The following is a 57,671-nucleotide window of genomic DNA, read 5'->3' as shown; positions in this document are numbered from 1 at the left end:
TTTGCGGCTGCGAACCGGTATTCTCGCCCATGTGCCATTTACCGATGGCTTGAGTGATATAGCCTTGATCGTGCAACAGTTGCGGCAGCGTGGTCAATCCTTCAAGACCGCCAGGCATACCGTACATTGGCGGCATTAGAATTCCGTGGTGAACGGAGTATTGCCCGGTCATGATCGTCGCACGAGTTGGAGAGGAACTCGGCTGCGAATAGGCCGACGTCAGGACTAATCCCTGATTCGCGACGGCATCGATATCCGGCGTCGGGTTACCCACGGCCTCCCCTCCTCCGTTAAAACCGACATCCATCCAGCCGACATCATCAAGAATGAACACCACAATATTAGGCTTTTTGCCCGTTTTCTTTTCTAACTCGGCCAGCTTCTGCCGCGTATCTTTATCCTGCGCAGGGTGGGACATGACCGGCATCAAGTTGTCAGCAATTTTTGTCGCTGGTGTAACAAGATATTGATTGGGGTGGTCGTAACCTGCATGCCCTTCCTGGGAAGTCGCAACGGCGGGGGTATCTGCCGCGCTGGCGGTAAATGGGATCGCTGCGGCAATAGCTATTGCAAGCAGCCTCGGAGAAAATGCTAATTCCATAAAGATAAGCTCCCTAATTTTTTATTCCCCAATGGGGATGAGACAATAGCCATGCTAAATAGTAACTTTAGCCATACCTACGTCATGACTCGCTGGTTATTTTTGAATTCAATGTAACGGTACCAGTTACATTTAAAATTACTGGCAAAACGTTGGAAATCATCATGATTTCAGTTACACCATTTCAATACTACCCCGATACCACCTTTGTAAATGCTATTAAGTTAGCAATTCCTTCTGGCCATCAATACAAGCATCAACGCTGTGAATAAAATCATTTCACCCTCTACAGAACCGATCTGCCGAATTTTAACAATCGCCATATAATTAATTGTATTTAAATGAATTCCATCACCAACCATAACCTACGCATTTCATATAAAATACAAAAATAATATAATCGATGAATATATTATTAAAATTTCCTTACAAATAATCCGATAAAAGACCATTTCACAAAAAATGAAAAATAAATTAAAGAGATGAATTTCGTGTTATCTAATGAATAAAAGACGGGATGATTAATATCGCGCATTGATAAAATCAAGATTTGAATAATGATAAAATCAAAGGAAACGAGAAGTGAAGTAAAGGTGCGGGAGAGTTCCCGCACCTGTATATATTACAGCGGCTGAGTTTGTGCTTCGACAACCGCCAGCGCGACCATATTCACAATGCGGCGTACCGAGGCAATAGGTGTCAGAATATGCACCGGCTTCGCCACGCCCATTAACACCGGACCGACTGTGACGCCTTCGGAGCTGGAGACGCGAAGTAGGTTGTAACTAATACGCGCCGCTTCCATATTCGGCATGACCAGGATATTCGCCGAGCCTTTCAGCGGGCTGTCCGGCATCCGGTCGTTACGAATGCTTTCCACCAGCGCAGCATCACCGTGCATTTCACCATCGATCATCAAATCCGGCGCACGCGCTTTCACCAGCTCCAGCGCCTGGCGCATTTTGCTGGCGGATGGGCAATCCGACGAGCCGAAGTTCGAGTGCGACAGCAGCGCCACCCGCGGTTCGATACCAAAACGACGTACGCTCTCTGCCGCCATCAGCGCAATTTCAGCAATCTGCTCTGGCGACGGGTCGTGGTTAACATAGGTATCGGCGATAAAAGTGTTGCCGCTCGGCAACAGCAGCGCGTTCATCGCTCCGGCGGTATGGACACCATCACGGTAGCCAAACAACGGCTTAATGACGTGGAAATGCTCGTGGTAATCACCAATGGTGCCACAAATCATTCCGTCCGCTTCTCCACGCTGTACCATAATTGCGCCGATGGCGGTGGTGTTGCTGATCATCTCACGCTGCGCCTGCTCTTGCGTAATACCGTTGCGTTTCATCAGGCCGTAGTATTCCTGCCAGTACTCTTTAAAACGCGGATCGGACTCGTTGTTGACGATTTCAAAATCGACGCCCGGTTTAATCTGCAGGCCCAGCTTCTGAACGCGCATCTCAATGACGCTCGGACGACCAATCAGAATTGGCTTTGCCAGCCCCAGCGTCACCAGCTCCTGCGTCGCATGCAGCACGCGGTTATCTTCCCCTTCCGCCAGCACGATACGCTTCGGCTCTTTACGCGCCTGCGAGAAAATCGGCTTCATAAACAGGTTGGTTTTGTAGACGAACTCGCTCAGCTTCTCGACGTAGGCATCAAAATCGGCAATCGGACGCGTGGCAACGCCGGAGTCCATCGCTGCTTTCGCCACCGCTGGCGCGATCTTGACGATCAGGCGCGGGTCGAACGGTTTCGGAATGATGTATTCCGCACCGAAGCTCAAATCCTGATCGCCGTAGGCTGAAGCGACAACTTCGCTCTGTTCGGCATGAGCCAGCTCGGCAATCGCGTTCACCGCCGCCAGCTTCATCTCTTCGTTAATTGCCGTCGCACCGACGTCCAACGCCCCGCGGAAGATGAACGGGAAGCACAATACGTTGTTAACCTGGTTCGGATAGTCGGAGCGACCGGTGCAGATAATGGCGTCGGAGCGCACCTCTTTCGCCAGCGGCGGCAGAATTTCCGGTTCCGGATTAGCCAGCGCCAGAATCATCGGCGCGCGGGCCATCTTCTTGACCATCTCCTGAGTCAGCACTTTCGGACCCGAACAGCCAAGGAAAATATCCGCCTCCTCAATCACGTCATCCAGCGTGCGTTTGCCGCTGTCTTCCACCGCGTAAGCCGCTTTGGTTTCCGCCATGTTCGGCTCGCGGCCTTTGTAGATAACCCCTTTCGAGTCGCACACCACAATGTTGTGCTTCTGCATCCCCAGCGCCACCAGCAGGTTCATACAGGCAATCGCCGCCGCGCCTGCGCCGGAAACCACCATGCGCACATCGGAGATGTTTTTCTCTACCACTCGCAGGCCGTTAAGGATTGCGGCGGTACTGATAATCGCCGTGCCGTGCTGATCGTCATGGAAGACGGGAATATTCATGCGCTCGCGCAGTTTTTGCTCGATGTAGAAGCACTCCGGCGCTTTGATATCTTCCAGGTTAATGCCGCCAAAGGTCGGCTCCAGAGCCGCAACGACGTTGATAAATTTGTCCGGGTCCAGTTCATCGACCTCAATATCGAAAACATCGATACCGGCGAATTTTTTAAACAGAACGCCTTTGCCTTCCATCACCGGCTTGCCGGCCAGTGCACCGATATTGCCAAGTCCCAGAACCGCCGTGCCGTTAGAGACCACCGCAACAAGGTTGCCACGCGCGGTATATTTGTAGGCCGCCAGCGGATCTTTTTCGATTTCCAGACACGGGGCGGCAACGCCCGGCGAGTAGGCCAGAGCCAGGTCACGCTGAGTCGCGAGCGGTTTAGTTGGGGAAACCTGGATTTTTCCGGGAACAGGGAATTCATGGAAGTCGAGGGCGCTTTGTTTTAACTGCTCATCCATTTTATCTTTCCTTTCACATATCGATCGTAGGGGTGAAGCGTAATGGCGTATCGGATGTTCACCCTAAAGGGCCACCTAGTATCTCGCCTGACGGCTTCGTAAACTTTGAACACCGCCAAACTCTCGCCAAAACAAAGTTATATTTGTTATCGATTTATAATGTTTATGTAACTTAGATTCGGAAGCAATGATAGCCCCATCTGCTATGCTTTTTAGTTATGCAACTCATCAACCTCTCTATCCTAAGCCAATAAAAACTCATGCAACGTATTGTTTCAGGAGCACATTATGTCCCGTAGAGAACTTGCCAACGCCATCCGCGCCCTGAGTATGGATGCTGTCCAGAAAGCCAACTCCGGCCACCCCGGCGCGCCGATGGGCATGGCCGATATCGCAGAGGTGCTGTGGAACGATTTTCTTAAGCACAACCCTGAGAACCCCCACTGGTACGATCGCGATCGCTTTATCCTCTCCAACGGTCACGCTTCGATGCTGCTCTACAGCCTGTTGCATCTGACGGGCTATGACTTACCCATTGCGGAGTTGAAAAACTTCCGTCAACTGCACTCAAAAACCCCAGGCCATCCGGAAATTGGCTATACCCCAGGCGTTGAAACCACCACCGGGCCGCTGGGTCAGGGGCTGGCGAATGCCGTTGGTCTGGCGATCGCCGAGCGCACGCTGGCCGCCCAGTTTAATCAGCCAGGACACGAGATTGTCGATCACTTCACTTATGTTTTTATGGGAGATGGTTGCCTGATGGAGGGGATCTCCCACGAGGTGTGCTCGCTGGCAGGCACGCTGGGGTTAGGCAAACTGATCGGCTTCTACGATCACAACGGCATCTCCATTGATGGCGAAGTTAAAGGCTGGTTTACCGATGACACAGCAAAACGCTTCGAAGCCTACCACTGGCATGTGGTGCATGAAATCGACGGCCACGATCCGGAAGCGGTGAAAAAAGCTATTCTGGAAGCCCAGAGCGTGAAAGATAAACCGTCGCTGATTATCTGCCGGACGGTGATTGGCTTTGGTTCGCCAAATAAAGCCGGCAAAGAAGAGGCCCACGGCGCGGCGCTGGGCGAACAGGAAGTGGCGCTGGCGCGGCAGAAGCTGGGTTGGCACCATCCCGCTTTTGAAATCCCCAAAGAAATTTACCGTGCCTGGGATGCCCGCGAAAAAGGCGAAAAGGCGCAGAAAAACTGGCAAGAGAAGTTTGCCGCATACCAAAAATCCTGGCCGGACCTGGCGGCCGAGTTTACGCGTCGCATGAGCGGCGGTCTGCCTGACTCCTGGGATGAAACTACGCAGAAATATATTGCCGACCTACAGGCCAATCCGGCAAAAATCGCCACCCGTAAAGCATCACAAAACACCCTTAATATTTACGGTCCGCTGCTGCCGGAACTGCTCGGTGGTTCGGCGGATCTCGCGCCAAGTAACCTGACCATCTGGAAAGGTTCTACCTCGCTAAAAGAAGATCTGGCGGGCAACTACATTCACTACGGGGTGCGCGAATTCGGTATGACCGCCATTGCCAACGGCATCGCGCATCATGGGGGGTTTGTCCCCTATACCGCTACCTTCCTGATGTTTGTCGAATATGCCCGCAACGCGGCGCGGATGGCGGCGTTGATGAAAGCGCGGCAAATCATGGTTTATACCCACGATTCTATTGGACTTGGTGAGGATGGCCCAACTCACCAGGCGGTGGAACAGCTTGCCAGTCTGCGCCTGACGCCGAATTTCAGCACCTGGCGACCGTGCGATCAGGTGGAAGCCGCAGTAGCGTGGAAATTGGCGGTAGAGCGTCATAACGGACCGACTGCGCTCATTCTCTCACGACAAAATCTGGCGCAGATGGCGCGTACCCCGGAACAGGTACAGAATATTGCGCGCGGCGGATACATACTGAAGGACGCCGGCGGCAAGCCGGATCTAATCCTGATAGCTACCGGTTCGGAAGTGGAGATTACCGTACTGGCAGCGGAGAAGCTGCTCGCCAGCGGGGTGAACGTTCGTGTCGTCTCCCTGCCGTCAACCGATGTGTTTGATGCCCAGGACGAAGCATATCGGGAATCGGTCCTGCCATCGGGCGTAGAAGCTCGCGTCGCCGTCGAGGCCGGGATCGCCGACTACTGGTATAAATACGTTGGCTTAAAAGGCAAGGTTGTCGGTATGACCGGCTTTGGCGAATCGGCTCCGGCGGATGACCTCTTCCCGTTCTTCGGCTTTACCGTTGATCATATCGTCAGCGTGGCGGCTGCGCAACTGAACGGGTAACCCATAAAGTGGGCCAGGCGTCTGGCCCCTGCCAGTTATCGCATTGCGGCTGCCGGGCGTAGCGCACAAGGCTAAACCGCTGGCCGTCATAGCGCCAGCGCGTTTGCGTCCCGCAGTCGCCGGGCGCACGCCCTTTATCCAGCGTCACCAGTTCCTGGTGCCGATCGTCATAGCTGGCGTTAACCAGCTCAATCGCGCGGGGCGCATCGCCGGGGGGCTGGAAAGGCAGCGTCAGGCGTAGCGGGCGGGCAATAAATGGACGCTGGCGCGACACCAGCCAGGCCAACCAGATGGTGTTGTAAGCGCCCGCTTCACAGCTGGTCATCAGCAGAACTTTATCGTCGGTCAGCGCGGCAACCCGTACCTCGCGGCGAAACGGGTCCAGTGAACAGGCGCTGTTATTCATTCGTTCGTTACCGTAATCCATCAGATCGTTAAGCTCATCACGGCTGAGGGGCGATTGCGTCATATCCACTTTCGCTACCGTCCGCAGCGCAGGCGCTGGCGGAACGCTGAGCGGTGGCTCTTCTCCCTTACCAATCCACGCCGTTTCGCTACCCACCCGCTTTTGTCGGTTATCAATAAACAACAAAGCGGCCTTCAGCCCCTGCAGAGAAATCTTCTGCAGGCCATTTTCGAGGGTAATCGCCTGCGCTTCCTGCACTTGTTGCAGGAAGGCATCAATGGTGACGCTATCGTCGGTTTTAAGGAGCTTATCGGTAATCTGCCAATGTTCATCGCCCAACGTCAGGGACTGACCGTCGAGGAGAAGACGAGGCGCAATCGGCGCCAGGGTAGCAACCGGGTTGCCCACGCCGCCAAGTTCGATGCGCAGGCTGGCGTTGGTGGCCGCTCCGGCGCTGCGAGTGAGGGTCATTACCAGCCCATGATGTAACCCAACGTTGCGGGCGACGCAGAAGTTTTGATTATTGCAGGTTACCATCCAGTCGCTAAAGAGCTGTTGCGCCGGCGCCGCCCACGCCAACGAAGTCGGTAGCAAACCGAAAAGCAGGAACAAAATAACCCGATACAACATGAGCGGCACGACCCCGGTGAGAACACGATTAACAGCGGTTATGTTCACCAGAGGCGAGCTTTTACTCAATCGGATTTATCAGATATCCCGCGTCATCAGCCCGGAAGTTTGCAAATATTGCAGGAGGATCACCGCTTTGCCATCACGTATTTCCCCATTCGCCACCATCTCCAGCGCCTGGCTGAAAGGCAGCTCAAGCACGTCAATCTCTTCATCATCAACCCCGCCGCCATCGGTAGCCCGCTGGGCATCGCTGTATTCAGCGATAAAGAAGTGGATAAGCTCGGTGACGCCACCGGGGGACATATACAGCTCGAACAGTTTACGAACTTCGCCGACCTCAAAGCCGGTCTCTTCGATAGCTTCTTTGCGCACGCACACTTCTGGCTCGTCGTTATCCAACAGCCCAGCGCAGGTCTCAATCAACATGCCGTCTTCGTTGCCGTTTACCCAGGTCGCGACGCGAAACTGGCGCACCAGGACCACGCTCTGCTTGCGGCGGTTATAGAGCATGATGGTAGCACCGTTGCCGCGGTCATAGACCTCACGCTTATGGCGAACCACGCTGCCGTCGCTACGCGTCAGCTCGTAGGTCATATTGCGTAACACGAACCAGTTTTCGGAGAGAATTTTATCTTTGATAACGTTGATATTGAGTGACATACGGGCCCCACGGCATGAAATAACGTCGCCATACTACGCCGTGGGACCTGCTTTGTCGTTAGTGAAGAGGTATCGATTTAACGTCGAGGAAATCCATGATCCCCTGCGCCGCGTGGCGGCCTTCGGCCATCGCGGTCACCACCAGGTCGGCACCGCGCACCGCATCACCGCCAGCAAACACCTTGCGATGGGTGGTCTGGTAACGATAGCGGCTTTCGACATTAGCTTTGATTCGTCCGCGACTGTCGAGCTGTACGCCGACCGACTCCAGCCACGGCATGCCGTGCGGATGGAAACCAAAAGCCATAATTACCGCATCAGCGGGCATGACGAATTCACTCCCTGGGATCGGCGACGGGCTACGGCGCCCCTGGGCATCCGGTGCGCCAAGCTGGGTACGCAGGAAGCGCACGCCGTTGACGTTACCCTCAGCATCCAGTTCCAGCGTCACCGGCTGAACGTTGAACTCAAACATCGCACCCTCTTCGCGCGCGTTTTTGACCTCTTTTTTCGAGCCAGGCATGTTGGCTTCATCGCGACGATAGGCGCAGGTCACCTGTTTCGCACCGTGACGTAGTGCGGTACGCACGCAGTCCATCGCCGTATCGCCACCACCCAGCACGACCACGTTCAGGCCTTCTGTGTTGACGTAAGGCTCTTCCGGCAGCTCCAGAAGCCCCATCACCTGCTTGGTGTTGGCGATCAGGAACGGCAGCGCATCGTACACGCCGGGGGCGTCTTCATTGGGCAGATCCGCCTTCATTGAACGGTAGGTTCCGGCACCAATAAACACCGCATCATAGTCCTCAAGCAGCGTGGTCAGCGGGATATCCTTGCCTATCTCGCAGTTCAGCTCAAAGCGTACGCCCATCTGGGTAAAGATTTCGCGCCGCCGGGCAAGGAGTGATTTATCCAGCTTAAATGCAGGAATACCAAAGGTTAGCAGGCCGCCGATTTCCGGATGGCGGTCAAACACTACCGGCTGCACGCCATTGCGCACCAGGCGGTCGGCACAAGCAAGCCCCGCAGGACCGGCACCAATAATCGCCACCCGCTTGCCGCTTTCGACGACCTGCGAGAGATCGGGTCGCCAGCCGCTGGCTAGCGCCTGATCGGAAATATAGCGCTCAATATTGCCGATAGTGACCGAACCGTGCTCATCGCGCAGCGTACAGGCCCCTTCGCACAGGCGATCTTGCGGACAAACGCGGCCAGTGATTTCCGGCAGGCAGTTGGTTTGATGAGAAAGCTCCACGGCTGCTGAGATATCGCCCTTTTTCACTCGCTCAATCCACTGCGGAATATGGTTATGCAGCGGACAGGTCCATTCGCAAATACTGTTTTCTCCGCACTTCAGGCAGCGTTCCGCCTCGCGGTTGGCCTGGTCGGCGCTGAACGGCAGATAGATCTCAGAAAAGTTGGCTTTGCGCGCTTCAGCGGACAGCTTGTCAGGCTCACCACGCGATGGCGTGGCGGCCATCTGGGCAACCTTTCCGCCCGAACACGGCGATGCTACTGCGCCCGGGTGGCTATGCCACGGCTGCGCTTCCAGACGCGCTGCGCGCTGACGCCGCTGTCTTGCCAGATTTAACAGCGTGTTGTCCGTTGCCAGCTGTAATGCTTGTGCCGGGCAGTTTTGCACGCAGGCGGGCCCCTCTTCACGACCATTACACAAATCGCATTTGTGCGCCGTCGCTTTAAATTTTCCCTCCTGTACTGGGGTGAGAACAATTTGCATCACGCCAAACGGGCAGGCAACCATGCAGGATTTGCAACCGATGCATTTCTCCTGATTAACCTGCACGCTGCCGTTAAGCTGACTGATTGCGCCATTTGGACAGCTCCGGGCGCAAGGAGCTCCTTCACAATGGTGACATGTTACTGCGTTACGTTTTTGCTCGCTTTTGATAACCGTAATACGCGGCAAGAAACGCTGCGGGGTCAATACATGCTGCTCATCGTTGTGCGCCATGACGCAGGCAACTTCACAAGCCTGGCATCCGATGCACTTATGACTATCGCTTAAAATAAAGTGGTTCATGACATCCTTCAGTCTTATTGGTGAATAACCCCTCAATTCGCATGCTTATCTATTACCCGACAAAACGGTGCAGGGACAATGTGCATTTGCACAGGTTGCCGATTTTTTGGTGATAACCCGAGGTGGATCAATTTTTTTGACTTAAATGAAATTACGTTTTATTTAGCTAAGTAATAATTGGTTACGTTAGAGGTCAGGCGACGATGCGCAGAAAAGCAGAAGATTGGTGGAGATAGCAGGACAGTTCTTTACGCTGCCATAAAAGGCACATGATAAATTACACTATCTCCTTAATTTCTCCACGATTGCCTGAGGGCTTGCCGCTAAAGTGTCACAGGCTATGCAATAACAAAAAGATGAGCAAAATGAGGTCCCAATTCTGATGGCGAATTTCTTTATCGATCGCCCCATTTTTGCGTGGGTTCTGGCAATCCTTTTATGCCTGACCGGAACGCTCGCGATTTTGTCGCTTCCCGTGGAGCAATACCCCGAATTAGCACCGCCCAACGTGCGAATCACAGCGAACTATCCCGGAGCCTCTGCACAAACGCTGGAGAATACCGTTACCCAGGTCATCGAACAAAACATGACCGGACTCGACAACCTGATGTACATGTCATCACAGAGTAGCGGCACAGGTCAGGCAAGCGTGACGCTGAGCTTTACCGCCGGGACCGACCCGGACGAAGCCGTTCAGCAGGTGCAGAACCAGCTGCAATCAGCAATGCGTAAACTCCCGCAGGCCGTACAAAACCAGGGTGTGACGGTGCGTAAAACCGGGGATACCAATATCCTGACCATCGCCTTTGTCTCTACCGATGGCAGCATGGATAAACAGGATATCTCCGACTACGTCGCCAGTAATATTCAGGACCCGCTGAGCCGCGTAAACGGCGTCGGCGACATCGACGCGTACGGCTCCCAGTACTCAATGCGCATCTGGCTCGACCCGGCCAAGCTCAATAGTTTTCAGATGACGGCGAAAGACGTCACCGATGCGATTTCGTCACAGAACGCCCAGATTGCTGTCGGCCAACTGGGCGGCACGCCGTCGGTGGATAAACAGGCATTGAACGCCACCATTAATTCACAGTCGCTGTTACAAACCCCAGAGCAGTTCCGCGATATCACCCTGCGGGTTAATCAGGATGGTTCCGAGGTCACTCTCGGCGACGTCGCCACCGTCGAGATGGGGGCGGAAAAATACGATTATCTTAGCCGCTACAACCGTCAGGCCGCTTCCGGTCTGGGGATAAAACTGGCATCCGGCGCCAACGAAATGGCGACCGCCGAACGCGTTATCGACCGCCTGAACGAGCTATCACAATACTTCCCGCACGGTCTTGAATACAAAGTTGCCTACGAAACCACCTCTTTCGTGAAAGCATCAATTACCGACGTAGCGAAAACGCTGCTGGAAGCCATCGCGCTGGTGTTCCTCGTGATGTACCTGTTCTTGCAGAACTTCCGTGCCACGCTGATCCCCACCATCGCCGTTCCGGTGGTACTGATGGGAACCTTCGCCGTCCTCTACATCTGTGGCTACAGCATCAACACCTTAACCATGTTCGCCGTGGTGCTGGCAATCGGCCTGCTGGTGGATGATGCCATCGTGGTGGTGGAAAACGTCGAGCGCATCATGAGCGAGGAAGGTCTTTCGCCGCGAGAGGCGACGCGAAAATCTATGGGGCAGATCCAGGGGGCGCTGGTCGGCATTGCCATGGTGCTCTCGGCGGTATTTGTGCCGATGGCCTTCTTCGGCGGCACCACCGGCGCTATCTATCGTCAGTTCTCAATAACAATTGTCTCAGCGATGGTGCTATCCGTCCTGGTGGCGATGATCCTGACGCCAGCGCTGTGCGCCACCTTGCTCAAACCGATTCATAAAGGAGAATCCCACGGACAACGGGGCTTCTTCGGCTGGTTTAACCGCATGTTTAACCGTAATGCCGACCGCTACGAATCCGTCGTCGCCAAAATTCTTCACCGTTCGCTGCGCTGGATAATGCTCTACGTCCTCCTGCTGGGCGGGATGGTATTTCTGTTCCTGCATCTTCCTACGTCATTCCTGCCGCTGGAAGACCGCGGTATGTTTACCACGTCGGTGCAATTGCCCAGCGGTGCGACCCAGCAGCAGACGCTGAAAGTGGTACAGCAGGCGGAAGATTACTTCCTGAAACAGGAGAAACAGAACGTCGAATCGGTATTCGCCACCATCGGCTCCGGCCCCGGCGGCAACGGGCAGAACGTAGCGCGCATGTTCGTGCGTCTGAAGGATTGGGACGAGCGCGATCCGACAACCGGTTCATCCTTTGCCATCATCGAACGCGCAACCAGGGCGTTTAACAAAATTAAAGAAGCGCGCGTGTTCGCCAGCAGCCCACCGGCTATTAGCGGGCTGGGCAGCTCCGCCGGTTTCGATATGGAGCTGGAGGACCACGCCGGTAACGGACACGAAGCGCTGATGGCCGCCCGTGATACCCTGCTGGAGCTGGCTGCCAAAAATGACCAATTGACCCGTGTTCGCCATAACGGCCTCGACGATAGCCCGCAGTTGCAGGTCGACATCGATCAGCGTAAAGCGCAGGCGCTGGGCGTGTCCATCGACGATATCAACGATACGCTGCAAACCGCCTGGGGCTCGAGCTACGTCAATGACTTTATGGACCGGGGTCGCGTGAAGAAGGTTTATGTTCAGGCCGCAGCGCCATATCGCATGCTGCCGGACGATATCAATCTTTGGTATGTACGCAACAACAGCGGCACGATGGTGCCCTTCTCCGCCTTCGCCACCTCGCGCTGGGAGACCGGCTCGCCGCGTTTGGAGCGCTACAACGGCTACTCGGCGGTGGAGATCGTCGGTGAAGCCGCCCCGGGCGTCAGTACCGGTACCGCCATGAGAATCATGGAAGAACTGGCCCAGCAGCTACCGAATGGATTTGGCGTAGAGTGGACGGCGATGTCTTATCAGGAACGCCTCTCCGGCGCGCAGGCCCCGGCGCTGTACGCCATTTCGCTGCTGGTTGTGTTCTTGTGTCTGGCGGCTCTGTATGAAAGCTGGTCGGTGCCGTTCTCAGTGATGCTGGTGGTACCACTGGGGGTTATCGGCGCGCTGCTGGCGACCTGGATGCGCGGTCTGGAAAACGACGTTTATTTCCAGGTGGGTCTGTTAACGGTTATCGGTTTGTCGGCGAAAAACGCCATTCTTATCGTCGAGTTTGCCAATGAGTTAAACCAGAAAGGTGAAGACCTGCTTATCGCGACGCTATCGGCTTGTCGCCAGCGACTGCGGCCAATCCTGATGACTTCGCTGGCATTTATCTTCGGCGTGCTGCCGATGGCGACCAGCACCGGGGCTGGTTCCGGCAGCCAGCATGCGGTGGGGACTGGCGTGATGGGCGGTATGATCTCCGCTACCGTGCTGGCAATCTTCTTCGTACCGCTGTTCTTCGTGCTGGTGCGCCGTCGCTTCCCGCTTAAGGAACGGCCGCAATAACAAAGAGATAAGTCTGCTTTATTTTACCGGGATTAATAACAGAAAAGGCGACCGAAAGTGTCGCCTTTTTCATAATTGGTCGTTTCGACTGCATTATTATTCTGCCCGTGGAATCGCCCTGCTTACATTATGGAAATTTATTTACGAAGCATACCTTCAATAAAATCTTTCCAGTTCCCTAGTTCATGCTCAATCATAATAGCCTCTCTTATTATTATGGGTGATTTTATGCAAATTCGTTGATGGTGAAAAGTGTGTTTACGCTATCGCTCTGATTACTTTAATTACCGCCTCCAGAAAAAGCCCTTTCATTCGTAAGTACTATGAGCCGAATTTAACCCGTTTAATGTGACCAACAGCAACATTCAGCAACATTTGTTCATCAGCACAATCCGCCCTCACTCGGCTTGTGACAAGTCACAGCGCAAAAGCAGGTCAAAAAGCAACCAATAGATAACGTTCAGGATATATCACGGGTAAAAAACGATATTTATTAACGTAATTCACGTATTATTTATTAACGACTTATATATTCGGAACATTCCTGGTCAAACGTTTAATTCAATGGAAAAGGTTTAATCATGCTCACCATGTACGGGATAAAAAATTGCGATACCATAAAAAAGGCCCGCCGCTGGCTGGAAGCCCAGCAGATAGAATATCGTTTTCATGATTATCGGGTTGATGGTCTGGACCGCGAATTATTAGATACCTTTATAGATGAACTCGGCTGGGAAGCGCTGCTCAATACCCGCGGCACCACCTGGCGCAAGCTAGACGAAACGGTCCGCGCAGGTATCGATAACGCCGATGCTGCGGCAAAACTGATGCTGGAAATGCCGGCAATCATCAAACGCCCATTGCTCTGCGCGCCCGGTCAGCCTATGCTGCTGGGTTTCAGTGAATCTAGTTATCAGCAGTTTAACGAGGTGTAGTCTATGTCTTGCCCGGTCATTGAGCTGGCTCAGCAGCTTATTCGCCGCCCTTCCCTCAGCCCCGATGATGCGGGATGCCAGGCGTTAATGATTGAACGTCTGCGTGCGATTGGCTTTACCGTTGAACCGATGGATTTCGGCGATACCCAAAACTTCTGGGCCTGGCGCGGGCACGGGGAAACGCTGGCTTTCGCCGGTCATACTGATGTTGTCCCTTCTGGCGATGCCGACCGCTGGATTAACCCGCCTTTCGAGCCTACTATTCGCGACGGAATGCTGTTTGGCCGCGGCGCGGCAGACATGAAAGGCTCTCTCGCTGCGATGGTGGTTGCCGCTGAACGCTTTGTCGCCCAGTATCCGAACCATCAAGGTCGCCTGGCATTTCTGATCACCTCAGATGAAGAAGCCAGCGCCAAAAACGGCACCGTTAAAGTCGTGGAAGCGCTAATGGCGCGTAATGAGCGCCTGGATTACTGTCTGGTCGGAGAACCCTCCAGCACCGAAGTTGTCGGCGACGTCGTCAAAAATGGCCGTCGCGGCTCCCTGACCTGCAACCTGACCATTCACGGCGTGCAGGGGCACGTGGCCTATCCCCACCTCGCGGATAACCCGGTCCACCGCGCCGCGCCGATGCTGGCAGAGCTGGTGAATATTGAATGGGATAAAGGTAACGATTTCTTCCCGCCAACCAGCATGCAAATCGCTAACGTGCAGGCCGGAACCGGCAGCAACAACGTGATTCCCGGCGATATGTTCGTACAGTTCAACTTCCGCTTTAGCACAGAATTGACTGACGAAATGATCAAAGTGCGCGTTGTAGCTCTGCTGGAAAAATACGAACTGCGCTACAGCGTTGACTGGTGGCTTTCAGGCCAGCCGTTCCTGACCGGCCGCGGTAAACTGGTTGATGCGGTGGTGAACGCCATTGAGCACTATAATGAAATTAAACCGCAGCTCCTGACCAATGGCGGTACCTCCGACGGGCGTTTTATCGCACGCATGGGTGCGCAGGTGGTTGAACTGGGGCCAGTGAATGCCACTATTCATAAAATCAACGAATGTGTTAATGCCGCCGATCTCCAGCTACTGGCGCGGATGTACCAACGCATCATGGAACAGCTGGTCGCCTGACGGCATCATAGATAAGAGGTAGCGCGCATGGATTGGCTAACGAAATACTGGTGGATTCTGGTGTTGGTATTTTTAGTGGGCGTGATGATTAACGTGATTAAGGATCTGAGTCGCGTTGACCACAAAAAATTTCTCAACAATAAGCCGGAGCTGCCTCCGCATCGCGATTGCAACGATAAGTGGGACGATGAGGATGACTGGCCTAAGAACGGCCAGTCGAAGAAAAAGTAAGCGTCTTACTTCAGTTATGTCTACGGGTCCTGCAGATCCGGTAGTCCGAACAGATGCACAGCATCGCCTTCGGGAAATTAACACAGTATGCCGCTATTTTCCCGAGGGCGGCGCTTGACGCGCCTTGCCCGGGCTACGGGTTCACTGCCGTCTGTGGGTCTGGTAGCCCGGACAGATGCGCAGCATCGCCTCCGGCGAATTAACACAGTATGCCGCTATTTTCCCGGGGGCAGCGCTTGACGCGCCTTGTCCGGGCTACGGGTTCACTGCCGTATGTGGGTCTGGTAGCCCGGACAGATGCGTAGCATCGCCTCCGGGTTTTCTATTTACAGCAGTTCGATTAGATCGTCATCTTTCGGCGTGCTGCCGCTGAGCGCTTCATCAAAATAGTGTTTCGGCACGGTAAAACGCAAATGATCGAGGGCAAACTGCATGCTGCGATCGTCAATCGCGTGTCCCAAGTCTTCAACGATATCCAGCGTCACATCCCCACCGGCCTGCTGGAGCGCTTCTTGCCCGGCGACTGCCCACGCCAGATCGATAACACGATCCTCACCGCCGTGAATCAGATGGACTGTTGTCGCCGTGGTCGCCTTCTCCGGCAGAGTTGCATAGCGGCCGTTAAACGCAATCACCCGCGATGCCAGCCCCGGCTGCGCCTTAATGCTCTCCAGCGACATAATCGCCCCCTGCGAGAAGCCGATCAGCGCCGTCGCCTGCGGACTAACGCCGCTCTGCTGCTGCCAGTAGCGAACGGCTTCGATAAAGGTCGGCATAATGGCATCCACGCGCTGCTGGCGGTTTTCTTCGGTAACACCTTGCACGGAGAACCACTGGCGTCCCGGAGGCGGTCCGCACGGCTCCGCGCCGCCGATGCTGACAATCAGCGCATCGGGAAAGAGCGGCGCAAACCAGCTGCCGATTTGCCCCATGGCAACCGGGTTATCGCCGACGCCATGAAACAGCAGCAGCAGTTGCTGTGCAGGGGTCGCGGGGCTTTGAACAACAAAATGATCGTGTTTCATGGCTGTCTCCTTAATGTCTGCAAGGAAGTTTACGCCGCATGTGAAATATGACCATGCCATTTAACTGAAGGAGTTAGTTAAAAAAATTGCAGCATTTTGACCTGCTGGCGCAGAGCATCAGCGCGGGTTGCATTGAGAGTAGATAATGCCAGCGCCGCCTCTTCGCGCAGCCTGACCAGCAGCGCTTTTCGCCCGCAGAGTTGTAACGTGCGGCAAAGTTCCGCTTCATCCTGGCGTTGCAGGCGTGCACGCAAAGCGGGTAGCGGTAAATTCACCTGCATGAGCAGCCGATTGAGGCTACCAACCGCCGCCAGCAGCGGGCGATGGGCAAACGCAAAGCCCGCAGCCTCCAGCCAATCCTCTTCAGTAAAGATAGCCGCTTCTTCCAGTCTAGTCAGCGGCAACGACTCATTTCGCCAGTCGCAAAGCCAGTGTTCATCGCGCAGTAACCGGCGGATTTCCTGCTGAGCCAGATGTCGACCAGCCGCGCTGATGGGATAGAGCGCCATCGCGGTATAACAGCCGCTGCTGGCTTCCCGATGAGTCCCCAGGCGCACCAGCATAAAACCGCAGCTATCCCAGAAACGCCACAGTTCGGGTGTGTAGCCAAAACTGACCGAGAGATAGTCCCGCTCCGACGCCTGAGACGCCGCCCAATCGACCAGCCGTTGCCCAAGCCCCTCGCGCTGGCGCACCGGGTGTACGGCAATACGACTGATACGTAGCCCCATGAGCGTCGCCGCCAGCGGGCTTCCGCCGTGCGCCGCGAGGGATTGCGCCACCAGATTACCACGCGGGCGGCGATATCCAGCCCACACAGCCTGGCTGAGCGATGGCTCAAGACCGCCCTCTTCCACCAGCCACAGCGCACCAGCGATGTGCTCACCGCTGCGGGCGCAGGTAAAGTGCTGCCCCGGCGCATCCATCATGCGGCGTAAATCGAGAGGAGAAGTGCGATAGTGTGCCCCGGAGAGCAGTTGATACATCGCCTCCGGTAAAGCGGGCTGCTGCTGCCAACTGGTCTGACTGATGTTTTCCAGTACCGTGTCGCCAGCAGGCGCATGCTGGAAGGTCTCATCGCTAAACAACAGCAACTGCGCGATAGCCGCCTCCAGCGGGCAGCCCAATGCCCAGCGGATGGGCGTCGTCAAACTAAACTGCCGCAAATGGGCAAAACCGGCGCAAAACTTAAGCAGAAAACCGCGCCCGGTGCCTTCGTAGCCCTGAACAGTAGTCGTGAGCAGAGTACGCGGAAAACGCTCAACCAGCTGGCGCAACAGCGGCCCCGGAATGGCGGCGGCCTCATCAACAATCAGCCACGAAGCGTTGCGCTCTGATGCCAGTAACGCATCGGGAGCCATAAAGCGAAAGCCTTCACCTGCAAAAGCCACCATCACATCTGTGGCTCCACGCGCCGGTGCCGTAACGATAGCATCGCCTGCCAGCTGGCGAATAAGCATTCCCGCCAGAGCGGATTTACCTCGTCCGCGCTCGGCGGTTAAGGCGGCGATACCGGGAGGGAAGTCAGCCAATTCGGCAAGAACGGCGGCCTGCTCCGCCTGCGGCTGACCATCAGCGGGATGCCAGGATTCACGAAGCGGGAAAGCGGGTAATGTCAGCTCATTCCCCTGCCGCCAGAGGACAGAATCATTATCGGCAATAATTTGCTGGCAGAAACGATAGACAAAATTTGGCGTGGGGACCGGCTCGGGAGTGTCGCTCCAGCGCAGAGAGTCTGCGTCAGGGCGGGTCGGCCATTGGGAAAAATCGGGGATCAGCAAGATCAGCCAGCTTCCTGCGCGCAGCGTACCGGCTAACGCAGCAAATGCCGCGACGTCGAACCCCTCACGCGCATCGAAAAAAGCATGCTGGAATTCCCGGCCCAGCAGGATCTTCAGTGCACCGGGAGGCATATACGGCTCCGGCACCGGCTGCGGGCCAACCCACAGCCCATCTCCAGCCAACAGAGTACGCAGATTTTGTGCCTGGTTGAAAGTCCAGGCATCATCGCCGCTGAGCACCAGCAGACGACGGATGCCCTCACGCGCCATTTGCGCCGTCAGGTGAAGCAGTTCATCCATGACAGACGGCAATTACAGCGCGTTGCCAAAGGTGTTGCACTGCGCCGGGTCGCCGCTATCGAAGCCGCGTTTAAACCAGGTATAGCGCTGCTGCGATGTACCGTGAGTAAAGCTGTCCGGCACCACGCGTCCCTGGCTCTGCTGCTGCAAGCGGTCATCACCAATCGCCTCTGCGGCGTTCAGGGCTTCCTGCAGATCGCCAACCTCCATCACGTCCTGCTTCTGCATATTGTAGCCCCAGACGCCCGCGAAGCAGTCCGCCTGTAGCTCCATTTTCACTGACAGGCGGTTCGCTTCCGCTGGTGAAGCATTCTGCTGTAGCTGGCGCACTTTCGACTCAATACCCAGCAGCTTTTGTACATGATGGCCGACTTCATGGGCGATAACGTAACCTTGAGCGAAGTCGCCGCCCGCGCCGAGATTAGTTTTCATCTCATCGTAAAATGACAGGTCAATGTACACTGTGCTATCCGCCGGACAGTAGAACGGCCCCATCACCGACTGGCCGGTACCACAGGCCGTTCGCGTCGCGCCACGATACATCACCAGCTTAGGCTGCGGATACTGACGACCCATGTCTTTAAAAATCGTGCCCCAGGTATCTTCCGTATCCGCCAGAACCACTTTAGTGAACTTCGCGGCTTCTTCATCCTGTGGACTAATCGAGCGTTGAGTGGTGGTTTGCTGTTGTGACACCGGTTCACCGGTTAACATGCCGGTTAAATCAACGCCGTAATATCCCGCCACCACAATGATAATCAGCAGCACGATACCGCCTTTCCCGCTGGGGAGACGAAAACCGCCACCTCCGCCCATCGGTGAACCGGATTGACCACGTCGATCTTCAACATTGTCGCTTTCGCGACGCCCTTGCCAGCGCATAAGCACCTCAATTCATCATAAAACCAATGTATGAGATCGTAGGCGGTTCAGCGGAGGATTACCACAGGAAACAGCAAGAAGAGCGCCAGAAGAAGAGGGCTTCCTCTGGCGTCGGGGGGATTAGTCCAGTTCTACGCCCAGACGACGGGCAACTTCTTCATAGGCTTCAATCAGGCCGCCGAGGCTCTGGCGGAAACGGTCTTTGTCCATTTTATCCATGGTCTTTTTGTCCCACAGACGGCTGCCGTCCGGAGAGAACTCGTCGCCCAGAACCACTTCGCCTTTAAACAAACCAAACTCCAGCTTGAAGTCCACGAGGATCAGGCCTGCATCGTCAAACAGCTTTTTCAGCACGTCGTTAGCTTTGTAGGTCAGTTCCTGCATACGCGCCAGGTTCTCTTTACTCACCCAGCCGAAAGTTTCGCAGTAGGATTCGTTGACCATCGGGTCATGCATGGCGTCGTTTTTCAGGAACAGATCAAATAGCGGCGGGTTCAGCTCGATGCCCTCTTCAATCCCTAAACGTTTCACCAGCGAACCGGCAGCGCGGTTACGCACAACGCACTCCACCGGCACCATATCCAGCTTTTTCACCAGACATTCGGTATCGGACAACAGCGCTTCCATCTGGGTCGGGATACCCGCTTGCGCCAGTTTGCTCATAATGAAATAGTTGAACTTGTTGTTCACCATGCCTTTACGATCGAACTGCTCAATGCGAGCACCGTCACCTGCTGACGTATCGTTACGGAATTCGAGTACCAGCAGATCCGGGTTTTCGGTGCTGTAAACGGTCTTCGCTTTACCACGATACAACTCAGCTAGCTTTTGCATCTTTGTCACTCCAGTGATGATTAACGATAAAAATTTGTGCTTTTCTGCTGACGCACACGTTTGCGTCACTATACATTAAAAAGGGCCGGATTACTCCAGCCCTGTTTATTACTTACTTAATGCGGCCTGGAATACGGCAACCAGGGCGTCATTTTGCGACTGCGTCAGGGTATGTCCTTTCGGGTCGATGAACTGCAGACTGCTGCGGTTATCGAGGTCCCCGACCTGCAGTTTATAATCGCCGGATACCAACTGCGGGTCGCGAGCGCCCAGATCGGTCCAGCCGCTGTCGGATAGCGGTTTGTAGGTCACGGAGAAGCTACCCTGAGAACGGGAGCTATCGGTTACCTTCATACCCACTTTTTCCAGCGCGCCCGGCAGGCGTTGCCACACCAGGTTAAACGGTGCGCGAACGACCAGCATCGGCAGGCCGGTATCATCCGCACCGCTCTGCACGTCGAAGGTCGCCCCGGCATTTTTCTGCGCGGCATTCTGAGCGCTGGTAGCGTTCAGATCCAGACCTTCGGAAATGACGTTCAGCATGGCAGTACTGTAGCGCTGCAGCGAAGCCGGATCGGCAACCGGTTTACCCGCCTGCTCCAGATTCACCAGCTTCACGACCACTGCTTGCTGATAGCCCTGCTGTTTAACTGAGATTTGATAGCGACCACGGTACTGCAGGTCTTCATCGAGGCGATTCCATTCGACCCAGTCGGTATTCAGCGTCTGGCTGGCATCGTCGCGTTTCGCGATAGTGTAGTTTTTCGACTGCACGATGCTTGCCACCTGCGCCCACAGCGAACCGCTGCGACCGTTCTCCACCATCAGCGTCGCGGTATCACCGTTAAACTGAGTGCGCGCGCCGCTAACCAGCGCCAGAGGCTGAGCCGGTGGACGAATGTCCAGGCCTTTACCTGTGTTACCAGTGCTGGTCGCAACCGGAATATTATAATCACCCACCTGAACCGGCAGGATCATCCCTGCTGGCGCGTGAAGTTCACTAAGCGGCGTTGCCTGCAAATAGGCCTCGTCGCCGCTCACCTGACGCTTATAGCGCGAGTCAGAACTACAGGCCGCGAGGAGTAGAACCAGCGAAACACCCGCAACCTTCGCCAGGCGCGACTTCTGTACTGAGTAAGCCATCAAATCTCCCTAAACTTTACAGCAAACCGGCATGCTTCAACGCTGCGGTGACAACCTTAGTACCGTTTTCGGTAATCGGGGTCATCGGCAGGCGTAGCGTATCGGTCGCCACAAGACCCAACGCCTTACATGCCCATTTGACCGGGATAGGGTTGGGTTCGACAAATAATTTTGTATGCAACGGCATCAGACGCTGATTAATCGCCCGAGCTTCGGCGAATTGACCAGCCAGAGCCAGTCGGCACATTTCAGCCATTTCGCGCGCCGCAACGTTTGTGGTTACGGAAATCACGCCGTGACCGCCAAGCTGCATAAAGTCCATTCCGGTCGCGTCATCGCCGCTCAGCAGAATAAAGTCATCTGAAACCAGCTCTTTGATCTGATGAACGCGACTTAAGTTCCCCGTCGCTTCCTTAATACCGATAATATTTTTAACTTCCGCCAGACGACCGACGGTTTCCGGCAACATATCGCAGCCGGTACGGGACGGCACATTATACAGGATTTGCGGCAGGTCAGTATGTTCTGCAATAGCTTTAAAGTGTTGGAACAGACCTTCCTGGGTCGGACGGTTGTAATAAGGCGTAACCGTCAGGCAGCCAACCACACCGCTATTGTTAAACCGCTTGGTCAGGCTAATCGCCTCTGCGGTTGCATTTGCACCGGTACCCGCGATAACCGGGATGCGTCCGTCAGCCAGCTCCAGCGTCTGCATAACTACGTCACCATGCTCTTCATGGCTCAATGTTGCGGACTCTCCGGTAGTGCCTACCGAAACGATCGCCGAGGTACCGCTGGCGACATGGTAATCAATCAGTTTTTTCAGGCTTGACCGGCAGACGTTACCGTTTTCATCCATCGGCGTGATAAGCGCTACAATACTTCCCGTAAACATGGGCCATCCTCAGAGCAGAAGTGGGACAAGATTCTCAATGTTACGTTTGGTGCTGCAATAAAAGCAAGAGACCCGATGCCATCAGGGATGTTGTATGCCGGTTTTTTTTATGCTTTCCTAATGTTACCTCACCTTTTTAAAGGAAGAACAGGTTTGACAGCCTCATTACAACACTATCTGGTTATTACCGCGTTGGGTGCTGATCGCCCTGGCATCGTGAATACAATCACTCGCCACGTCAGCAGCTGCGGCTGTAATATCGAAGACAGCCGGCTGGCCATGCTTGGTGACGAGTTTACGTTTATCATGCTGCTCTCCGGCTCGTGGAATGCGATTAACCTGATTGAATCGACTCTGCCGCTGAAAGGTGCCGAGCTTGATCTGCTGATCGTAATGAAGCGTACAACCGCAAGGCCGCATCAGGCGATGCAAAACACCGTCTGGGTTCAGGTTGAGGTGCCGGATTCGCCGCATATTATTGAGCGATTTACTGCCCTGTGCGATACGTGGAAAATGAACATTGCCGAGCTGGTTTCCCGCACCCAACCGGGAGCGAACGACGATTCAGCGCAGCTTTTTATCCAAATCACCGCCCATAGCCCGACTACGCAAAATGCATCAAATATCGAACAAGCGTTCAAAGCCCTATGTACAGAACTGAATGCACAAGGCAGTATTAACATCGTTAATTATTCACAGCATGATGAACAGGATGGAGTTTGAGTAATGAACCCACTGAAAGCCGGTGACATTGCACCGAAATTTAGCTTACCAGACCAGGACGGCGAGGAAGTAAATTTGACCGACTTCCAGGGACAGCGTGTTCTGGTTTATTTTTACCCGAAAGCCATGACCCCGGGCTGCACCGTACAAGCGTGCGGTTTACGCGATAATATGGACGACCTGAAAAAAGCAGGCGTTGAAGTACTGGGTATCAGTACTGATAAACCAGAAAAACTCTCCCGCTTCGCCGAAAAGGAGCTGCTGAACTTTACTTTGCTGTCTGACGAGAATCATCAGGTATGCGAACAGTTTGGCATCTGGGGTGAAAAAACGTTTATGGGGAAAACCTACGACGGTATTCACCGTACGAGCTTCCTCATCGATGCCGACGGCAAAATCGAACATGTGTTTGATGATTTCAAAACCAGCAATCACCACGACGTGGTGCTGAACTGGCTGAAAGAAAACGCCTGACGCGCAGACAAACGCAAGACGCCGGGTCGGTTTCAAACCGCCCGGCGTCTTTTTTTGCCGCTCATCAGTAAGCGTTGCGCTAATTCTCTTCTTCTGTATCTTCCACTATCAGGCCATCCGGCCAGGCATGCACCACCGCTTTGATTAGCGTCGCCAGTGGAATCGCGAAGAACACGCCCCAGAATCCCCACAGGCCGCCGAAGATAACCACCGACAGAATAATCACCAGCGGGTGCAGGTTAACGGCTTCGGAGAACAGCACCGGCACCAGCAGGTTGCCATCCAGCCCCTGAATAATCAGGTAAACCGCGAACAGGCTCCAGAATTCGGTGCCCGCGCCAAACTGAAACAGCGCCACGCCGACCACTGGAATGGTAACCACAAAAGCGCCAATGTAGGGAATCAGTACTGAAAACCCAACCAGCACCGCCAACAACAATGAATAGTTAAGCCCGAAAAGGATAAAACCGATCCACGTCGCCACGCCGACGACGATCATCTCCAGCACCTTACCGCGAATATAGTTGGTAATTTGCTGGTTCATCTCTTTCCACACCTGCCCTGCCAGTCCGCGATTGCGCGGCAGCACACGGCGCACGGCGTTAAGCATCTGCTCTTTGTCTTTCAGCAGAAAGAAAACCATCAGCGGCACCAATACCAGATAGACAGCCAAAGTCAGCAGCCCGACCAGCGAGGCAAGCGAATATTTCACTACCGAATCACCGACGGTTAACATCCGCCCGCGCATATTCTCCGCCATGGCGTCGATAATTCCGGCATCCATTAAGGCCGGATAGCGGCGCGGCACCGTCGCGGCAAAATCAGAAAGTTTGTTCAGCATCCCCGGCATATCACGAATCAGATAAATGCCCTGCTGCCAGGCAACCGGCATCACCACAAACGCCATCAATAGCAGAATGCCGACGAACAGAATCAGGACCACCGAGGTGGCCCAGGTACGAGAAAAACCGATACGCTCCAGCCTGACCGTTGGCCATTCAAGCAGATAGGCCAGCACGATGGACACTAATAGAGGTGCCAGCAGGCCGCTGAAGAAAAACATAATGCCGAAACCGGCCAGCAAAATGACCAGCAGCGCTATCGCCTCCGGATCGCTGAACCGACGGCGGTACCACTGCATTAACATCTGAAGCATAAAACCCTTCCCTGAAGAGCAAAGCTGTAACAATCTCGGGAATTGTATCGAAATGTCACAAAAAAGACTTCGCTTTTTATGGGTAAAACCACAAACATTAATGACCGGGTGAATATGATATTTGCAACGCCGCTAACGACGGCTAAACTCGCTGAACTTGCTTGCGGTCAGGGAACATTACGCCGCACAATCGGTCAAACTGGCACACCTACATTACAGGATTGAGGTTATGTTCAGGCAGTTGAAGAAAACGCTGGTGGCAACCGTCATAGCGTCGCTGACGCTGGGTTCGATATTACCTGCTTTTGCCGACTCCGCAGACACCCTGCCGGACATGGGCACCTCCGCAGGAAGCACGCTCTCCATTGGCCAGGAAATGCAGATGGGGGATTACTACGTACGCCAGCTGCGCGGCAGCGCACCGCTAATCAATGACCCGCTGCTGGTGCAATACATTAACGGCTTAGGTATGCGTCTGGTTTCGCACGCCAATTCAGTGCGAACGCCGTTCCACTTTTATCTGATCAATAACGATCAAATTAACGCCTTTGCATTCTTCGGCGGTAACGTTGTGCTGCACTCGGCTCTTTTCCGCTATTCCGATAACGAAAGCGAGCTGGCGTCGGTCATGGCGCACGAAATTTCTCACGTCACCCAGCGCCACCTTGCCCGCGCGATGGAAGACCAAAAGCGTAACGCTCCGCTGACCTGGGTCGGCGCGCTGGGATCGATTCTGCTTGCGATGGCAAGTCCGCAGGCCGGGATGGCGGCGCTCACCGGGACCCTGGCGGGAACCCAACAGGGAATGATCAGCTTTACCCGGCAAAACGAAGAAGAGGCCGACCGCATTGGTATTCAGGTTCTTCAGCGTTCTGGTTTCGATCCGCAGGCGATGCCGGCATTTATGGGCAAGCTGCTTGATGAATCGCGCTACTCTACTCGTCCGCCGGAAATGCTGCTGACGCACCCCCTGCCGGAAAGCCGTCTGTCCGACGCCCGCAACCGCGCAAACCAAATGCGCCCGGTCGTCGTCCAGTCCTCGGCTGACTTCTATCTGGCGAAAGCCCGTACGCTTGGCATGTACACCTCCGGCGACAACAAGCTGGGCAATGATCTGCTAAGCAGCTGGGAGAAAGGTAATATCCGCGAACAGCATGCTGCACAATACGGTCGCGCCCTGTTGGCGATGGGTAATAACAATTACGATCTGGCGCGCAAAACGCTGCAACCGCTGCTGAGTGCCGATTCGCAAAATGCCTGGTATCTTGACCTGGCAACCGATATTGACCTTGGGCAGAAGAAAGCGACGGAGGCGATTAATCGCCTGAAAAGTGCCCGTGAGCTGCGAACCAATCCGGTGCTGCAATTAAACCTTGCCAACGCCTTGCTGGAAGGCGGGCAACCGGCAGAAGCGGCGAATATCCTTAATCGCTACACTTTTAATTATAAAGATGACATCAACGGCTGGGATTTACTGGCGCAAGCGGAAGCCAAGCTGGGCAATCGCGATCAGGAGCTGGCGGCACGGGCTGAAGGCATGGCGCTGGTTGGCCGACTCGATCAGGCCATTACGCTGCTCAGCAGCGCCAGCTCGCAGGTGAAATTAGGCAGTTTGCAACAGGCTCGCTACGATGCGCGCATCGATCAGCTGCGCCAGCTGCAAGAACGCTTCAAACCGTACCAGAAAATGTAAGGAGATCTCATGTCCGATACGGTCAAAATCTATCACAACCCTCGCTGCTCCAAGAGTCGCGACACATTAAGCCTGCTGAAAGCTAACGGCATCGATCCTGAAGTAGTGCTCTATCTGGAGACGCCGCCGGACGCCGCTACGCTGCGTCAGCTGCTGAAGATGTTGGGGATGGCCAGCGCTCGTGAATTGATGCGCCAGAAAGAAGATCTGTATAAATCGCTGGATCTCGCTAACCCACAGCTTAGCGAAGATGCGCTAATCCAGGCGATGATCGACAATCCAAAGCTGATTGAACGGCCTATCGTAGTGAGCCACGGCGAAGCAAGAATCGGCCGCCCACCTGAGCAAGTTCTGGAAATTGTCAGCTAAAAGCAACGCCGTAACGGATTTGAACGTTGCGGCGCAGCCTAAAGCTTCAGGATTTCTTTCACGAACGGGATCGTCAATTTGCGCTGAGCGGTAATCGAGGCGTGATCGAGCTGATCGAGAGTCATAAACAGCGAGCGCATTTCGCGATCCAGCCGCTTAAGTAGAAAACGACACACATCTTCCGGCATCTCGAAACCGCGCAATCTGGCACGCAGCTGCAGTGCCTGAAGCTTATCTTCATCTGATAGCGGCTGCAGCTTGTAGATTTGCCCCCAATCGAGGCGCGATGCCAAATCCGCCAGCCCCAGTTTGAGTTGGCGCGGAGGCCGATCGCCGGTAATCAGCAACCGGGTTTTGCCCGATTCAAGGATCCGGTTATAGAGATCGAAGATCGCCATTTCCCACAGTTCATCGCCCGCCACGCATTCAATATTATCGATGCAAACCAGCGATAGCTGCTCCATTCCGTCCAGCACTTCTGGCACAAACCACGTCCGTTTATCCAAAGGAACGTAGCCCACCGCGTCGCCACGCTGGGAGAGTTCCGCGCAGGCGGCGTGCAATAAATGGCTGCGCCCCGCCCCTTCGCGTGACCAGATATAGATGTATCCGCTATGTTCCTGCCGCAGCACGTTCTGAAGGGCAGCAAGAAGAGAAGGATTATCGCCCGGCCAGAAACTCGCGAAAGTTTCATCATCGGGAAGATACAGTGGCAAAGAGAGCTGTGCCGGTGCGTTCAGATGGACCTCAACATAGGCTTTCAGAAAAACGCGAAGAGTTTAGCACACAAATAGGTAAGGAGAGAACCGGGCGGGATCGCCGCCCGGTATAAGGATCAATGTTTTGCTTCTTCGCTGTCCGCCGCGTCGAGAACAACCTCTTCCGGGCGCAGAACGCTGATCAGTTTGAAGATCAGGCTCAGGCAGATACCCACGATGGTCGCCAGCGCCATACCTTTCAATTCTGCGGCACCAATATGCACCTTCGCACCGCTAACGCCGATGATCAGGATAACGGAGGTCAGAATCAGGTTCTGCGCTTTGTTGTAATCCACTTTTGATTCAATCAGCACGCGAATACCCGACGCGCCGATCACGCCGTACAGCAGCAGAGACACGCCGCCCATGACCGGTAGCGGAATGATCTGGATTGCTGCCGCCAGCTTGCCAACGCAGGAGAGCAGAATCGCAATAATCGCCGCCCCGCCGATAACCCAGGTACTGTAAACGCGGGTAATCGCCATCACGCCGATATTCTCACCGTAGGTGGTGTTTGGCGTCGAGCCAAAAAAGCCCGAGATAACGGTCGAAAACCCATTAGCAAACATCGAACGATGCAGGCCCGGATCGCGGAGCAGATCTTTTTTGACGATATTCGCCGTCACGACTAAGTGCCCAACGTGCTCGGCGATGACGACCAGCGCGGCAGGCAGAATGGTGAAAATCGCAAACCATTCAAAGCGCGGCGTGTAGAAGGTCGGCAGCGCGAACCAGTGAGCCTCGGCGATAGGCGTGGTATCGACAGCGCCCATTACAAAAGAGAGCGCGTAGCCCACCAGTACGCCGATCAAAATCGGGATAATCGCCATGAAACCGCGAAACAGCACCGAACCGAATACCGTCACGCCCAGCGTCACCATCGAAATGATAATAGTCCTGGTATCTGGAGCTTGCCCGTCCGCAGGCAGCAGTCCGGCCATGTTCGCCGCAACGCCCGCCAGCTCCAGCCCGATAACCGCAACAATCGCGCCCATCGCCGCCGGGGGGAACATCACATCCAGCCAGCCGGTACCGGCTTTTTTGACAATAAAAGAGACGATGCAAAACAGCACGCCGCACATGATAAAGCCGCCGAGGGCAACTTCGTAGCCCAGCGGCAACAACAGCAGTACCGGGGAAATAAAGGCAAAGCTCGATCCAAGGTAAGCCGGGATTTTGCCTTTGCAGATGAAAAGATATAACAGCGTTCCGATGCCGTTAAACAGCAGTACCGTGGCCGGGTTGATATGAAACAGAACGGGCACCAGTACCGTTGCGCCAAACATGGCGAACAGATGTTGCAAACTAAGCGGGATTGTCTGTAAAAGCGGCGGTCTTTCACTCACCCCGATAGCACGGCGCGTCATGGCATTTTCCTCTGAGAGTCGTTTGTTGGTTGTTGTTGGTGTGTTTTATTCAAAAAAAAGCCGACTATCAAAGTCGGCTTTTTCTACTTCATCATTTATTTCGTACCAAAAATCTTATCGCCGGCATCGCCGAGCCCCGGAATAATGTATCCGTGCTCGTTAAGCCCCTGGTCAATTGACGCGGTGTACATTTCCACATCCGGATGCGCTTTCTCCAGCGCGGCGATACCTTCCGGCGCGGCCACCAGAACCAGCACCTTAATGCTGGTGCAGCCCGCTTTTTTCAACAGGTCGATAGTCGCGATCATTGAACCGCCGGTTGCCAGCATCGGGTCAACTACCAGCGCCATACGTTCGTCAATATTGGACACCAGCTTCTGGAAGTAAGGAACCGGCTCGAGGGTTTCTTCGTCACGGTAGATGCCCACGACGCTGATACGCGCGCTCGGCACATGCTCAAGCACGCCTTCCATCATTCCCAGACCTGCGCGCAGGATCGGCACAACGGTAATTTTCTTACCTTTGATTTGCTCGACTTCTACCGGACCGTTCCAGCCTTCGATCGTGACTTTCTCGGTCGCCAGATCGGCAGTGGCTTCATAAGTCAGTAAGCTGCCCACTTCTGAGGCGAGTTCACGGAAGCGTTTGGTGCTGATGTCGTGCTCGCGCATCAGGCCCAGCTTGTGTTTGACGAGTGGGTGTTTCACTTCCACGATCTTCATTCTCTTTCTCCTCTGAGGGGCAGCCACAAAAAAAATCGCCGGATTATACCGCCTTTTACCTTTTACGCCATAGCCGATATGTTTGACCGGGATCAACCAAAATGCTTTACGCTGCCTGAGCCAGTATAAGACAAAATAAAAAAACCCCGCGAACGCGGGGCTGGATGGGGCTTTGCGGCAATTTACAGCTTTTCGCCGTTGCTGCCGATAACTTGCTGATACCAGGCAAAAGATTTCTTGCGGCTACGCTCAAGCGTACCGTTGCCTTCATTATCTTTATCAACATAGATAAAGCCGTAGCGTTTTTTCATCTCGCCAGTGCCCGCCGAGACAAGGTCGATACAGCCCCACGGGGTGTAACCCATCAGGTCAACGCCGTCTTCAACAACTGCTTTTTTCATCTCGGCAATATGCGCAGAGAGGTAGTCGATACGATATTGGTCATCCACCGAGCCATCAGCCTCGCGCACGTCGATAGCGCCAAAACCATTCTCGACGATAAACAGCGGCAGCTGGTAGTGATCCCAGAACCAGTTCAGGGAGTAGCGCAGCCCGACCGGGTCAATCTGCCAGCCCCAGTCCGACTTCTGCACGTACGGATTGGAAACCAGGCTGGTGGTTTCATCATAATCCAGCTGCGGATTATCCTCGGTCGCTTTGGTGGCGAACGACATATAGTAACTAAAGCCGATATAGTCGACACAGCCCTGAGTCAGCGCCACGCGATCTTCTTCGGTAATATCCAGCGCAAAACCACGACGCTCGAAGTAGTTCAGCAGGTGCTGAGGATATTTGCCGCGCACGTGAACATCAGTGAACCAGTAGCGACGATGCATGGCGTTCATCGCCATCATCATATCGTTGGGCGCACAGCTAAGCGGGTAAATCGGGCACATGGCGATCATGCAGCCAATCTGCAATGTCGGATTAATTTCGCGAGCCACTTTAACCGCCAGGGCGCTGGCAACCAGCTCATAGTGCGCCGCCTGATACATGACCGGCTCGCGGTCTTCACCCGGCAGATATTTCAGTCCGGAGTTAGTAAATGGCGCAAAATCTTCGTGGAAGTTCGCCTGATTGTTGATCTCGTTAAAGGTCATCCAGTACTTCACTTTATGCTGATAGCGGGTAAACACGACCTGCGCAAAGCGAACGAAGAAATCAATCAGCTTACGGTTACGCCAGCCGCCATATTCCGTCACCAGGTGGTACGGCATTTCGAAGTGGGAGAGCGTAATCACCGGTTCGATGCCGTGCTTTAGGCACTCATCAAAGAGATCGTCGTAAAACTGCAGTCCAGCTTCGTTCGGTTCCAGCTCATCGCCCAGCGGGAAGATACGCGTCCAGGCAATTGAGGTACGGAAGCATTTAAAGCCCATTTCGGCAAACAGCTGAATGTCATCTTTATAGCGATGGTAAAAATCAATCGCCTCATGATTGGGGTAGTTTTTCCCCGGCTGCACGCCATCGGTGATTTCGCGCGGCACGCCGTGCGCGCCTGCGGTCATCACATCGGCGACGCTGGCACCTTTACCGCCCTCTTTCCAGCCGCCTTCCAGCTGATGCGCTGCGACCGCACCGCCCCACAGAAAACCTTCTTTGAATCCAGACATGTTCTCTCCCTATCTATGCGCAGTCGCCGCTATGCGACCGATATTGCTGATTGAAATGGTAAACAGCGCCGACCAGCCCGGCGTCGTTGCCGTGGCTGACGGTGTCGATATAGTCCGCAATGCCAAACCAGGCCAGATGTTCGCGCAGCAGCGCCAGAAGGCCCGGTCGTTCAACGATCCCACCGCCGATTAAAATCGTTTGCGGGTCGAACACGTTGACGAGGTTATAAAGCCCGGTGCCGAGACCGTTAAAAAATTCGGAAACCAGACGCCGACAGGTGGCGTCGCCGGCATCGTAGCGGTCAAAAATTTCTTCACCGGTCACTTCATCCAGCGCTTTACCGATATGTTCAGCATAGCGATGGCGCAGAACGCGCAGTGTGCAGTTTTCATTCATCGAGTAGCGCCGCACATCTCGGGTACCGGGACGCGCCGTTTGCATATAGCCAAATTCACCGGCGCGAAAACGCGCGCCATGCACCAGTTGGTTATTACAGAAAATCGCTCCGCCGATACCGGTGCCAATGGTCAGAACCAGGAAATTAGCCATTTCTGCGGCTTTGCCCTGCCAGCGCTCGGCCAGCAGCACACAGTTAGCGTCATTTTCAATGGCGACCGGCAAACGCACTTGCTCTTCGAGCCAGGTTTTAATGGCGAAATTATCAAATTTACGGATGGCGCCGCCCATTTCGATAAAGCCAGTGTGCGGATTCACATAACCGGGAGCGCTGATAGCCACCCCTTCACATTCTGGATGAGCAGCAATCCACGCCAGCATCGCCTGCAGAATCTGGTCGCCATCGCTGTCGCTTATTGACTGTTTACCTTTATCCAACAGCGCGCCTTCTCGGGTCATTACGCCCATTTTTAACGCCGTGCCACCAATATCAAATGCGGCAATTTTCATCCTCAACTCCCTCACTAAATCCCACCCAACTCACGGTTTATCTGTTATTGATAAAAAAGAAACCGGTTTCATTGGCATGATGGTGATTCCCTGGCCCAGTGGCAAGCAGAAGAATGTACCCGGTTTCATTTTCGTGAACAGTATCAAATTTGCGCACATAGCGACTGTTTTACGTCGACTGCAAAGCAGGCTCGCAAACGTTTGCTTTCCCTGTTAGAATTGCGCCGTTTTTTATTGCTACCGCAAACGCGTGGAGACTTCGCAGTGACCGATAAAACCTCTCTCAGCTATAAAGATGCCGGCGTAGATATTGATGCAGGCAACGCTCTCGTCGACCGTATTAAGGGCGTGGTGAAGAAAACCCGTCGCCCGGAAGTGATGGGTGGACTGGGCGGATTCGGCGCACTGTGCGCATTGCCGCAGAAGTACCGCGAGCCGGTGCTGGTTTCTGGTACTGACGGCGTCGGTACCAAGCTGCGTCTGGCGATGGATCTGAAGCGTCACGACACGATCGGTATCGATCTGGTCGCCATGTGCGTAAATGACCTGGTCGTTCAGGGCGCTGAGCCGCTGTTCTTCCTGGATTACTACGCGACCGGGAAATTGGATGTGGATACCGCAGCCAGCGTGATCAGCGGTATCGCCGAAGGTTGCTTACAGTCCGGTTGCGCGCTGGTTGGTGGCGAAACGGCGGAAATGCCAGGTATGTACCATGGCGAAGATTACGACGTGGCGGGTTTCTGCGTCGGCGTGGTAGAAAAATCAGAAATTATCGACGGCAGCAAAGTGGCCGATGGCGATGTGCTGGTGGCTCTGGCCTCCAGTGGCCCGCACTCTAACGGTTACTCTCTGGTGCGTAAAATTATCGAAGTGAGCGGCGTTGACCCGCAAACTACCGATCTCAACGGTAAGTCACTGGCGGATCACCTGCTGGCCCCGACCCGCATCTATGTGAAATCCATTCTCGACCTGATTGCTAACGTTGACGTTCACGCCATCGCCCACCTGACTGGCGGCGGTTTCTGGGAAAATATCCCGCGCGTTCTGCCGGACAACACTCAGGCAGTCATCGATGAGTCTTCATGGCAGTGGCCTGAAGTGTTCAACTGGCTGCAAACTGCCGGTAACGTCAGCAGCCATGAGATGTATCGTACCTTTAACTGCGGCGTGGGCATGGTTATCGCCCTCCCTGCTGAAGCTGCGGACAAAGCCATCGCCTTCCTGAATGAGAAAGGTGAAAAGGCGTGGAAAATGGGTTATATCAAAGCCTCTGATTCCGAACAGCGTGTGGTCATTGAATGAAAAACATCGTGGTGCTGATTTCCGGCAACGGCAGTAATCTACAGGCCATTATTGACGCCTGCGCCCGGAAAAAAATCAACGGCACCCTGCGAGCAGTCTTCAGCAACAAGGCCGATGCGTTCGGCCTTGAGCGCGCACGTGAGGCCAATATTCCGGCTCATGCGCTCACCGCCAGCGAGTTCGCTAATCGTGAAGCTTTCGATCGCGAACTGATGCACGAGATTGACGCTTATGCGCCGGATCTGGTGGTACTGGCCGGCTATATGCGCATTCTCAGCCCGGCGTTTGTCGCTCACTATCATGGGCGCCTGCTGAATATCCACCCTTCCCTGCTGCCAAAATATCCGGGCCTGCACACTCATCGCCAGGCGCTGGAAAATGGCGACGAGGAACATGGGACATCGGTGCATTTCGTTACCGACGAACTGGACGGCGGGCCGGTCGTTTTACAGGCTAAGGTGCCGGTTTTCGCCGAAGATACCGAGGACGACATCACCGCTCGCGTACAGGCTCAGGAGCATGATATCTATCCGCTCGCTATCAGCTGGTTTATCGAAGGCCGCCTGCGCTCAGAGGGGAACGAAGCCTGGCTCGACGAAATAAAGCTACCGCCCCAGGGCTACGCCGCTGAAGAATAACCCATCGCCCTGCGTTTTATCCATGCGGGGCTTTTTTTTGATTAAAATCGTATAACAATCAATCATGTCGAAGAAATAGTTCTTCTTACTGTCATATTGTTGTGACACAGTGAATCGCTATGCGGAAAATTTCGTCATAATAGTCTATGTCCTGTGAGTAAAACGGAGTGTGAGTTGTAATGGGCCAGGAAAAGCTATACATCGAAAAAGAACTCAGCTGGTTGTCCTTTAACGAGCGCGTACTTCAGGAAGCGGCGGACAAAAGCAACCCGCTGATTGAGCGCATGCGTTTTTTGGGAATCTACTCCAACAACCTCGATGAATTTTATAAAGTGCGGTTCGCCGAGCTAAAGCGCCGCATCATCATCAGCGAAGAGCAAGGCAGCACCGCCCACTCTCGTCACCTGCTAGGCAAAATCCAGGCGCGCGTACTTAAGGCCGATCAGGAATTTGATGGTCTGTATAACGAGCTGCTGCTGGAAATGGCGCGTAACCAAATTTTTCTGATTAACGAGCGTCAACTCTCCGTCAACCAGCAGTCCTGGCTGCGAAATTACTTCAAACTCTATCTTCGCCAGCACATTTCGCCGATCCTGATTAATCGTGAAACGGATTTGGTGCAATTTCTGAAAGATGATTACACCTATCTGGCGGTAGAGATCATCCGCGGGGATACTATCAATTACGCGCTGTTAGAAATTCCGTCAGATAAGGTTCCCCGTTTTGTGAACCTGCCGCCAGAAGCGCCTCGCCGCCGTAAGCCAATGATCCTGCTGGATAACATTCTGCGCTACTGCCTGGATGATATCTTTAAAGGCTTCTTCGATTACGACGCGCTGAATGCCTACTCGATGAAAATGACCCGTGATGCCGAATATGATTTGGTGCACGAGATGGAATCGAGCCTAATGGAACTGATGTCCTCCAGTCTGAAGCAGCGCCTGACCGCAGAACCGGTACGTTTTGTCTATCAGCGCGATATGCCTGACGCAATGGTCGAAATGCTGCGCGATAAGCTCTCTATCTCCAACTACGACTCCATGCTGCCGGGTGGACGCTACCACAACTTTAAAGACTTTATCGGCTTCCCAAATGTTGGCAAAGCCAATCTGGTCAACAAGCCGATGCCGCGCCTGCGTCATTTGTGGTTCGATAAGTTCCGCAACGGATTTGACGCGATTCGCGAACGCGACGTGCTGCTCTATTATCCGTACCACACCTTTGAACACGTGCTCGAACTGCTGCGTCAGGCCTCTTTCGACCCGAACGTATTGGCTATCAAAATCAACATTTACCGCGTGGCTAAAGATTCGCGGATTATTGATTCCATGATCCATGCCGCTCACAACGGCAAGAAAGTCACCGTGGTGGTAGAACTGCAGGCACGTTTCGACGAAGCGGCCAATATTCATTGGGCCAAACGTCTGACCGAAGCCGGCGTGCACGTTATCTTCTCGGCGCCTGGGCTGAAAATTCACGCCAAACTGTTCCTCGTTTCCCGTAAAGAGGGTGATGAAGTTGTGCGCTATGCGCATATCGGTACCGGCAACTTCAACGAAAAAACTGCGCGTCTTTACACCGACTATTCGTTACTGACCGCCGATGCGCGCATCACTAATGAAGTTCGTCGGGTATTTAACTTTATCGAAAACCCATACCGTCCGGTCAGCTTCGATTATCTGTTGGTTTCACCGCAGAACTCCCGCCGCCTGCTGTATGAAATGATCGACCGTGAAATCGCTAACGCGCAGAATGGTCTACCTTGCGGAATCTCCCTGAAGCTGAACAACCTGGTCGATAAAGGCCTGGTCGATCGCCTGTACGCTGCGTCAAGCTCCGGCGTGCCGGTTAATCTGCTGATTCGCGGCATGTGTTCTCTGATCCCTGGACTAGAAGGTATCAGCGACAATATTCGCGTAACCAGTATCGTTGACCGCTTCCTTGAGCATGACCGCGTCTATTTCTTTGAAAATGGCGGCGATAAGCAGGTTTGGTTATCGTCTGCGGACTGGATGACGCGTAATATCGATTATCGTATTGAGGTCGCCGCGCCGCTGCTGGATCCAAGACTAAAACAGCGCGTGCTGGATATTTTCGATCTCTTGTTCAACGATACGGTCAAAGCACGCTATCTTGATAAAGAACTGAGTAATCGCTACGTGCCGCGCGGCAATCGCCGTAAAGTACGCGCGCAAACGGCGATTTACGACTATCTCAAATCACTCGAACAGCCCGACTAACCTATGCCAATAAACGAAAAAACCCCTCGGCCACAGGAGTTTGCTGCGGTCGACCTTGGTTCGAACAGTTTTCATATGGTGATCGCCCGCGTCGTTGACGGGGCAATGCAGATCATCGGTCGCCTTAAACAGCGGGTGCATCTGGCCGATGGTCTGGATGAAAACTCTGTGCTGAGCGAAGAAGCCATTACGCGCGGGCTGAACTGCCTGTCGCTATTTGCTGAACGCCTGCAGGGTTTTTCCCCCTCCAGCGTCTGCATCGTCGGGACGCACACGTTACGCCAGGCAGTAAACGCAGCTGAGTTCCTCAAGCGCGCAGAAAAGGTTATCCCCTATCCGATAGAGATAATCCCTGGTAACGAAGAAGCGCGCCTGATTTTTATGGGTGTTGAGCACACGCAGCCAGAACGAGGCCGTAAACTGGTTATCGATATCGGCGGCGGCTCTACCGAGCTGGTTATTGGCGAGGATTTCGAACCTCGCCTGGTGGAAAGCCGTCGCATGGGCTGTGTAAGCTTTTCCCAGGTCTATTTCCCTGGCGGTATTATCAGCAAAGAGAATTTCCAGCGCGCGCGCCTGTCGGCGGTACAGAAACTGGAAACGCTGGCCTGGCAGTTCCGCATTCAGGGTTGGAACGTCGCCCTCGGAGCCTCTGGCACCATTAAAGCTGCTCATGAAGTGCTGGTCGCTATGGGCGAGAAAGATGGCTTTATTACCCCTGAACGCCTCGAAATGCTGGTCGAAGAGCTGCTGAAATATAAAAATTTCGACTCTCTTAGCCTGCCGGGGCTTTCTGAAGACCGAAAAGCCGTTTTCGCGCCAGGCCTGGCTATTCTCTGCGGCGTGTTCGATGCGCTGGCGATTAAGGAACTGCGCCTGTCCGACGGTGCGCTGCGCGAAGGCGTCCTGTACGAAATGGAGGGACGTTTCCGCCATCAGGATATTCGTAGCCGCACCGCGCAAAGTCTGGCTAACCAGTACAACATCGACCGCGAACAGGCGCGTCGGGTGCTGGAGACAACCACGCATATGTTTGAGCAGTGGCAGGAGCAGAACCCTAAGCTTGCCAATCCACATCTCGCGGCGCTACTGAAGTGGGCAACCATGCTGCACGAAGTCGGCCTGAATATTAACCACAGCGGTATGCATCGTCACTCGGCTTATATCCTGCAAAACAGCGACCTGCCGGGCTTTAATCAGGAACAGCAAATGCTGATGGCGACGTTAGTTCGCTATCACCGTAAAGCGATCAAGCTGGATGATTTGCCGCGTTTTACGCTGTTTAAGAAAAAGCAGTTTCTGCCGCTGATCCAGCTCCTGCGCCTTGGCGTGCTGCTGAATAATCAGCGTCAGGCGACGACAACGCCGCCGACCTTAACGCTGAAGACCGAAGCTAACCACTGGACGCTGGTTTTCCCCCATGACTGGTTTAGTCAAAATGCGCTGGTGCTGCTCGATCTGGAAAAAGAGCAGGAGTACTGGGAAGGCGTTCCGGACTGGTGGCTGAAGATTAGCGAAGAAGAACAGCCTGATATAGTGCCTTAATCCACATCATATGGGCCGGACTGACCGGCCCATTCAATAATGTTCAACCGTCGGCAAGTCGCTCAAGCGGTGCGGGTTTACCGATATCGTAGCCCTGCATATAATCGATTCCCAGAGAAATCACCGCCTGACGAATCTCCGCCGTTTCAACATATTCCGCCACCACCTGCATATTTTTCATTCGTGCCAGAAGACAAATGGATGCGACAGCCTGATAGTCCAGGCTGCTGGTCAGCAGATTACGAATAAAGCTACCGTCTATTTTCAGCAGATCAGCATTCATTGTTTTTAGCCGCGCATAGCTGGCATAACCGGTACCAAAGTCATCAATAGCCACGCGACAGCCCATATCCTGCAAGTGCGCCAGGGTTTGTCGCGCCTGCTCAGGATTGGTCAGCGAATGGTTCTCGGTCAACTCAAAAATAATCTGCCAGGGTTCGATGTCATAACGTTCCAGCAGCGCTTTTACCTGATGATGAAAATGGCTATTACTCACTGAAAAAGGTGAGATATTAATCGCCAGGCGCATCCCCGGCAGCTTCTTGCGCTGCTTGTCCATAAAGATGAGCGTATGCTCCAGAACCCAGCTATCAATGCGCGCAGAGAGGCCAAACTCATGCGCTACCGGTAAAAAAACGTCCGGCATGATTATCTTATCGCTGTCATCCAGCATTCGGAGTAAGACTTCATGATAACTATCACCACGAATGCCAACGATCGGTTGCGCCATCAGAAGGAATCTATCCTGTTCCAACGCCTTCACCAGCTGGTTCATTATCGCAACTTTGTCTTTCAACTCTTGCTGTAAATTGATAGCACCGCGGCGCTGCAAGTTTTCCGGACTCCCGGTCGCCAGCGAAAGGTCGGCAACGCTATTGAGCTCGCCAAGCAGTAAATGCAGATGAACCACCGGGGAGCGAACGTTGCAATAGCTAAACCCCACCGGGGGCTGCAGCGGCATACCATTCCAGACAAAACGAAACTTTTTGAGATGCTCATACAACAGGGGAATTCGCTGCTGGTGGTCTTCACTGTTGAGGCGGACCACCAGCTCATGCCCGGCCATCTGATAGACATCCTCCCCCGGCATCAAAAACCCGCCAAGTGACTCTGCCAGTTGCTGCTTGTATTGAATACGCAACAGAACGCCATAATGGCGGCCTAATATTTCCAGCTCAGGAATACGTAAGAGGCACAGCACTGACCAGGATGAATGATTCAACGCGCGGCTCAACGCGCGCAAATTGGGCAAGTGAACAACCGGGTCAAGAAAGGCCATTCGGCGCACGCGAGCGTAGATAGCCCTCTGCTGAGTCGCCAACATCGCCATGTAGGCGATAATAAAAGAGAAAACCAGATAACTAGAGGAGGTAATAGCCAGCTGATTGTTATAAATCGGAGAAAGCGGCAAGTATTGATAATGGAAGTGAATTATAACAATCAAAACCGGCGACCAAATCAATGAAATGAACCGATAACCAAAGCGCATCGCCCCCCATAACATCACCGGCATAAGTAATGACAACGTATAGTTTGTGCTAAAAATAGTACTAGAACTGTTCAATGGCATTAATAGTAAAACTAATAACACTAACAATGCTGCTGCCCATAAAATGATCTCAAGGCATTTTATTTTCGGGTCAATTTGCAGGCGAACCTGAGAAATAAATCCACGGATATAGAGTGGATTTCGGATAATTCTAATCAAAAAATAGCACAACGGTATACCGGTCAAACACCCCACCATCAATGCCTGAAAAGTGATTAACGTACGTAAACTAAAGGGATTTACGCCCAACAGCCCCGTGGCACGAGGATGAATACCGAGGTATTCGGCAAGTTGAGAGAGAACCAGAAAAATCAGCGATGGTAGCAGCATCTGCCAGAACAATCGGTGGGGCATCAGTCCGACGTTACCGTGAGAGATTTGCTGCCTGCGGGGCACAAAAATACGATAACCGCCCCAGCACAGCACGGTCGGAATGAGGAAGTGGAAAATGACGCCAATGGAATCTTCCGGCGTCATACCATACGTAATGGAAAGTAGCAGACCAAGCACGATCCCCGGCAACGCAGCCCAACCAAAAAAAAGCATCAGGCTAAGGACTAATCCCAGGGGTAAATAGTAGAGAGAGACATCATTACCATTCAGCACAGCAACGGTATTGGCCCATCTTGATATAGGAAGCAAAAACGTGGGTAGGACGAGCGGTAGCGCCCACCATTTATCCCGATATTGCCTGTAAAGTTTAATTAAGCTCATAGATGCTCAACAGATAACCCTAAATCCTGCAGGGTATATTCAGGCAGGCATCCGACCAACCATCATAATCGCGCCAAAATAATAACGCGGAACTGGCTGGAGATTTTAGTTATCAGTGAGAACAGGCGATTGATATAAATCAAAAAATCACGCAGCAAATATTAATAAAGCTTATTTTTTAGCACTCAAACGCCATAAACAGAAAGCATGTAAATACGACAATCATCTTATATAACATTAATTAATGTTTTGACCGTCGGATTTTTACATCCGCATCAATTGACCCCACCGCTTTCCTGTGCCTTAATACGCATATCGCCCGCCCTGCGGGTATACTTCAAGGAACCTTTTGTGAGTCAGGCACCCAGTATGCGTAAACGACATCGATTTAACCGTCGCATGACCCGTATCGTACTGCTAATCAGCTTTATCTTCTTTTTTGGACGTTTTGTCTACTCCTCTATCGGCGCCTGGCATCATCATCAGGACAAGAAACAATCGCAGCAATCGACCATCACCGTTGAGCCTTCAGGTTCAGCAAAAGCGCCTGAGCAGAAGTAAACACTCAACATCCTTAGTGACGAATCACGACCAGTACACCCGCCATCACCAACAGCGTGCCCGCTATTTGCGCCAGCGAAATGGGTTCCCCCAGTAACCACCAGCTAAAGAATATTGTCAGCATCGGTCCCAGAAGACCGATCAGGACGGCGCGCTCGGCACCAATGCGTTGCACGGCCGCCGACTGCCAGAAGATCGGTAATACGGTTGAGAAGAGCGCCATCGCGCCACACCATAGGTATACCTGCCACGGTAGGTTAAGCACGGATAACGGTTGCGCAATATAAAAATGGGTTTGCGTGGCAAGGGATGAAACCAGCAAGGCAAGAACAGAGAATTTCATCGACCCCATACGCCTGATTGCCACCTCTGACCCGGCATTATAAATGGCATACAGTAGGGCCGCGGCGGCAACCAGACCGCCACCGAGAGCCAGGCTATGCATATCGCCACTAATCTGCAGATCGTGGACAAACGCCAGCAGAATTCCCGACCAGGAAAGCGCTAAGGCCAGGAGTACCTTTTTTTCAAAACGCTTACCCAAAAACAGGACGCCCATCAGAATAGTGAGCGCCGGGTAGGTAAATAAGATCAGACGTTCAAGCCCGGCAGTAATATAGCGCAGCCCCATAAAATCCAGGATCGCCGAACCGTAATATCCCACTATTCCCAGCAACAGTAGCAGCAGATAATCACGACGCTGTAGAGGACTGCCGCTACGCAGCCCCCGTAGAGCAATCAGGATAACGAAAGGTAACGATAGGGTCATCCGCAGCATGAGCAAAGTGATGGCATCGACCGTTGCCTGCTCATAGGCAAGCTTGACAAATATTGCCTTAAACGAGAAACCAAAAGCCGCGCACACGGAAAATAGCACGCCGACCAGTTGTGAAGATGGCGTTTTATTCATCCTGATACCGTGCGACCTGTTGCAATAAAGCTATCTGTCGCCACATCTCCAGCGAGTTTGAATACATTGGGAAATGTCCGCAATGCGGAATTTCTGCCAGCGTTACACCACGGCGGGCAATAGAAGATAAATAGCTCAGGCTGGCATTCTGGTCGCCGTACATAAACATTTTTGGACACGGTAAATTGAGGAATTTCGCCATTAGCTCACCGTGGTCAGAATAATCCACCATCGAAGAGAAAATCCCCGGCACCGCCTCAGTGCGAACCTTCTGCCGCAGGTTGCTGGCGTAGAGCGCGCTGGCCCAGGCTGGCGAGTGGCGAGTGCGTTCAATAAAACGCGCGAAGAAACGTTCCGCGTCCAACTCAGCATATTGCACAATTTGTCGGCTCAAAAAGCAGTCTTCCGGCGCGATATTGCCCTCAATATTCACAAAACTTAGCACTCGCTCGGGAAAAGCGTGCGCCAGCAGAAGCGACGTTAATCCTCCCATTGAATGCCCGACCAAGTGAAAATGCGTAAACCCCGTATGGGAAATCACCTTCAACGCCGTCTCAAGCAGAAAGGGTAACCCCATCTTGCTGTAATCGGCGCATTGACTCTCACCACAGCCGGGTGCATCCCAGGCAATAAACGGCTGACCCTCAAAGGCTTGATGGCGCACGAAATCAACGTAATCTTCCTTGCTGGAGCCAAAACCGTGAAGAAAAACCACCGGCTCCCCTGCTCCTTCGCGGCTAATGGACGCGATATCAAGCTCAACGCCCTGTACCGTCATAGGCAAACGCTGCTGGGTAAACTCCGACTGCATGCTCATCATAACCTCATTGCTCATCATTTCCGGGCAGAGATAATAACTAGCCATATTGATATGTAAATTCTTATAAAATAAACTCTGTGATACGAATTTATTAACAGAATATCGCCTATGAGCAATATTGATTTTCGTCGTATCAAGCAACTATGGATGTTTCTCGCTGTCGCGGAAGAGGAACACTTTGGCCGCGCGGCGCTGCGTCTGGGGATGTCGCAACCGCCACTAACGGAACAAATCAAGCTCCTGGAGCACGGGCTGAAACTCCAGCTGTTCGAGCGTTCACGGCGCGGGACCCGCCTGAGCCCGGCCGGATCCGCACTACTGCCCGCGGTACGCCAGTTCGCCGACCAGCTCAGCCAGTTGGACAGAACCATCGATGAAATAGCCGCAGGCCACTCGGCGGTATTGAATATCGGGGCAATAACCTCGGCCATGCTGGAGACCTTGCCCCCGTTGCTGGAGGAACTTAAGCGCGCCACGCCTGGGCTAACGATATTTATTCGGGAAATCGATAGCGTTGATGCGATCCCCGCGCTGGAGAATGGTGAACTGGACTTGGCTTTCGTGCGTCTGGAAAGTGAGGTGGGAGGCCATATCATTACTTTGCCGCTGGAAGAGTCACGCCTGGCCGTCGCACTACCGACCGATCATCCGCTGGCCTCACAGCATCGCGTCAGCCTGCGTGCATTGGCAAAGGAACCGATGATAATGTCAGCACGCCAGGTCAGCCCGGCCTGGTTTGATCTACTCACCTCGCTATGCCGAACCCACGGTTTCACTCCCCGCATCCTGCATGAAGTTCGCTCGGTCAGTTCGCAGATTGCGTTTGTCAGCTGCGGCCAGGGTATCGCGCTGGTTCCCGCTTCCACCCGCAAACTGGCACCGGCTAATGTGGTGATAAAAACGCTGGAAGAGAAGCAGATGGTTGTTACCGCTGCGGCGGCGTGGAACAGCAAGCGACACCACCCGCTGGTTGATTCGACCATTGCTTTGTTGAAAACGCGCTACGCTTAAGCCGCCTCCAACTTCTGCAGTAAACGCAGGATCTCAGCAATACCTTTGCTGATAATTTTATCCTGCCGCATGATTATGCCTAACTGACGATACAGCAGCGGAGACAGTGATTGAACATTTAAGCCAATACGATCCTGCGGATGTTCCACCGCCATTCGCGGAACAATGCTGAACCCTAGCCCTGCACGCACCATGCGCTTAATCGCCTCAATACTGCCTAACTGCATCACTGGCGCGATTGCCCGACCATCAGCCAGGAACCAACCGTTAATCAAATCCCGGGTTCCGCTGCCCGATTCAAATGCAATTAACGGCAGAGTTTGCAGAACCTCCGGCGTAACTGCTGGCGGTAACGCCTCCTGATTACTGGCAAAGATACAGACAAATTCTTCATCCATAACTGGCGTCACCGCCAGGTTACGCCCGGTTGCCGGGAGCGTAACCAACCCTAAATCAAGCCGATTTTCTTCGACGGCCCGCACAATATCCAGCGTATTACCGGTGGTCACGCCGACGCTCAGCAGAGGATGTCGCTCGCGTAGCGTTAGCAACAGCGAAGGTAAAAGATGAATACAGGCAGTTGCTCCGGTACCCAGCGTTATCGAGCCGCTAACTTCACGATTGAACTCGCTCACCGATTGCACCGCCGCGCTCACCGCCAGCTCAATCTTCTCGCTGTGCGCCAGCAAGGCAATTCCGGCCGCCGTCGCTTTAATGCCGCGCCCGGTTCGTTCAATCAATCGCGTCTGTAGAAACTGCTCCAGCTGACGCACCTGCAGGCTTACCGCGGGCTGCGATAATCCCAGCACGTCAGCAGCGCCGGAGAAGCTCCCACGCTGTACCACCAGGCGAAACGTCGCCAGATTTCCCAGATTGAGCATCATCATCACAAAGTTTCTCTTATAGAGGTCATAAACGAAGTGGCCTGCCTGCACAATGGCTTGCAGGGTATGCTGCCGACAACAGCGTAACAGAATGGAAGATGATGAAAACACCTGAAAAATCACTCTCCGCGCCAGGCTTTGTCACCCTTGCCGCCGGATGCAATCAACTGATCAACTGGGGGATATCGTTTTATATGCCCGGGACTTTCGCCAGAGCTATTGCCCTGGACACCAACTGGGCCGCAACGCAAATCTACCTGGGCCTGACTATTGCGATGTTGATGATGGCGCTAACCTCTCCGTTTATCGCCCGACTACTGGCCCGCTTTGGCGGCCAACGGGTGGTTATCTCCGGCACGTTGATGATCTCAACGGGTTGCCTCATCATGGCAAAAATTCACGGCCTGACGAGCTGGTTCGCCGCCTGGATATTGACAGGTATCGGCATGCGACTGGCGCTGTACGACACGATGTTCGCTGCGCTGGTGAATCTTTACGGACAGCGTGCCAGGCTAACTATCTCACGCGTGACTCTGGCCGGAGGATTGGCCTCGGCTCTTTTCTGGCCATTCGGAACATGGCTACTGACGCAGATGGACTGGCGGCATGCTCTGCAGATCTACGCCCTTTTTGGTCTGGTTAGTGCCGTGCTGTTGTGGACTATGCCGAATCATAAACTCCCCTCGCCAATACGGAAAAAACCACACAATCCGATTTCCCGCCACGATCGGCGCCCGGCTCTGCTGTATGCATCTCTCATTGCGCTGGTCACCTTTGTCTCCAACGGCACTTCAACACACTTACCGGAGTTTATTGCCAGCTACGGACTTCCTGTTGCTGTGGGAATGCTGTGGGGGATTGGGCAAACCGGTGCTCGCTTTCTTGAAGTGGCATCCGGTTCAGCATTAACACCATTAAGGCTAACGCTGCTGACAACCTCACTGATGCCGCTCTGTTTTGCGCTTGGCCTGAGTGGGCCTTATCTGGCCTGGGCGGCCGGAGGATTTGTTCTGGGCTATGGCGCAATCAACGGTTTGACAACCGTATTTAAAGCAACGCTGCCGTTACAGCTTTTTTCCGCCGAGGATTATGCCCATCGCACTGGCATTCTGTTGATTCCCGCCCAGGTGCTGGCAGCCATATCGCCGTTTGCCTATGCGTGGCTTAATCATCATCTTGGAATTCAGGGAAGCTTAACGGTTTCCGCTGCGCTGGCGCTGATGGTGGCAGGGTTGGCAATACTGATTGTGCTTAATCAACACTGGAATGACCGAAAATAGTTGAGCAAAGCGTCGGCTATGGGGAGTTATTCTGGCTGGTATGTACATGATATCGGAGTGTCTATTCAATCAACAGTCTTGCCATATCGATACTCCACATAACAAAATAAATATATAAAAAAGCACTATTTAATGCGGGTGAATATATTATTAATTTCCACCCCCATTACGCAGGAGTTTTTAATTATATTAAAAAACAATTCTGAATCATAGCATCTCATTAGAGAATAAAAAATATTAAATAGCTAAAAATAATCAACAGGCAATGTTACATAAAGTAAAATAATCTGATTTTTTCCCAACCGTTAGTCTCCACTCTGATAGGAAAAGAAAATAAATCCTTTTATAACAACCATTTAAAATCACAATCATTATTTCTGTTTTTTATTACTCACCACCGTCATCTTTAAACCTATAGTACATATATTTCTTTTTTGATACTTTACGCCAATTGGTGATTAAGTCCTGGAGGACACATTGAAAAAGCTTTCTATTACTATAATTTTACTCTCAACACTCTTCTTACAAGGGTGTACAAAGTCAATTAAAAAAAGCCCTGAAAAGTTGAGTGAACAACCGCCAAAAATGTTGAAATTTCAGCGTTGTATTACTGATGCTAAAACTTTATCCCAGTTAGATAATAAATATGAAAAAGACACCAAAGAACTGTATGCCTTAGTCAATAATGCGAAATTTTATGCATCGATAGCAGATGAGTCTTCTACAAACGTGAGCTCAACCATAACTCCATTTTTTGACTATAAATTAAACGAGATCTGTAATGGTTTATCTATCATGTTAATTGAAGAGTTTCAAAAAAATACTATCACAGCCATTAGCAAAGCCAGGCCCTGAGAAAGGATTTTTAATTTCACATGATAAGATTGAAAAAACTAACAATAGCTTCATTATTGATCTGCATTGCACTAAACAAAACAGCATCAGCTGAAGATAGTGAATTCATTAATGCGATTAAAAACCTCAACTTACAAAGCGTTGATATGAACGACCCCGTAGAATCAGCGGGTAATCTATCGCAAAAAAATAAAAATGAAGATATTGAAAATAATAAGTTAGAACAAAAAAATAAAAAACTTCAATTAAAATATGAAAAATTATTAGGCTCGTACAATGAGATGATATTGAAAGGTGAGTCTGAAAGTGCAGAAGCGCCGAAAAAAATGATCTCCACTCTCACTACTGAAAGGGATAAGCTAAACTCCGAAGCGACGGCTCTGCGTAAACAGCTTGCCGATGTTTCCTCAGAACTTGCTTCTTTACGTAAGCACAAAGAACAGTCCATCGCCACTCAGAAGAATGAGTTAAGCACCCTCGGCCAGGAAAACGCTCGTCTGGTTGCTGAAGCTGAAGTCACCCGCAAACAGCTCGCCGAAGCGACCTCACAGCTGGCAGACCTGCGCAAACAGAGTGAGTTCTCCGTCGCCAGTCAGAAAAAAGAGCTGGGCACTCTAACTCAGGAAAATACCCGTCTGGCCAGCGAATCAGAAACGACGCGTAAACAACTTGCCGAGGCCGACTCGCAGCTGGCAGATCTGCGTAAACAGAGTGAACTCTCCGTCGCCAGTCAGAAAAAAGAGCTGAGCATCCTAACTCAGGAAAATACCCGCCTGGCCAGCGAATCAGAAACGACGCGTAAACAACTTGCCGATGCCATCTCACAGCTAGCAGACCTCCGCAAACAGAGTGAACTCTCCATCGCCAGTCAGAAAAAAGATCTGGAGACTCTCACTCAGGAAAATACCCGCCTGGTCAGAGAATCCGAGACTGCGCGGATACAACTTAGCGATACCACCGCTAAGATGACAAAACTTGAGCAAAACGCGAAACAGTCTGAAATTTCAAAAAATGATTTATTGAAGACAACCAAAGGGAAAAATTCTTACTCTTTAGGTGTTTTTTATTATGATAAAATTAATGCCGAATTTGAAAAAATCATTAAAAACAACATTGAACTGACTCCTTCTATGATGATTGCTGGTGTAAATGATGCATTCAGCAAATCACTCAAAATGAAGAAAGATAACATAATGGAAAATGTTATAAAAATAGATCGAATCGTTCAAAGCGTTAATAGCGACTATGCAAAAAAAATACTTAAAGTAATCAGTAAAAAGAAATATGAGGTACTGTCGAATGGCTCATTTTTAGTGACTGACAAGTTAAGCTCAAAAAAATACAATGAAAATGAGATCGTAAAATTCGATATGTTAGAGAAAACCCTAAATGGCAAACCTATACTTAACACAATGAATACCAAGGTTAACTTTAACCAAATTACTGATCCATTACTCAGAAAGGTTATCTCGGATGGCGGCAAGGGAGGTATCATGACTCTTTATGGAAAAGCAGATATTTTATATAAAAATATCCCAGAAAATATCCCAGAGGATAGTCTAATCTCTATAAGCTTTATATTAAAGTAGACACATCTGATGTGTAAAGTAATCTTTGATAGGCCACAAGACCATAAGAAATAATTTTTATTAGTTAATGATATAAACGGCTGGGCAAGTTTATCTACTATCCCTGACCAGCCGTTTTAAATTTTCATCGTCAATGATATTTTCGCACCAGTATTTATTAACTATAGTTAAACTAATTGGTACTAAGCCTAAATATTTTCCGCTAACGCTCCTCAGTCATTGCATTAATACACTTTCACGTCAATATATTTTACACTAGTGTTTCAAACAAAATAGCAATGGCATATTCCCACTGGCGATAATATAATTCTCTTTTAATGAATAAATATAAAAAAACGAACTTACTCCTTCTTTGATGAGTACATCTGAAAAAAATTTACCAAGTATGTCTGAGTTATTTAACTGTTTAGATGAAATTGAGACGTTGAGTGAATTAAAATCATATGAAAAATTATTCTTTTCAACTTCAAAGTAAGTTCTCAATTTAAAAAAAGATACTTTATCCTGACTGTCAGAAATACGACCATCAATCATCAGCATACCATGCTCGCCATTAATAACAAGACTACCTTTAGAAACCAAAAAATACCCATCGCTGGTTGCTGAATATTCAGCATCACATCTAAAATGCTTGTCACTATAGTTAATATAAAAAAGCACCAGCACAGGAATGATTAGTACTGCAATAAGCGCAATAATAATTAAATTTTTACTATTTTTTAAATACATTTCCGCCTCTCAAGGTCATAGCCTCACATTTTACAGGTGCCGAATTAATGGCTCTATCACATAAAATAACCGAGATATTTGGAGAATACGGCAGTATCGTAACATAAATATACGATCGGTAATGACATTTCAAAAACGAAAAATTCAAGTCAGATAATCGAGATTTATCATTTTGTGGGGATAGGAAAAAATTACACGTACTCCCAGGGATTAAAATAGGACCTCTATATCCTTCAAAGAAAGCGTACCCTCTTGTTTTCACTGTATAGATTTCGAAAGTTAAAATCCCAGAAAAAATAACAGCAATAATTATAAAGGTCATCAGCTTTAGACGAACAAGCTTTCCTTTTATATTATTCAGTAACTCGCTAGTGTGTCTATCCTCGCTTGCCTTGCTCATTTCCTTCTCTGGATGAACATCTGGAAAATCTTGCATTTTTGCTAAAACAGATACTGCAGGGTTAAACCTGAAACCTTTCCGAGTTTCAGTAAGAATGTAATCAGTTTCATTTGCACATATCTCTCTTAATGCACGGCGAATGACAGATATGCTCTGATACAAAGTATTAGGGGAGGGAATAACCCCACTACCTTGCCAGGCATATTCATACAGCTCGCTTTGCAATACCAAAGTCTTCCTTAAGATCAGCAATTCCAGACATCGGGCTGCAGGTCCTGTTAATTGCACTCTTTTACTGTCATCAGACATATCAGATAAAAGTTTTTTTTCTGGCCAGAAGACGACTGAGTCATTTAACACATATATATTTTGCATACAAACCACCAACATCAATAAATCAATATTTAAACAATATAATTACAATATTCGCAACAAAGCTTACATTATACATATAAAACCTTCACTAAGATTATATAAGACAAAATCGCACTTTTCACATATAGGCACAACATATTGATTTAAAATGATTTTTTGAAGGCACAATAAAATTTAAAAAATCATTCATTTTTTTTATTTATGAGTCAGATTGTTAGATTAAATAGGCTTAATTTTCCCATCAAGGCACCTATAATTGATTCACGCCAAAAATGAGGTATAAAAATATCTTACCTGGGTATTAACTACTCAGTATCTAAAGAAGGGTTTAGCTAATGAAGTAAAAATCATTTTGTAGATATAAAAACCAGAAAACACAAGAAAACCAGGCTTTAAATCTGTAAGTTAAAGGTTATGAAGTCGTTAATCATCATATATATGTCTGATTGATTAAACAATTTTAGTATATAAAATGCCACAGCATTGATAAGGCAAATGCCAAAGGAGATCATTTTCGATGACGCAGAACCCAAGAAGATTAGATCATCACCTTTATGGGTATTGCATTGGGGACAATCTTGAGTTTCGGATTTCACCTGCCTTATTAGTAAATACACTGACAGGCATTAGTATTCGGCTGCGACCAACCATGGCCCGACTGCTTTCTTACATCTTAAATCACTCAAATGAAAAAATGATCGAAGATGAAAAAATTATGCGTGATGTTTTTGAGAACTATGGGTTGAAATGTAATAAGCAGCGACTATGGCAGGCAATTAACTCCTTAAAAAAAACCTTAGTAAAATGTGGGTTTAGCCGTTTTATTATATACCGCGTAAATAACAATGGCTTTTTAGTTTCTAACGTCAGAATTGGTATGTTGTTATGCTACTCACTAAACAGTAATCATATAGAGAAGTCTGAAACTAAAAAAAAACATGAGAATGATTTTTAGTATCCAGAAATAGACACAAAAAACTCAACGAGAATTGCCACAATAGGATCTATTGAAGGCCGGATTTTCGCTTAGCTATTTTCTCTAAGAGAAACACAGTACTCATGATGCTGGGACGATGTATTTCGTCGAAATCATGTAAAACCAAAAGTAATCAATTAAGGATAATGTAATGAAAAAGTCAGTTGTTAGTACCTCAATTTTTGCTGTGTTCGCCCTTGCTGCATTTTCTACTCAGGCTGCTTCGACGGGAACCATTACTTTTAACGGTGAACTGACCGACACAACCTGCGAAGTGGACATCAACGGACAGGGCTCTGACGCCACCGTCATCCTGCCGACCGTCGGCGTGAACCAGCTGACCGCCAGCGGCGACACCACCGGCCGTACTTCCTTCAACATGAATATCTCCGACTGCGTCATCGGCACCGAAGGCGGTCACTCTAAAGTTGCGGCGTTCTTCCAGCCGGGTAACACCGTTGACCTGAGCACCGGTCATCTGAAAAACGTTGGCGGCAGCGCCACTAACGTTGACCTGCGCCTGCTGGATGCGTCCAACAGCTATGCACCGATTAACGTCGGTAACACCGACCAGGTTAACGGCATGGCTTATGTCGATATCAATGCCGATGGTACCGCACTGCTGCCGTATGCCGTTGAGTACTTCGCCAATGCCCAGACCACGCCGGGCACCGTCACCAGCAGCGTCGTTTATAACCTGCAGTACAAGTAATAAGGAATTTCAGGGGGAGTCACTCCCCCTGTCACTCAGGAGCACCTCAATGATACCATCAACCATTATCCGGAAACTCTCAAAATTAGCCTGTATCGCGGCGGCAGCTGTGGTATGGCAATCCCACGCCAGCGTTATTGTTAACGGGACGCGTGTGATATACAACGGACAGGAAAAGGAAGTGTCTGTCCGGCTCACCAATACCGGCACGCTTCCGGTTCTGGTTCAGAGCTGGATCGATGATGGTGATATGAATGCAAAGCCCGATCGTATCCGTGCGCCTTTTACCCTGACGCCACCAATTAACCGTATTAATGCGGATAAAAGCCAGACCCTCAGGCTCAATTATACCGGTTCACCAGCCCTGCCACAAAATAAGGAATCTGTGTACTGGCTGAATCTGCTGGAAGTACCGGCAGCCAAAAAAGATGACAGCGTCAATAAACTGAATGTTGCTTTCCGTACGCGCATAAAGCTTTTTTACCGGCCCGCCGGTCTCGCCGATAAAGCGAAAGTGACCGAAGCAGCGGAAAAAATCAGGTGGTCCATCTCCGGCGGAAAACTGACGGCCACCAATTCATCGCCCTATTTTATTTCGCTGGTCTCGGTGTCCTTTAAAAATGCGGGCAGCAGTGGCTCCATTGAAGGGGAAATGGTCCCGCCGATGGGCAGCTATACCTTTAATTTGCCAGCATCAGTACGCGCCGGTGCGGGCTCATTATTAACGTATGAATATGTGAATGACTGGGGTGCACTCAGGAAAGTCGAATACACGTTATAAGCCATTTATATATTTTTTACCGCTTCAGTTTTGAGGGAATAAAATTATGCGTCTTCATTTTGGATATTCATTGATTGCCATCGCGGTGATGGCGGCCATTATGGCCCCGCAGCAGGTCGTTGCAACACCGCTGTCTCAGTCTCCCGTGAATGAAGACAATCTTACTTTTGACCCTGTTTTTCTGAACACCTCCGGTGAGGAAAAGATTGACTTATCACGCTTTGAGAATGGCGGTTCTGCCACGCCGGGAACCTGGTCAACGGATATTTTTGTGAACGGTGAATCCGTCACCCAAGGACCGGTTTTATTTGCCGAGCAGGCGGACAAAAAAGTGCGTCCCTGTATTACTGCTGATTTGATTAAAAATCTGAATTTAAATTTCGATAAAGTCCCGGCGTCATTTAGCGCAGCGCTCAGGGAAAACCGTCAGTGCTACAGTCTTGAAGAATTATTACCCGGAGTCAGCATCATCTATGACTCCTCCACCCAGCGGCTGGATTTTGAAATCCCGCAGGCGTTGCTGCGTAATACTGCCCGGGGGTATGTTAGTCCGGCGTTATGGGATACCGGCATTCCGGCCGCCTTACTGGGCTATAACGCCAGCACTTATACCACCCGCTCACACGGAAGAGATTACACCTCATCCTATATTGGCCTTAATGGCGGGCTGAACATTGGCGGCTGGTACTTCAGGCACGATGGTAACTACAGCCGGCAGCAGGGCAATGGCGGCCAGTATCAGTCCATCAATAATTATGTCCAGAGAGATATCTCGTCCATCCTTGGCCGTGTTCTGCTGGGCGAAACCTCCACAGGTGGACAGCTTTTTGACACGCTGCCCTTTCGCGGCGTTGAGCTGGTCAGCGACGACAGGATGTTGCCGCAGTCCCGCCGGGGATATGCGCCGGATATCCGGGGTATCGCGCGTACCAACGCCAGAGTCACCGTACGCCAGAACGACCGCATTATCTATGAAACCACCGTGCCGCCCGGGGCCTTCGTGATTGAAGATTTGTACCCCACCGGTTATGGCGGCAACCTGGACGTCAAGGTGACGGAAGCCGATGGCAGCGTGCAGAGCTTCCAGGTGCCTTACGCTTCGGTGACCCAGCTTTTGCGTCCCGGGGCTCACCGCTATGACGTGGTGGCTGGACGGCTGAACGACCCCAGTCTTTCCTTTGACCCGACGCTGTATCAGGCGACCTATCAGCGTGGACTGTCGAATATCCTGACCGGCTACGCCGGTATTCAGGGAAGCGGCGCTGCGTATTATGCGGTGCAGTTAGGCATGGCTATCAGTACGGCGATAGGTGCGTTCTCTGTCGATGTCACCCAGGCGCGCGTGCACCTGAATACCACTGAGGAAACGGCGAACAGCGGCCAGAGCTACCAGATCAGCTACAGCAAGTATCTGCCGGATACGGACAGTAACCTGACTATCGCTGCGTACCGGTTCTCGACGTCGGGTTATTACGATTTCCAGACCGCAATGCGCGCGATTGATGAAGAGAAACGCGGCGGCCTGGCTTCCGGCATATGGCGCCCTAAAAACCGGCTGAATATTACCATGAACCAGGGGCTGGGCCCCGGATGGGGACAGGTGTATGTCACCGGTTATACGCAGGATTACTGGAACAATAACAAATCCGATATCCAGTACCAGATGGGGTACAGCAATAACCTCGGCCGGGTGAACTATAACCTCAGCGCCGGGCGCGTCAGAAACTACAGCGGGAAAATGGAAAATAACTTTCTGCTGAACATTTCCACCCCGCTGGGCGGATACGATAAGAAGCATGTGCCAATGCTGACCGCCAGTCTGAACAAAAGCGGCAACGGCCGCATGGGTGAACAGCTGGGCCTTTCCGGCACCTACGGGGAGGACAACCAGTATAACTACGGTCTGACGGCCGCCAATTATAACCAGGGCACCGGCAGCAGCATGACCGCAAGCGGCGGCTGGCGGACGCCTTACAGCCATCTGACGGCCAGCTATGGCACCGGTCAGCATTACCAGAACACCAGCCTGGCGGCCAGCGGGACGGTGATCGCCTGGCAGAATGGCGTGGTGGCCACGCCTTATACGGGTGATACCTTTGCCGTTGTCGAGGCGAAGGATGCGAAGGGAGCCAAAGTTGGTGGCTATCCGGGGCTGAAAATTGACGGCTTCGGGCACGCCGCGATTCCGTATCTGACGCCGTATGAAATGAACGAAGTCAGTATCGATCCGAAAGGGCTATCACAGGATATTGAACTCAGCAATACCACCGAGAAAGTCGCTCCGCACTGGGGAGCGGTCAGTAAGGTTGTCTTTAATACCCGTAAAGGGATACCGCTGCTGATTAACGCGCAGAATGCGAAAGGCGAACCGTTACCGTTCGGTGCAGAGGTGTTTGATGCCACAGGCGCTAATGTCGGCAGCGTCGGGCAGATGGGGCAGATATATGCGTTGACGGAAGCCGCCTCCGGCCAACTGACTGTGAAGTGGGGCAGCCAGCCTGGTGAGCAGTGTAAAATGACTTATCGGGTTAAGGATGAGGCGCAGTCAGGTTTCAGAAAGTTGGCCGAAATATGCAAATAAAAGAAATTAAAAACTAGCACGACTTTTTACGTTTTATTTTCAGGGCGTCTGATTCTTTCGTTCGCCATGAATGTTCGTCATTTTAATTTCCGGAAATAGATAATACTATGCAAAAAAGCACTTTCTCTCAGCATACTGACGTCACTATTCTGACCCTAAACGTCTATCTTGAACACGCCTTAACTTCGTTAGTTGCGGAGTACTCAGGGCCTGATAATGATATTCACCCGCCCCTCCAAGAAGAATCTTTTGTGAAAGATGCGTCCGTATTCAAGATCGCATTAATTGACGTCGAATACATTTACACCCAAAGGGATGCCTGGTATAAAATATACAAATCCATCATCAGTGCGGATTATTATGCGTTTATTTCGTTAACCGATCTAAACTTTTTCCGACTCCCGTCCCTGTCCGTTCGGGGGCCTGTCAGTAAAATAAAGAAAAGTCTGCTACAGCTTGTTAGAAACTCCCTGCAGAAGAAACACGACTTAACAAGAAACAACCCGTTATCATCCCTGAGTTATTCTGAAAAGGAGATTTTTTTCTTTTTAATCTCCGGGTACAGCATCAATGATATTTTCTTATGTCTTGGTAAGAGTAGGAAAACAATATATCAGTCAAGAACCAGCCTGATGAAGAAAATGAAGTTGGGCAACAAAAAGGATTTGCATATGATGCTGAAATTTTGTGAATTTATTGAATACTACACATTCAAGGAAAGCACCCGTGCAACAGGAGACAGTGCATACGTGGTTAAAAACCAGACACTGCCGTTATTCGCACATGCTGTTGAAAATAAAATGTACTGATAACACCGAGGTTTTCACATGAAACTGTCACGCAATCTGACCCAATTCACTAAAACAAAAAAAGGCACGATACACTATTTGTTTATCGGTCTAGCCTGCTTGTTCTCGTCACAGGCTCAGGCGCTTAATTGTGAATTTTCGAAACTTTTTACCGATAACGTTTCAATTCCTGTCGTTGGTCTCGGAATATCCACCGCTGGTGAAGACGTGCCAGTAGGGAAGGTACTATATAGTCAACGATATTTTATTTCTCCTAAAACGACATCTTTAGAATGCACAGTTGGTACAGAGGACTTAGGTAATACACCATATACAATGAACGCCTACGCAACGGTAGCGGTTGTTAGCACGCCTTCAGGCCCAGCAAATCGTGTTGATGGAAAAGATGTATTTCCGACTAACGTTCCCGGGATTGGCGCAATTATTTATACATCAGGTTCAAATATAGAGGTCAGCACTTTTCCTGATACCTGGGAACGTACATTTTCGATAAATTATGGTACGACGTCACAAGGTTTAGGCCAATTAAGTATTGTCAAGATAGAACTTATAAAAACAGGGCCTATCCAAGCAGGGACACAGCAAGTCCAGGGGGCATCATTACCTTCATTTCAGTTTACCTCTGGCTCAAACTCCCCTATTCCCATGAGCAATGTTTTTGTCAATCTTAATTTCGTGGGCTCCACAACGGTGCATACAAAAACCTGTCAGTTGGCAACGTCAAATATTGACGTGAATCTTGGCAACCATGCGGTCGGCGATTTTACCAGCCCGGGAACGGTTACCGAATGGAAAGATTTTGATATCATCCTGCAAGGCTGCCCACCTTTTTATGGTTATGGTAACTATAACTATAACGAAAACACGGGCAGACTTACCGGCTCCAATGCCGAAAACGTTATCTCCATCGGATTTCAAAGCGCCAACGGCGTTATTGAAGGCAACCCTTCACTGGCCAAACTGGATGGCGGTATCAATGCGGCCACCGGGGTCGGCATTGAATTATCGCAAAGAAATATATCTGGCAGTATACCGCTGGATGGTTCCGGTGGGTTTAATCTACCCAATCTTTTGCAGGAAGATAACGCCACCTATATCATTCCGCTCAAAGCTCGCTATGTGCAGTCTGATACAAACGTCACAGCAGGGCCCGCAAACGGCTCTGTCGTTTTTACGATCACCTATCTGTGACTGCGGGTTTATAGAATACCGTCATTTTATATGTCAATGAATTGATTGACTGGCTTATTAAACATCCGGCCTGTCTGACCGGCGGGCTGAAAAGGGAGAAATATACGATGCCCCGAAGCATATTTTACAGCCATATTGCCGTAGCGATAGTTGCATTTTCTATGGTGTCCTCGGCTTTCGCGGATATCGTCATCACCGGTACGCGCTTCGTCTATCAGGAAAAAGAACGCGAAGTGACGGTAAAAATTGATAATGTCGGCGAGAAACCCGCACTGGCACAGGTATGGATAGATGCGGGCGATCCCAATGCCACGCCGGAGACGGCCAAAGCGCCCTTTACGATCACCCCTCCGATTAACCGCATCAACGGAGGGAAAGGCCAGACGCTGCGCATGATTTATACCGGAGAATCATTGCCCGCTAATAAAGAGTCTTTATTCTGGCTAAACGTGCTGGAAATTCCGGCGACGAAAAAAGACAATAAAAACCAGCTGAAAATGGCGGTTCGTTCAAGAATTAAAATTTTTTACCGTCCTCAGGGATTAACCGGCAGCGCTAACCAGGCTGGAAAATCAATCATCTGGAAAAAGGTCAACGGTGGAGTTGAAGGATCTAATCCCACGCCATACTTTGTCTCATTGGCTAATATCACTGAGGATAAAGATGGGAAAATTGTCGTGGCCAATGGAGGCATGATTGCTCCAGGAGAAAAGAGCGTTTTTCCCATGAAGAAGCACCTTGAGACGATTTATCCATCCTATATTAGTGATGAAGGAGCTATTAATTCCTTAGCACAGCAGGTCATCCCCTAATATTAAGGCCTGTTATGGCTCACCAGTGACCAGCAAAAATGCACGCTTATCTTCTAGCTTCACGAGTACATCCCTTTCCAACTCCATAAAAAATGCCATCAATGACGTAAAAATCATTAATGGCATTATTTCATTCAATTAAATCAATGTGTTAAATAAAATTTATTCCCACTCAATGGTCGCTGGCGGCTTACCGCTGATGTCATACACCACGCGGGAAATACCGTTGACTTCATTGATGATACGGTTAGACACGCGGCCTAAGAAGTCGTACGGCAGATGCGCCCAGTGCGCGGTCATAAAGTCGATAGTTTCGACAGCACGCAGGGAAACCACCCAGTCGTACTTACGGCCATCGCCCATCACGCCAACGGAGCGAACCGGCAGGAACACGGTGAATGCCTGGCTTACTTTGTTGTACAGGTCAGCTTTGTGCAGCTCTTCGA

The 57,671-nt window shown here is 51.6% G+C and carries 48 protein-coding genes and 2 pseudogenes (2 of these 50 cut by a window edge); 25 read left to right on the top strand and 25 right to left on the bottom strand.

All coding sequences use genetic code 11. From position 1 onward, the window contains the following. Nucleotides 1-601, bottom strand: partial view of a sulfatase-like hydrolase/transferase gene (locus tag ACMYSL_RS08170; protein ID WP_434662143.1) — the 5' portion only. 1,052 nt of this gene lie to the left of the window's left edge; only the first 601 of its 1,653 coding nucleotides appear in the window; it begins with the start codon at nucleotides 599-601; its stop codon lies beyond the left edge, outside the window. A 622-nt stretch (nucleotides 602-1,223) separates the two neighbouring features. Next, on the bottom strand, nucleotides 1,224-3,503 hold the full coding sequence (maeB, locus tag ACMYSL_RS08165) for an NADP-dependent oxaloacetate-decarboxylating malate dehydrogenase (RefSeq protein ID WP_110272161.1): 2,280 nt from the start codon (nucleotides 3,501-3,503) through the stop codon (nucleotides 1,224-1,226). A gap of 288 nt (nucleotides 3,504-3,791) precedes the next feature. On the opposite strand from maeB, the gene tkt reads away from it, so the two are divergent. Then, nucleotides 3,792-5,786, top strand: a complete 1,995-nt coding sequence (tkt, locus tag ACMYSL_RS08160; RefSeq protein WP_434662141.1) for a transketolase — start codon at nucleotides 3,792-3,794, stop codon at nucleotides 5,784-5,786. Here the strand turns inward: tkt and ACMYSL_RS08155 are convergent. From ACMYSL_RS08155 to aegA, 3 genes and pseudogenes are all read right to left on the bottom strand, one after another. After that, nucleotides 5,755-6,822 (bottom strand): DUF1176 domain-containing protein, encoded by a 1,068-nt coding sequence (locus tag ACMYSL_RS08155; RefSeq protein ID WP_434662140.1) that lies wholly within the window; start codon nucleotides 6,820-6,822, stop codon nucleotides 5,755-5,757. The genes tkt and ACMYSL_RS08155 overlap by 32 nt on opposite strands. 65 nt (nucleotides 6,823-6,887) lie before the next feature. Continuing rightward, nucleotides 6,888-7,485 (bottom strand): annotated as a pseudogene (nudK, locus tag ACMYSL_RS08150) (GDP-mannose pyrophosphatase NudK). A 58-nt stretch (nucleotides 7,486-7,543) separates the two neighbouring features. Further along, complete coding sequence (aegA, locus tag ACMYSL_RS08145; protein ID WP_434662139.1) at nucleotides 7,544-9,526, bottom strand: formate-dependent uric acid utilization protein AegA; 1,983 nt, start codon at nucleotides 9,524-9,526, stop codon at nucleotides 7,544-7,546. 382 nt (nucleotides 9,527-9,908) lie between these two features. Between aegA and acrD the strand changes: the two genes are divergently transcribed. Continuing rightward, the gene (acrD, locus tag ACMYSL_RS08140) at nucleotides 9,909-13,022 is read left to right on the top strand and encodes a multidrug efflux RND transporter permease AcrD (RefSeq protein WP_434662138.1); all 3,114 of its coding nucleotides are present in this window, start codon (nucleotides 9,909-9,911) and stop codon (nucleotides 13,020-13,022) included. Nucleotides 13,023-13,159: 137 nt separating this feature from the next. Here the strand turns inward: acrD and ypfM are convergent, their stop codons facing one another. Further along, complete coding sequence (ypfM, locus tag ACMYSL_RS08135; protein ID WP_100181659.1) at nucleotides 13,160-13,219, bottom strand: protein YpfM; 60 nt, start codon at nucleotides 13,217-13,219, stop codon at nucleotides 13,160-13,162. Nucleotides 13,220-13,603: 384 nt separating this feature from the next. Here ypfM and ACMYSL_RS08130 point away from each other — a divergent pair, with 384 nt between their 5' ends. The 3 genes from ACMYSL_RS08130 to ACMYSL_RS08120 are packed head-to-tail and all read left to right on the top strand — an operon-like array spanning nucleotide 13,604 to nucleotide 15,319. Then, nucleotides 13,604-13,957, top strand: a complete 354-nt coding sequence (locus tag ACMYSL_RS08130) for an ArsC family reductase (RefSeq protein ID WP_110272155.1) — start codon at nucleotides 13,604-13,606, stop codon at nucleotides 13,955-13,957. A 3-nt stretch (nucleotides 13,958-13,960) separates the two neighbouring features. Beyond that, entirely contained in the window at nucleotides 13,961-15,088 is a 1,128-nt protein-coding gene (gene dapE, locus ACMYSL_RS08125; protein WP_434662137.1) for a succinyl-diaminopimelate desuccinylase, read from the top strand. A 27-nt stretch (nucleotides 15,089-15,115) separates the two neighbouring features. After that, nucleotides 15,116-15,319: a YpfN family protein gene (locus tag ACMYSL_RS08120; RefSeq protein WP_110272153.1), complete on the top strand. Its 204-nt coding sequence runs from the start codon at nucleotides 15,116-15,118 to the stop codon at nucleotides 15,317-15,319. 326 nt (nucleotides 15,320-15,645) lie between these two features. Here ACMYSL_RS08120 and ypfH read toward each other — a convergent pair whose 3' ends face one another. The 6 genes from ypfH to dapA all read right to left on the bottom strand — a co-directional run bounded on the left by ypfH (nucleotide 15,646) and on the right by dapA (nucleotide 22,179). Next, the gene (gene ypfH / locus ACMYSL_RS08115) at nucleotides 15,646-16,344 is read right to left on the bottom strand and encodes an esterase (protein ID WP_182240287.1); all 699 of its coding nucleotides are present in this window, start codon (nucleotides 16,342-16,344) and stop codon (nucleotides 15,646-15,648) included. 77 nt (nucleotides 16,345-16,421) lie between these two features. Further along, nucleotides 16,422-18,425 (bottom strand): tRNA(Met) cytidine acetyltransferase TmcA, encoded by a 2,004-nt coding sequence (locus ACMYSL_RS08110; RefSeq protein ID WP_434662136.1) that lies wholly within the window; start codon nucleotides 18,423-18,425, stop codon nucleotides 16,422-16,424. A 12-nt stretch (nucleotides 18,426-18,437) separates the two neighbouring features. After that, nucleotides 18,438-19,307: a KPN_02809 family neutral zinc metallopeptidase gene (ypfJ, locus tag ACMYSL_RS08105; RefSeq protein WP_434662135.1), complete on the bottom strand. Its 870-nt coding sequence runs from the start codon at nucleotides 19,305-19,307 to the stop codon at nucleotides 18,438-18,440. Nucleotides 19,308-19,427: 120 nt separating this feature from the next. Next, nucleotides 19,428-20,141: a phosphoribosylaminoimidazolesuccinocarboxamide synthase gene (gene purC, locus ACMYSL_RS08100; RefSeq protein WP_110272150.1), complete on the bottom strand. Its 714-nt coding sequence runs from the start codon at nucleotides 20,139-20,141 to the stop codon at nucleotides 19,428-19,430. Nucleotides 20,142-20,249: 108 nt separating this feature from the next. Beyond that, nucleotides 20,250-21,284 (bottom strand): outer membrane protein assembly factor BamC, encoded by a 1,035-nt coding sequence (gene bamC, locus ACMYSL_RS08095; protein ID WP_434662133.1) that lies wholly within the window; start codon nucleotides 21,282-21,284, stop codon nucleotides 20,250-20,252. Between the two features lie 16 nt (nucleotides 21,285-21,300). Further along, nucleotides 21,301-22,179 carry a 4-hydroxy-tetrahydrodipicolinate synthase gene (dapA, locus tag ACMYSL_RS08090; RefSeq protein WP_112215492.1) on the bottom strand — a complete coding sequence of 293 codons (879 nt, stop codon included), beginning with the start codon at nucleotides 22,177-22,179 and terminating at the stop codon, nucleotides 21,301-21,303. A 153-nt stretch (nucleotides 22,180-22,332) separates the two neighbouring features. Between dapA and ACMYSL_RS08085 the strand changes: the two genes are divergently transcribed. Both ACMYSL_RS08085 and bcp read left to right on the top strand, forming a co-directional pair. After that, on the top strand, nucleotides 22,333-22,902 hold the full coding sequence (locus tag ACMYSL_RS08085; RefSeq protein ID WP_167492732.1) for a glycine cleavage system transcriptional repressor: 570 nt from the start codon (nucleotides 22,333-22,335) through the stop codon (nucleotides 22,900-22,902). Nucleotides 22,903-22,905: 3 nt separating this feature from the next. Next, a complete protein-coding gene (gene bcp / locus ACMYSL_RS08080) occupies nucleotides 22,906-23,376 on the top strand; it encodes a thioredoxin-dependent thiol peroxidase (RefSeq protein ID WP_112215491.1) in 471 nt (156 codons plus the stop codon). Nucleotides 23,377-23,455: 79 nt separating this feature from the next. Here bcp and ACMYSL_RS08075 read toward each other — a convergent pair whose 3' ends face one another. After that, the gene (locus tag ACMYSL_RS08075) at nucleotides 23,456-24,532 is read right to left on the bottom strand and encodes an AI-2E family transporter (protein WP_434662131.1); all 1,077 of its coding nucleotides are present in this window, start codon (nucleotides 24,530-24,532) and stop codon (nucleotides 23,456-23,458) included. A 229-nt stretch (nucleotides 24,533-24,761) separates the two neighbouring features. Between ACMYSL_RS08075 and bepA the strand changes: the two genes are divergently transcribed. Together bepA and arsC are read left to right on the top strand one after the other, a co-directional pair. Further along, entirely contained in the window at nucleotides 24,762-26,225 is a 1,464-nt protein-coding gene (bepA, locus tag ACMYSL_RS08070; RefSeq protein ID WP_182240298.1) for a beta-barrel assembly-enhancing protease, read from the top strand. A 9-nt stretch (nucleotides 26,226-26,234) separates the two neighbouring features. Continuing rightward, complete coding sequence (gene arsC / locus ACMYSL_RS08065) at nucleotides 26,235-26,594, top strand: arsenate reductase (glutaredoxin) (RefSeq protein WP_110272144.1); 360 nt, start codon at nucleotides 26,235-26,237, stop codon at nucleotides 26,592-26,594. A gap of 38 nt (nucleotides 26,595-26,632) precedes the next feature. Here the strand turns inward: arsC and ACMYSL_RS08060 are convergent, their stop codons facing one another. The 5 genes from ACMYSL_RS08060 to bglK all read right to left on the bottom strand — a co-directional run bounded on the left by ACMYSL_RS08060 (nucleotide 26,633) and on the right by bglK (nucleotide 31,961). Continuing rightward, the gene (locus ACMYSL_RS08060) at nucleotides 26,633-27,334 is read right to left on the bottom strand and encodes a DnaA inactivator Hda (protein WP_220022280.1); all 702 of its coding nucleotides are present in this window, start codon (nucleotides 27,332-27,334) and stop codon (nucleotides 26,633-26,635) included. Nucleotides 27,335-27,429: 95 nt separating this feature from the next. Then, a complete protein-coding gene (gene uraA, locus ACMYSL_RS08055; protein ID WP_434662128.1) occupies nucleotides 27,430-28,719 on the bottom strand; it encodes a uracil permease in 1,290 nt (429 codons plus the stop codon). Between the two features lie 95 nt (nucleotides 28,720-28,814). Next, a complete protein-coding gene (upp, locus tag ACMYSL_RS08050; RefSeq protein ID WP_110272141.1) occupies nucleotides 28,815-29,441 on the bottom strand; it encodes a uracil phosphoribosyltransferase in 627 nt (208 codons plus the stop codon). Between the two features lie 182 nt (nucleotides 29,442-29,623). After that, on the bottom strand, nucleotides 29,624-31,054 hold the full coding sequence (locus ACMYSL_RS08045) for a 6-phospho-beta-glucosidase (protein WP_434662126.1): 1,431 nt from the start codon (nucleotides 31,052-31,054) through the stop codon (nucleotides 29,624-29,626). Between the two features lie 13 nt (nucleotides 31,055-31,067). Further along, on the bottom strand, nucleotides 31,068-31,961 hold the full coding sequence (gene bglK, locus ACMYSL_RS08040) for a beta-glucoside kinase BglK (protein WP_434662124.1): 894 nt from the start codon (nucleotides 31,959-31,961) through the stop codon (nucleotides 31,068-31,070). A 264-nt stretch (nucleotides 31,962-32,225) separates the two neighbouring features. Between bglK and purM the strand changes: the two genes are divergently transcribed. The 4 genes from purM (at nucleotide 32,226) to ppx (ending at nucleotide 37,686) form a co-directional block, all read left to right on the top strand. After that, a complete protein-coding gene (purM, locus tag ACMYSL_RS08035; RefSeq protein WP_112215485.1) occupies nucleotides 32,226-33,263 on the top strand; it encodes a phosphoribosylformylglycinamidine cyclo-ligase in 1,038 nt (345 codons plus the stop codon). Further along, entirely contained in the window at nucleotides 33,260-33,901 is a 642-nt protein-coding gene (gene purN / locus ACMYSL_RS08030; protein ID WP_434662123.1) for a phosphoribosylglycinamide formyltransferase, read from the top strand. The genes purM and purN overlap by 4 nt, the downstream gene beginning before the upstream one ends. Nucleotides 33,902-34,080: 179 nt before the next feature. After that, nucleotides 34,081-36,141, top strand: coding sequence for a polyphosphate kinase 1 (gene ppk1, locus ACMYSL_RS08025; protein WP_110272135.1), 2,061 nt, complete (start codon nucleotides 34,081-34,083; stop codon nucleotides 36,139-36,141). A gap of 3 nt (nucleotides 36,142-36,144) precedes the next feature. Continuing rightward, on the top strand, nucleotides 36,145-37,686 hold the full coding sequence (gene ppx, locus ACMYSL_RS08020; protein WP_434662122.1) for an exopolyphosphatase: 1,542 nt from the start codon (nucleotides 36,145-36,147) through the stop codon (nucleotides 37,684-37,686). 43 nt (nucleotides 37,687-37,729) lie between these two features. On the opposite strand, the gene ACMYSL_RS08015 is transcribed toward ppx, so the two are convergent. Beyond that, nucleotides 37,730-39,949, bottom strand: coding sequence for an EAL domain-containing protein (locus ACMYSL_RS08015; RefSeq protein ID WP_434662120.1), 2,220 nt, complete (start codon nucleotides 39,947-39,949; stop codon nucleotides 37,730-37,732). A gap of 369 nt (nucleotides 39,950-40,318) precedes the next feature. On the opposite strand from ACMYSL_RS08015, the gene ACMYSL_RS08010 reads away from it, so the two are divergent. Next, nucleotides 40,319-40,510, top strand: a complete 192-nt coding sequence (locus ACMYSL_RS08010; protein WP_182207662.1) for a YfgG family protein — start codon at nucleotides 40,319-40,321, stop codon at nucleotides 40,508-40,510. Nucleotides 40,511-40,523: 13 nt separating this feature from the next. Here the strand turns inward: ACMYSL_RS08010 and ACMYSL_RS08005 are convergent, their stop codons facing one another. Together ACMYSL_RS08005 and ACMYSL_RS08000 are read right to left on the bottom strand one after the other, a co-directional pair. Next, a complete protein-coding gene (locus ACMYSL_RS08005) occupies nucleotides 40,524-41,420 on the bottom strand; it encodes a DMT family transporter (protein WP_434662118.1) in 897 nt (298 codons plus the stop codon). Next, entirely contained in the window at nucleotides 41,413-42,285 is an 873-nt protein-coding gene (locus tag ACMYSL_RS08000; protein WP_434662116.1) for an alpha/beta fold hydrolase, read from the bottom strand. Before ACMYSL_RS08000 ends, ACMYSL_RS08005 begins: the two co-directional genes overlap by 8 nt. Nucleotides 42,286-42,348: 63 nt before the next feature. Here ACMYSL_RS08000 and ACMYSL_RS07995 point away from each other — a divergent pair, with 63 nt between their 5' ends. After that, a complete protein-coding gene (locus ACMYSL_RS07995; protein WP_182207534.1) occupies nucleotides 42,349-43,251 on the top strand; it encodes a LysR substrate-binding domain-containing protein in 903 nt (300 codons plus the stop codon). Here ACMYSL_RS07995 and ACMYSL_RS07990 read toward each other — a convergent pair. Continuing rightward, nucleotides 43,248-44,164, bottom strand: a pseudogene (locus ACMYSL_RS07990) (LysR family transcriptional regulator). The gene ACMYSL_RS07995 and the pseudogene ACMYSL_RS07990 overlap by 4 nt on opposite strands. Before the next feature lie 72 nt (nucleotides 44,165-44,236). On the opposite strand from ACMYSL_RS07990, the gene ACMYSL_RS07985 reads away from it, so the two are divergent. The 3 genes from ACMYSL_RS07985 to ACMYSL_RS07975 all read left to right on the top strand — a co-directional run bounded on the left by ACMYSL_RS07985 (nucleotide 44,237) and on the right by ACMYSL_RS07975 (nucleotide 47,859). Next, nucleotides 44,237-45,415, top strand: coding sequence for an MFS transporter (locus ACMYSL_RS07985; RefSeq protein ID WP_434663980.1), 1,179 nt, complete (start codon nucleotides 44,237-44,239; stop codon nucleotides 45,413-45,415). Nucleotides 45,416-45,892: 477 nt separating this feature from the next. After that, the gene (locus tag ACMYSL_RS07980) at nucleotides 45,893-46,270 is read left to right on the top strand and encodes a hypothetical protein (RefSeq protein ID WP_110272129.1); all 378 of its coding nucleotides are present in this window, start codon (nucleotides 45,893-45,895) and stop codon (nucleotides 46,268-46,270) included. A 20-nt stretch (nucleotides 46,271-46,290) separates the two neighbouring features. Continuing rightward, the gene (locus tag ACMYSL_RS07975) at nucleotides 46,291-47,859 is read left to right on the top strand and encodes a hypothetical protein (protein WP_434662115.1); all 1,569 of its coding nucleotides are present in this window, start codon (nucleotides 46,291-46,293) and stop codon (nucleotides 47,857-47,859) included. Between the two features lie 255 nt (nucleotides 47,860-48,114). On the opposite strand, the gene ACMYSL_RS07970 is transcribed toward ACMYSL_RS07975, so the two are convergent. After that, nucleotides 48,115-48,588 carry a hypothetical protein gene (locus ACMYSL_RS07970; RefSeq protein WP_434662114.1) on the bottom strand — a complete coding sequence of 158 codons (474 nt, stop codon included), beginning with the start codon at nucleotides 48,586-48,588 and terminating at the stop codon, nucleotides 48,115-48,117. Continuing rightward, the gene (locus ACMYSL_RS07965; RefSeq protein ID WP_434662112.1) at nucleotides 48,572-49,363 is read right to left on the bottom strand and encodes a winged helix-turn-helix domain-containing protein; all 792 of its coding nucleotides are present in this window, start codon (nucleotides 49,361-49,363) and stop codon (nucleotides 48,572-48,574) included. Before ACMYSL_RS07965 ends, ACMYSL_RS07970 begins: the two co-directional genes overlap by 17 nt. 517 nt (nucleotides 49,364-49,880) lie before the next feature. Between ACMYSL_RS07965 and ACMYSL_RS07960 the strand changes: the two genes are divergently transcribed. The 7 genes from ACMYSL_RS07960 to ACMYSL_RS07930 all read left to right on the top strand — a co-directional run bounded on the left by ACMYSL_RS07960 (nucleotide 49,881) and on the right by ACMYSL_RS07930 (nucleotide 57,225). Then, entirely contained in the window at nucleotides 49,881-50,318 is a 438-nt protein-coding gene (locus ACMYSL_RS07960; protein WP_434662110.1) for a hypothetical protein, read from the top strand. 172 nt (nucleotides 50,319-50,490) lie between these two features. Beyond that, a complete protein-coding gene (locus ACMYSL_RS07955; protein WP_182240323.1) occupies nucleotides 50,491-51,051 on the top strand; it encodes a fimbrial protein in 561 nt (186 codons plus the stop codon). 49 nt (nucleotides 51,052-51,100) lie between these two features. Further along, nucleotides 51,101-51,832 (top strand): fimbrial biogenesis chaperone, encoded by a 732-nt coding sequence (locus ACMYSL_RS07950; protein ID WP_304252653.1) that lies wholly within the window; start codon nucleotides 51,101-51,103, stop codon nucleotides 51,830-51,832. Between the two features lie 46 nt (nucleotides 51,833-51,878). Further along, a complete protein-coding gene (locus tag ACMYSL_RS07945; protein WP_434662108.1) occupies nucleotides 51,879-54,413 on the top strand; it encodes a fimbria/pilus outer membrane usher protein in 2,535 nt (844 codons plus the stop codon). A 107-nt stretch (nucleotides 54,414-54,520) separates the two neighbouring features. Beyond that, the gene (locus ACMYSL_RS07940; protein ID WP_434662106.1) at nucleotides 54,521-55,222 is read left to right on the top strand and encodes a helix-turn-helix transcriptional regulator; all 702 of its coding nucleotides are present in this window, start codon (nucleotides 54,521-54,523) and stop codon (nucleotides 55,220-55,222) included. A gap of 18 nt (nucleotides 55,223-55,240) precedes the next feature. Further along, complete coding sequence (locus tag ACMYSL_RS07935) at nucleotides 55,241-56,413, top strand: fimbrial protein (RefSeq protein WP_434662105.1); 1,173 nt, start codon at nucleotides 55,241-55,243, stop codon at nucleotides 56,411-56,413. A 41-nt stretch (nucleotides 56,414-56,454) separates the two neighbouring features. After that, nucleotides 56,455-57,225: a fimbrial biogenesis chaperone gene (locus ACMYSL_RS07930; RefSeq protein WP_228727513.1), complete on the top strand. Its 771-nt coding sequence runs from the start codon at nucleotides 56,455-56,457 to the stop codon at nucleotides 57,223-57,225. Nucleotides 57,226-57,387: 162 nt separating this feature from the next. Here the strand turns inward: ACMYSL_RS07930 and guaA are convergent, their stop codons facing one another. Next, nucleotides 57,388-57,671, bottom strand: the end of a protein-coding gene (gene guaA / locus ACMYSL_RS07925) for a glutamine-hydrolyzing GMP synthase (RefSeq protein ID WP_110272118.1). The gene runs 1,294 nt beyond the window's last position; 284 of the gene's 1,578 nt are visible here — the last part of the coding sequence; the start codon falls outside the window, past its right edge; its stop codon occupies nucleotides 57,388-57,390.

This window comes from Klebsiella sp. MISC125 (assembly GCF_051131775.1).
In the GTDB taxonomy this organism is placed as follows: Bacteria; Pseudomonadota; Gammaproteobacteria; order Enterobacterales; family Enterobacteriaceae; genus Klebsiella.
Note: the sequence above shows the minus strand (reverse complement) of the source record. Positions and strands in the feature narration are given on the sequence as shown.

Bases quoted from the DNA above. Each gene is read 5' to 3' on its own strand.
- maeB (WP_110272161.1), bottom strand. From the start codon at position 3,503: ATGGATGAGCAGTTAAAACAAAGCGCCCTCGACTTCCATGAATTCCCT.
- ACMYSL_RS07950 (WP_304252653.1), top strand. From the start codon at position 51,101: ATGATACCATCAACCATTATCCGGAAACTCTCAAAATTAGCCTGTATC.
- ACMYSL_RS07955 (WP_182240323.1), top strand. From the start codon at position 50,491: ATGAAAAAGTCAGTTGTTAGTACCTCAATTTTTGCTGTGTTCGCCCTT.
- uraA (WP_434662128.1), bottom strand. From the start codon at position 28,719: ATGACGCGCCGTGCTATCGGGGTGAGTGAAAGACCGCCGCTTTTACAG.
- ACMYSL_RS08015 (WP_434662120.1), bottom strand. From the start codon at position 39,949: ATGAGCTTAATTAAACTTTACAGGCAATATCGGGATAAATGGTGGGCG.
- ACMYSL_RS08010 (WP_182207662.1), top strand. From the start codon at position 40,319: ATGCGTAAACGACATCGATTTAACCGTCGCATGACCCGTATCGTACTG.
- tkt (WP_434662141.1), top strand. From the start codon at position 3,792: ATGTCCCGTAGAGAACTTGCCAACGCCATCCGCGCCCTGAGTATGGAT.
- dapE (WP_434662137.1), top strand. From the start codon at position 13,961: ATGTCTTGCCCGGTCATTGAGCTGGCTCAGCAGCTTATTCGCCGCCCT.
- ACMYSL_RS07940 (WP_434662106.1), top strand. From the start codon at position 54,521: ATGCAAAAAAGCACTTTCTCTCAGCATACTGACGTCACTATTCTGACC.
- ACMYSL_RS07960 (WP_434662110.1), top strand. From the start codon at position 49,881: ATGACGCAGAACCCAAGAAGATTAGATCATCACCTTTATGGGTATTGC.
- ACMYSL_RS08110 (WP_434662136.1), bottom strand. From the start codon at position 18,425: ATGGATGAACTGCTTCACCTGACGGCGCAAATGGCGCGTGAGGGCATC.
- bepA (WP_182240298.1), top strand. From the start codon at position 24,762: ATGTTCAGGCAGTTGAAGAAAACGCTGGTGGCAACCGTCATAGCGTCG.
- purN (WP_434662123.1), top strand. From the start codon at position 33,260: ATGAAAAACATCGTGGTGCTGATTTCCGGCAACGGCAGTAATCTACAG.
- dapA (WP_112215492.1), bottom strand. From the start codon at position 22,179: ATGTTTACGGGAAGTATTGTAGCGCTTATCACGCCGATGGATGAAAAC.
- ACMYSL_RS07965 (WP_434662112.1), bottom strand. From the start codon at position 49,363: ATGCAAAATATATATGTGTTAAATGACTCAGTCGTCTTCTGGCCAGAA.
- aegA (WP_434662139.1), bottom strand. From the start codon at position 9,526: ATGAACCACTTTATTTTAAGCGATAGTCATAAGTGCATCGGATGCCAG.
- purC (WP_110272150.1), bottom strand. From the start codon at position 20,141: ATGCAAAAGCTAGCTGAGTTGTATCGTGGTAAAGCGAAGACCGTTTAC.
- ACMYSL_RS07995 (WP_182207534.1), top strand. From the start codon at position 42,349: ATGAGCAATATTGATTTTCGTCGTATCAAGCAACTATGGATGTTTCTC.
- ACMYSL_RS07945 (WP_434662108.1), top strand. From the start codon at position 51,879: ATGCGTCTTCATTTTGGATATTCATTGATTGCCATCGCGGTGATGGCG.
- upp (WP_110272141.1), bottom strand. From the start codon at position 29,441: ATGAAGATCGTGGAAGTGAAACACCCACTCGTCAAACACAAGCTGGGC.
- ACMYSL_RS07970 (WP_434662114.1), bottom strand. From the start codon at position 48,588: ATGTATTTAAAAAATAGTAAAAATTTAATTATTATTGCGCTTATTGCA.
- ACMYSL_RS07985 (WP_434663980.1), top strand. From the start codon at position 44,237: ATGAAAACACCTGAAAAATCACTCTCCGCGCCAGGCTTTGTCACCCTT.
- arsC (WP_110272144.1), top strand. From the start codon at position 26,235: ATGTCCGATACGGTCAAAATCTATCACAACCCTCGCTGCTCCAAGAGT.
- ACMYSL_RS08120 (WP_110272153.1), top strand. From the start codon at position 15,116: ATGGATTGGCTAACGAAATACTGGTGGATTCTGGTGTTGGTATTTTTA.
- acrD (WP_434662138.1), top strand. From the start codon at position 9,909: ATGGCGAATTTCTTTATCGATCGCCCCATTTTTGCGTGGGTTCTGGCA.
- ACMYSL_RS08005 (WP_434662118.1), bottom strand. From the start codon at position 41,420: ATGAATAAAACGCCATCTTCACAACTGGTCGGCGTGCTATTTTCCGTG.
- ypfH (WP_182240287.1), bottom strand. From the start codon at position 16,344: ATGAAACACGATCATTTTGTTGTTCAAAGCCCCGCGACCCCTGCACAG.
- ACMYSL_RS08075 (WP_434662131.1), bottom strand. From the start codon at position 24,532: ATGCTTCAGATGTTAATGCAGTGGTACCGCCGTCGGTTCAGCGATCCG.
- bamC (WP_434662133.1), bottom strand. From the start codon at position 21,284: ATGGCTTACTCAGTACAGAAGTCGCGCCTGGCGAAGGTTGCGGGTGTT.
- ACMYSL_RS08000 (WP_434662116.1), bottom strand. From the start codon at position 42,285: ATGGCTAGTTATTATCTCTGCCCGGAAATGATGAGCAATGAGGTTATG.
- ACMYSL_RS08045 (WP_434662126.1), bottom strand. From the start codon at position 31,054: ATGTCTGGATTCAAAGAAGGTTTTCTGTGGGGCGGTGCGGTCGCAGCG.
- bglK (WP_434662124.1), bottom strand. From the start codon at position 31,961: ATGAAAATTGCCGCATTTGATATTGGTGGCACGGCGTTAAAAATGGGC.
- ppx (WP_434662122.1), top strand. From the start codon at position 36,145: ATGCCAATAAACGAAAAAACCCCTCGGCCACAGGAGTTTGCTGCGGTC.
- ACMYSL_RS08130 (WP_110272155.1), top strand. From the start codon at position 13,604: ATGCTCACCATGTACGGGATAAAAAATTGCGATACCATAAAAAAGGCC.
- ACMYSL_RS08155 (WP_434662140.1), bottom strand. From the start codon at position 6,822: ATGTTGTATCGGGTTATTTTGTTCCTGCTTTTCGGTTTGCTACCGACT.
- ppk1 (WP_110272135.1), top strand. From the start codon at position 34,081: ATGGGCCAGGAAAAGCTATACATCGAAAAAGAACTCAGCTGGTTGTCC.
- ypfJ (WP_434662135.1), bottom strand. From the start codon at position 19,307: ATGCGCTGGCAAGGGCGTCGCGAAAGCGACAATGTTGAAGATCGACGT.
- bcp (WP_112215491.1), top strand. From the start codon at position 22,906: ATGAACCCACTGAAAGCCGGTGACATTGCACCGAAATTTAGCTTACCA.
- ACMYSL_RS07935 (WP_434662105.1), top strand. From the start codon at position 55,241: ATGAAACTGTCACGCAATCTGACCCAATTCACTAAAACAAAAAAAGGC.
- ACMYSL_RS07975 (WP_434662115.1), top strand. From the start codon at position 46,291: ATGATAAGATTGAAAAAACTAACAATAGCTTCATTATTGATCTGCATT.